This is a genomic window from Sphingobacterium sp. NPDC055346, from assembly GCF_053645235.1.
In genome coordinates, this window is sequence record NZ_JBSHMI010000003.1 from 1 (window position 1) to 57,671 (window position 57,671).

44 protein-coding genes and 2 rRNA genes (1 of these 46 running past the window's edge) are annotated in these 57,671 nt (G+C 42.1%); 30 read left to right on the forward strand and 16 right to left on the reverse strand.

Going from position 1 to position 57,671, the window contains the following annotated elements:
* From ACWICE_RS06850 to ACWICE_RS06860, 3 genes are all read left to right on the forward strand, one after another.
* Positions 1 to 662: ribosomal RNA gene (locus tag ACWICE_RS06850) — 23S ribosomal RNA — on the forward strand; the annotation flags it as partial.
* A 97-nt stretch (positions 663 to 759) separates the two neighbouring features.
* A 5S ribosomal RNA gene (gene rrf, locus ACWICE_RS06855) occupies positions 760 to 871 on the forward strand.
* Positions 872 to 1,166: 295 nt separating this feature from the next.
* Complete coding sequence (locus tag ACWICE_RS06860; protein ID WP_185213486.1) at positions 1,167 to 2,129, forward strand: TIGR01212 family radical SAM protein; 963 nt, start codon at positions 1,167 to 1,169, stop codon at positions 2,127 to 2,129.
* Positions 2,130 to 2,178: 49 nt separating this feature from the next.
* On the opposite strand, the gene ACWICE_RS06865 is transcribed toward ACWICE_RS06860, so the two are convergent.
* Positions 2,179 to 2,646 (reverse strand): pyrophosphohydrolase domain-containing protein, encoded by a 468-nt coding sequence (locus tag ACWICE_RS06865; protein ID WP_454297920.1) that lies wholly within the window; start codon positions 2,644 to 2,646, stop codon positions 2,179 to 2,181.
* Positions 2,647 to 2,720: 74 nt separating this feature from the next.
* Positions 2,721 to 4,181: a pseudouridine synthase gene (locus ACWICE_RS06870; RefSeq protein ID WP_374670719.1), complete on the reverse strand. Its 1,461-nt coding sequence runs from the start codon at positions 4,179 to 4,181 to the stop codon at positions 2,721 to 2,723.
* 506 nt (positions 4,182 to 4,687) lie between these two features.
* On the opposite strand from ACWICE_RS06870, the gene ACWICE_RS06875 reads away from it, so the two are divergent.
* From ACWICE_RS06875 to ACWICE_RS06915, 9 genes are all read left to right on the forward strand, one after another.
* Positions 4,688 to 5,365 (forward strand): lytic transglycosylase domain-containing protein, encoded by a 678-nt coding sequence (locus ACWICE_RS06875; protein WP_185213488.1) that lies wholly within the window; start codon positions 4,688 to 4,690, stop codon positions 5,363 to 5,365.
* A gap of 468 nt (positions 5,366 to 5,833) precedes the next feature.
* Positions 5,834 to 7,981 (forward strand): cytochrome-c oxidase, cbb3-type subunit I, encoded by a 2,148-nt coding sequence (ccoN, locus tag ACWICE_RS06880; RefSeq protein ID WP_185213489.1) that lies wholly within the window; start codon positions 5,834 to 5,836, stop codon positions 7,979 to 7,981.
* Positions 7,982 to 8,004: 23 nt separating this feature from the next.
* A complete protein-coding gene (locus ACWICE_RS06885; protein WP_093094859.1) occupies positions 8,005 to 8,202 on the forward strand; it encodes a hypothetical protein in 198 nt (65 codons plus the stop codon).
* Positions 8,199 to 9,110: a cbb3-type cytochrome c oxidase N-terminal domain-containing protein gene (locus ACWICE_RS06890; RefSeq protein WP_185213490.1), complete on the forward strand. Its 912-nt coding sequence runs from the start codon at positions 8,199 to 8,201 to the stop codon at positions 9,108 to 9,110. Before ACWICE_RS06885 ends, ACWICE_RS06890 begins: the two co-directional genes overlap by 4 nt.
* A gap of 16 nt (positions 9,111 to 9,126) precedes the next feature.
* Positions 9,127 to 10,527, forward strand: a complete 1,401-nt coding sequence (ccoG, locus tag ACWICE_RS06895) for a cytochrome c oxidase accessory protein CcoG (protein WP_185213491.1) — start codon at positions 9,127 to 9,129, stop codon at positions 10,525 to 10,527.
* A gap of 1 nt (position 10,528) precedes the next feature.
* Complete coding sequence (locus tag ACWICE_RS06900) at positions 10,529 to 10,954, forward strand: FixH family protein (RefSeq protein ID WP_454292147.1); 426 nt, start codon at positions 10,529 to 10,531, stop codon at positions 10,952 to 10,954.
* Between the two features lies 1 nt (position 10,955).
* On the forward strand, positions 10,956 to 11,648 hold the full coding sequence (locus ACWICE_RS06905; protein WP_185213493.1) for a sulfite exporter TauE/SafE family protein: 693 nt from the start codon (positions 10,956 to 10,958) through the stop codon (positions 11,646 to 11,648).
* A 90-nt stretch (positions 11,649 to 11,738) separates the two neighbouring features.
* Positions 11,739 to 13,208 (forward strand): cardiolipin synthase, encoded by a 1,470-nt coding sequence (gene cls, locus ACWICE_RS06910; RefSeq protein WP_185218625.1) that lies wholly within the window; start codon positions 11,739 to 11,741, stop codon positions 13,206 to 13,208.
* A gap of 78 nt (positions 13,209 to 13,286) precedes the next feature.
* Positions 13,287 to 15,989: a carboxypeptidase-like regulatory domain-containing protein gene (locus tag ACWICE_RS06915; RefSeq protein WP_454297921.1), complete on the forward strand. Its 2,703-nt coding sequence runs from the start codon at positions 13,287 to 13,289 to the stop codon at positions 15,987 to 15,989.
* A gap of 66 nt (positions 15,990 to 16,055) precedes the next feature.
* On the opposite strand, the gene ACWICE_RS06920 is transcribed toward ACWICE_RS06915, so the two are convergent.
* Genes ACWICE_RS06920 through ACWICE_RS06930 form a run of 3 tightly spaced genes read right to left on the reverse strand, consistent with a single transcriptional unit; the run spans position 16,056 to position 19,648 of the window.
* On the reverse strand, positions 16,056 to 16,895 hold the full coding sequence (locus ACWICE_RS06920; protein WP_214648523.1) for a DMT family transporter: 840 nt from the start codon (positions 16,893 to 16,895) through the stop codon (positions 16,056 to 16,058).
* Positions 16,895 to 17,878 (reverse strand): YihY/virulence factor BrkB family protein, encoded by a 984-nt coding sequence (locus ACWICE_RS06925; RefSeq protein ID WP_093094871.1) that lies wholly within the window; start codon positions 17,876 to 17,878, stop codon positions 16,895 to 16,897. Before ACWICE_RS06925 ends, ACWICE_RS06920 begins: the two co-directional genes overlap by 1 nt.
* Positions 17,879 to 17,881: 3 nt before the next feature.
* Positions 17,882 to 19,648: an AMP-dependent synthetase/ligase gene (locus tag ACWICE_RS06930; RefSeq protein ID WP_254528170.1), complete on the reverse strand. Its 1,767-nt coding sequence runs from the start codon at positions 19,646 to 19,648 to the stop codon at positions 17,882 to 17,884.
* A gap of 180 nt (positions 19,649 to 19,828) precedes the next feature.
* Between ACWICE_RS06930 and ACWICE_RS06935 the strand changes: the two genes are divergently transcribed.
* Positions 19,829 to 20,332, forward strand: a complete 504-nt coding sequence (locus tag ACWICE_RS06935) for a hypothetical protein (RefSeq protein WP_185213497.1) — start codon at positions 19,829 to 19,831, stop codon at positions 20,330 to 20,332.
* Positions 20,333 to 20,710: 378 nt separating this feature from the next.
* On the opposite strand, the gene ACWICE_RS06940 is transcribed toward ACWICE_RS06935, so the two are convergent.
* From ACWICE_RS06940 to ACWICE_RS06955, 4 genes are all read right to left on the reverse strand, one after another.
* Positions 20,711 to 21,418, reverse strand: a complete 708-nt coding sequence (locus tag ACWICE_RS06940) for a hypothetical protein (protein WP_313259070.1) — start codon at positions 21,416 to 21,418, stop codon at positions 20,711 to 20,713.
* A gap of 193 nt (positions 21,419 to 21,611) precedes the next feature.
* Positions 21,612 to 23,348, reverse strand: a complete 1,737-nt coding sequence (locus ACWICE_RS06945) for a M61 family metallopeptidase (RefSeq protein ID WP_454297922.1) — start codon at positions 23,346 to 23,348, stop codon at positions 21,612 to 21,614.
* 40 nt (positions 23,349 to 23,388) lie between these two features.
* Positions 23,389 to 23,886: a dihydrofolate reductase gene (locus tag ACWICE_RS06950; protein ID WP_454297923.1), complete on the reverse strand. Its 498-nt coding sequence runs from the start codon at positions 23,884 to 23,886 to the stop codon at positions 23,389 to 23,391.
* A 19-nt stretch (positions 23,887 to 23,905) separates the two neighbouring features.
* Entirely contained in the window at positions 23,906 to 24,727 is an 822-nt protein-coding gene (locus tag ACWICE_RS06955; protein WP_185218630.1) for a thymidylate synthase, read from the reverse strand.
* A gap of 178 nt (positions 24,728 to 24,905) precedes the next feature.
* On the opposite strand from ACWICE_RS06955, the gene mtaB reads away from it, so the two are divergent.
* Positions 24,906 to 26,225, forward strand: coding sequence for a tRNA (N(6)-L-threonylcarbamoyladenosine(37)-C(2))-methylthiotransferase MtaB (gene mtaB / locus ACWICE_RS06960; protein WP_185213502.1), 1,320 nt, complete (start codon positions 24,906 to 24,908; stop codon positions 26,223 to 26,225).
* 248 nt (positions 26,226 to 26,473) lie between these two features.
* Here mtaB and ACWICE_RS06965 read toward each other — a convergent pair whose 3' ends face one another.
* Both ACWICE_RS06965 and ACWICE_RS06970 read right to left on the reverse strand, forming a co-directional pair.
* Complete coding sequence (locus ACWICE_RS06965) at positions 26,474 to 28,741, reverse strand: inorganic phosphate transporter (RefSeq protein WP_254528179.1); 2,268 nt, start codon at positions 28,739 to 28,741, stop codon at positions 26,474 to 26,476.
* Positions 28,742 to 28,837: 96 nt separating this feature from the next.
* The gene (locus ACWICE_RS06970) at positions 28,838 to 29,728 is read right to left on the reverse strand and encodes an EamA family transporter (protein ID WP_454297924.1); all 891 of its coding nucleotides are present in this window, start codon (positions 29,726 to 29,728) and stop codon (positions 28,838 to 28,840) included.
* Between the two features lie 261 nt (positions 29,729 to 29,989).
* Between ACWICE_RS06970 and ACWICE_RS06975 the strand changes: the two genes are divergently transcribed.
* From ACWICE_RS06975 to ACWICE_RS07005, 7 genes are all read left to right on the forward strand, one after another.
* Positions 29,990 to 30,577, forward strand: coding sequence for a C40 family peptidase (locus tag ACWICE_RS06975; protein WP_454297925.1), 588 nt, complete (start codon positions 29,990 to 29,992; stop codon positions 30,575 to 30,577).
* A 108-nt stretch (positions 30,578 to 30,685) separates the two neighbouring features.
* Entirely contained in the window at positions 30,686 to 31,186 is a 501-nt protein-coding gene (locus ACWICE_RS06980) for a hypothetical protein (protein WP_237219571.1), read from the forward strand.
* A gap of 315 nt (positions 31,187 to 31,501) precedes the next feature.
* A complete protein-coding gene (gene aqpZ / locus ACWICE_RS06985; protein WP_185213506.1) occupies positions 31,502 to 32,227 on the forward strand; it encodes an aquaporin Z in 726 nt (241 codons plus the stop codon).
* 463 nt (positions 32,228 to 32,690) lie between these two features.
* On the forward strand, positions 32,691 to 34,511 hold the full coding sequence (locus tag ACWICE_RS06990) for a DNA polymerase III subunit gamma/tau (RefSeq protein ID WP_454292141.1): 1,821 nt from the start codon (positions 32,691 to 32,693) through the stop codon (positions 34,509 to 34,511).
* A gap of 70 nt (positions 34,512 to 34,581) precedes the next feature.
* The gene (gene rlmB, locus ACWICE_RS06995) at positions 34,582 to 35,358 is read left to right on the forward strand and encodes a 23S rRNA (guanosine(2251)-2'-O)-methyltransferase RlmB (protein WP_185213508.1); all 777 of its coding nucleotides are present in this window, start codon (positions 34,582 to 34,584) and stop codon (positions 35,356 to 35,358) included.
* A 5-nt stretch (positions 35,359 to 35,363) separates the two neighbouring features.
* A complete protein-coding gene (locus tag ACWICE_RS07000) occupies positions 35,364 to 35,987 on the forward strand; it encodes an HPP family protein (protein ID WP_254528183.1) in 624 nt (207 codons plus the stop codon).
* Between the two features lie 100 nt (positions 35,988 to 36,087).
* A complete protein-coding gene (locus ACWICE_RS07005; protein WP_313259051.1) occupies positions 36,088 to 37,620 on the forward strand; it encodes a glutamate racemase in 1,533 nt (510 codons plus the stop codon).
* 41 nt (positions 37,621 to 37,661) lie between these two features.
* Here the strand turns inward: ACWICE_RS07005 and ACWICE_RS07010 are convergent, their stop codons facing one another.
* Complete coding sequence (locus tag ACWICE_RS07010; RefSeq protein WP_185218637.1) at positions 37,662 to 39,488, reverse strand: DEAD/DEAH box helicase; 1,827 nt, start codon at positions 39,486 to 39,488, stop codon at positions 37,662 to 37,664.
* A gap of 464 nt (positions 39,489 to 39,952) precedes the next feature.
* Between ACWICE_RS07010 and ACWICE_RS07015 the strand changes: the two genes are divergently transcribed.
* Positions 39,953 to 41,443: an amino acid permease gene (locus ACWICE_RS07015; protein WP_454297926.1), complete on the forward strand. Its 1,491-nt coding sequence runs from the start codon at positions 39,953 to 39,955 to the stop codon at positions 41,441 to 41,443.
* Between the two features lie 73 nt (positions 41,444 to 41,516).
* Positions 41,517 to 41,699 (forward strand): RNA-binding protein, encoded by a 183-nt coding sequence (locus ACWICE_RS07020; RefSeq protein WP_454292139.1) that lies wholly within the window; start codon positions 41,517 to 41,519, stop codon positions 41,697 to 41,699.
* A 105-nt stretch (positions 41,700 to 41,804) separates the two neighbouring features.
* Here ACWICE_RS07020 and ACWICE_RS07025 read toward each other — a convergent pair whose 3' ends face one another.
* The 3 genes from ACWICE_RS07025 to ACWICE_RS07035 form a co-directional block, all read right to left on the reverse strand.
* On the reverse strand, positions 41,805 to 43,130 hold the full coding sequence (locus tag ACWICE_RS07025) for an OmpA family protein (protein ID WP_185213513.1): 1,326 nt from the start codon (positions 43,128 to 43,130) through the stop codon (positions 41,805 to 41,807).
* 106 nt (positions 43,131 to 43,236) lie between these two features.
* Positions 43,237 to 44,094 (reverse strand): universal stress protein, encoded by an 858-nt coding sequence (locus tag ACWICE_RS07030; RefSeq protein WP_185213514.1) that lies wholly within the window; start codon positions 44,092 to 44,094, stop codon positions 43,237 to 43,239.
* A 15-nt stretch (positions 44,095 to 44,109) separates the two neighbouring features.
* Positions 44,110 to 44,949 (reverse strand): universal stress protein, encoded by an 840-nt coding sequence (locus ACWICE_RS07035; protein ID WP_185218641.1) that lies wholly within the window; start codon positions 44,947 to 44,949, stop codon positions 44,110 to 44,112.
* Between the two features lie 134 nt (positions 44,950 to 45,083).
* Here ACWICE_RS07035 and alaS point away from each other — a divergent pair, with 134 nt between their 5' ends.
* From alaS to ACWICE_RS07060, 5 genes are all read left to right on the forward strand, one after another.
* On the forward strand, positions 45,084 to 47,699 hold the full coding sequence (gene alaS / locus ACWICE_RS07040) for an alanine--tRNA ligase (protein WP_454297927.1): 2,616 nt from the start codon (positions 45,084 to 45,086) through the stop codon (positions 47,697 to 47,699).
* A 5-nt stretch (positions 47,700 to 47,704) separates the two neighbouring features.
* On the forward strand, positions 47,705 to 48,811 hold the full coding sequence (locus ACWICE_RS07045) for a redoxin domain-containing protein (protein WP_454297928.1): 1,107 nt from the start codon (positions 47,705 to 47,707) through the stop codon (positions 48,809 to 48,811).
* 100 nt (positions 48,812 to 48,911) lie between these two features.
* A complete protein-coding gene (locus tag ACWICE_RS07050; RefSeq protein ID WP_185213517.1) occupies positions 48,912 to 49,604 on the forward strand; it encodes a response regulator transcription factor in 693 nt (230 codons plus the stop codon).
* 129 nt (positions 49,605 to 49,733) lie between these two features.
* Positions 49,734 to 51,575, forward strand: a complete 1,842-nt coding sequence (gene glmS, locus ACWICE_RS07055; protein WP_185218643.1) for a glutamine--fructose-6-phosphate transaminase (isomerizing) — start codon at positions 49,734 to 49,736, stop codon at positions 51,573 to 51,575.
* Positions 51,576 to 51,579: 4 nt separating this feature from the next.
* Positions 51,580 to 53,733 (forward strand): DUF4954 family protein, encoded by a 2,154-nt coding sequence (locus tag ACWICE_RS07060; protein WP_454297929.1) that lies wholly within the window; start codon positions 51,580 to 51,582, stop codon positions 53,731 to 53,733.
* A gap of 64 nt (positions 53,734 to 53,797) precedes the next feature.
* On the opposite strand, the gene ACWICE_RS07065 is transcribed toward ACWICE_RS07060, so the two are convergent.
* Complete coding sequence (locus tag ACWICE_RS07065) at positions 53,798 to 55,195, reverse strand: 3-keto-disaccharide hydrolase (RefSeq protein WP_454297930.1); 1,398 nt, start codon at positions 55,193 to 55,195, stop codon at positions 53,798 to 53,800.
* A 121-nt stretch (positions 55,196 to 55,316) separates the two neighbouring features.
* Between ACWICE_RS07065 and ACWICE_RS07070 the strand changes: the two genes are divergently transcribed.
* Together ACWICE_RS07070 and ACWICE_RS07075 are read left to right on the forward strand one after the other, a co-directional pair.
* Positions 55,317 to 56,732 (forward strand): Gfo/Idh/MocA family oxidoreductase, encoded by a 1,416-nt coding sequence (locus tag ACWICE_RS07070; protein ID WP_454297931.1) that lies wholly within the window; start codon positions 55,317 to 55,319, stop codon positions 56,730 to 56,732.
* 27 nt (positions 56,733 to 56,759) lie between these two features.
* A protein-coding gene (locus tag ACWICE_RS07075; RefSeq protein WP_454297932.1) for a 3-keto-disaccharide hydrolase crosses the window boundary here: on the forward strand, positions 56,760 to 57,671 show its 5' portion. 108 nt of this gene lie beyond the right edge of the window; the window shows 912 of its 1,020 coding nt (coding positions 1-912); it begins with the start codon at positions 56,760 to 56,762; its stop codon lies beyond the right edge, outside the window.

Below are 57,671 nucleotides of genomic sequence, written 5' to 3' on the forward strand. Positions count from 1 at the left end.
GACATTGTTTGGTGGGTAGTTTGACTGGGGTGGTCGCCTCCAAAAAGGTAACGGAGGCTTTCAAAGGTAAGCTCAGTACGCTTGGTAACCGTACGTGGAGTGCAATGGCATAAGCTTGCTTGACTGTGAGACCTACAAGTCGACCAGGGTCGAAAGACGGACATAGTGATCCGGTGGTTCTGTATGGAAGGGCCATCGCTCAAAGGATAAAAGGTACTCTGGGGATAACAGGCTGATCTCCCCCAAGAGCTCATATCGACGGGGAGGTTTGGCACCTCGATGTCGGCTCGTCACATCCTGGGGCTGGAGAAGGTCCCAAGGGTTGGGCTGTTCGCCCATTAAAGTGGCACGCGAGCTGGGTTCAGAACGTCGCGAGACAGTTCGGTCCCTATCTGTTGTGGGCGCTGGAAGTTTGAGTGGATCTGACCTTAGTACGAGAGGACCGGGTTGGACGGACCGCTGGTGAACCTGTTATGCCGCCAGGTGTACGGCAGGGTAGCTACGTCCGGGATAGATAAGCGCTGAAAGCATCTAAGTGCGAAACTAGCCACGAGATGAGACTTCCTCACAAGGGTCGTCGGAGATTACGACGTCGATAGGCCACAGGTGTAAAGGTTGAGAGACCAAAGCCGAGTGGTACTAATAGCCCGAAGCTTTCCAATGCGGATAGACCTGTTGTCCTCTCTCTTTTTCTGATCTTTTCTTCCAATAACATGTCAATGTACCGTCCCCTAGATGGGGGCATGTACAAAAAGGTATTCAGGTGCCTATATCGGCGGTGTCCACCTCTTCCCATTCCGAACAGAGAAGTTAAGCCCGCCAGAGCCGATGGTATTGCCGTAACAGGTGGGAGAGTAGGTCGGTGCCTAATTTTATACGGGAGCCCGCTGTCAACAGACAGCGGGCTTTCTGTTTTTAGGGGCAATTGGTAATAAGGTATGCCGGTAGGGAGGCGGATCCGTTCCGTCGCCATATTATCCATCCTGCTCCTGGAATATCCTCCCATCCCATTAATCCTGGTCCGTTCCCAGTTCTTGGCCCATCCTCTCATCCTTTCCATCCTGGTTCAAAACCATCCTTTCCATCCTGGTTCAAACCCTATTTCCCACAACTCGCTTAAACTCAAATCATTTATTTCTTCCAAAATTCCTTATCTTTGCATTTCAATGGGTACACAATTAGACAATGGTATTAAGCCTTATAACCACTATGGGGCTTATCTGAAAGAAAAATACGACGGACAACGGGTGTTTAAGGTTATCGTAGATGGTAATTTTACCTGTCCGAACCGTGATGGTAGCAAGGGTTATGGTGGATGTACCTACTGCAATGTAGATTCTTTTACGCCTGATACGGCCCGTAAGATCCCATCGATCAGGGAGCAGGTAGAAAATGGTATCGAACGCGCGAGAAATAGCTATGGAGCTGAGAAGTTCATTATCTATTTCCAGCCAAATACCAATACCTATGCACCGACACATCTCCTGAAGATGATGTATGATGAGGCCTTGAGTATCTGTCCGGAGCATACCTTAGGTCTTTCGGTCGGTACGCGTCCGGATTGTTTGGATTTTGAGAAGATAGCATTATTGGAAAGTTATACCGATCGGTATGATGTGGACCTGGAAATGGGCATGGAATCGATCTATAATGATACCTTGGAACGCATCAACAGGGGATGTTCGCACGATGAGTTTATTTCAACGATGAAGATGTTGGAAAATACCTCCTTGGAACTCTGTGTTCATACGATCTTTGGCTTTCCTTGGGAAACGGAGGAAATGATGCTGAAGTATGCCGATGAAATCAATAAGCATCCCAAGATCAAGTTTGTGAAATTGCACCACCTACATATCGTGGAGGGTTCTATCATGGGTGTAAAATATAAGCGTGAACCATTCCATTTGTTCAGCATAGAAGAGTATACCGATTTCTTGGCCAAGTTTATTCCATTATTGAGACCTGATATCATTATCCAACGGATATTTGGTATTGCAGATAAGGAATTGCTGATTGCACCTAATTGGGGATTTCCTAAATCGGGTATTCAGACCAAGATTGATAAGGGATTGGAAGAAAGAGGAGTGAAACAAGGTTCGGCCTATAGAGAAGCTGACCTGACGATATAAAGAAAAAGGATGCCAATTGGCATCCTTTTTCTTTTAAGCTTATGTTTTATTATTGCTCAACGATGGTCTTTAGATCAGCTGGAGAGTAATAAATTGATTTTAAGGTCTTGTCATCGCCTTTTCTGAACACCAAGTATTTGCCATCGATTTCCTTATAATAAGATTCGACGCCTTTGGCTAGGTAATGTTCTTGGGTTTCTATGGCTTCCTGTTCCGTTTTGCAGGCTTTGCTCATGTTAGAGCGCTGAACTTCATTGAACAGGTCATTGAATTTATCCTTTAATCCAAATTCCAAGATGGCTCCAGAAAGTACATATTGAATATCACAAAGGGCATCGGCGATCTCTACTAGATCTTTGTCCTGAATAGCCTCTTCAAGTTCTTTCAATTCCTCCGCGATCAAGGATACTCTCAGTTTGCAACGAGTTTCTGAAGGGATTGTAGGTTGATCTAAAATCGGGTGCTGAAATGTTTTATGGAATTCAGCCACCGACGTTAAACATTTAGGGTCTGTCATATCAAATCTAATTTTGTTAAAAATACGAAAGTGGGCTCAAATAAAAAAGGCGCAATCCAATTGCGCCTTGTATGCTATTTCATTAAATGCTTTAATTGGATGATTTCCTTCTCTTCAAGGTATCTCCAACGTCCGCGAGGAAGATCTTTTTTGGTCAGGTTTGCATAAACCACACGGTCAAGTTTTTCAACTTCGTAACCTAGGGACTCAAATATGCGTCTTACGACCCTATTTTTACCGCTGTGGATCTGAATGCCAACTTCCTTTTTTGAGCCTCCTACAACGAAGCTAAGGTCGTCTGGTTTGATAAAGCCATCCTCCAGTTCAATACCGAATTCGATCTTGTTGAAATCTCCTTGGCTAAGGCTCCTGCTCAACTCCACATTGTAGATTTTGCTGATGTTATTTCTTGGATGTGATAATTTCTCAGCTAGGTTGCCATCGTTGGTCAACAGAAGAAGACCGGTGGTGTTTCTGTCCAAACGTCCTACTGGATAGATACGCTCTTTAGTCGCTTTAGAAACCAGTTGCATAACGGTTTTGCGCTCTTGAGGATCATCAGTGGTGGTGATATAATCTTTTGGTTTGTTCAAAAGTACATATACCATTTTCTCACGTTTCAGACGTTCGTCGTTATATCTGATTTCATCTTTGGCAGGATCAACCTTGGTTCCTAATTCAGTAACCACAACACCGTTTACTGAAATAACTCCAGCTTCGATCAGCTCATCAGCCTTTCTACGTGAACAGATACCTGAGTTAGAGATATAACGGTTCAAACGGATCAAACCATCATCCTCAGCGTTGAAGTTTTTCTCTTGCTTAGGTTTTCTGAAGTTGTCTTTGCGGAAGTCGCGATCTGATCTTTCATCATTGTCACGGGAAAAACGTTTGTTTCCAAAGTCCTTTCCTTTTCCATCAAACTTTTTATATGGACGGTCTGAGTTGAAAGGTTTTTCAAACTTACCATCTCTATTGAATTTTGAGTCCTTTCCGAATTTAGAACCTCTTTTAGGTGTAGCTTCATCGCCGTACCTTGATTTTCTTTCCGGTCTTTCCTCTCTATTGAATTTTGAATCTCTATCTGGTCTAGCATCTCTGTCAGGTCTAGCATCAGCTCCGAATTTGGAGCTTCTGTCAAATTTGGCGTCTCTTCCGAATTTGGAATCTCTGTCAGGTCTAGAATCTTTGTTGAATTTATTGTCTCTTCCGAACTTGGAGTCTCTGTCAGGTCTTCCGTCTTTATTGAATTTGGAGTCTCTGGCAAATTTAGAATCCTTGTTGAATTTGGAATCTCTTCCAAACTTGGAGTCTTTGTCAAATCTGCTTTTGTCAGAATTTGAGTCACGATTAAATTTGTCGGATTTGTAACTTCTCGATGAATCGAAGGATGATTTATCGTCCTTTTTGTTGTTTCTGAAGCCGTCTGAACTGCTTCTTGATTTTCTGGAGTTGTCGTCTCGACTGTTCCTTTTGCTATTGAATGGCATAATTCGAAAAAATGAGCCACAAAGATAGGCAATTTTTTCACTCATTCAGCATTTAAACACAATACTTTGTTAAATATTAGATTCCTTATACAATAACATTGCTTAAAACTCGCTTTAAGCTTCATGGAGGCCTAATAATCTAATTTATAGCGATTTAGGGATTGTAAGGAAAAACCTAGGGAAATTGCAGTTTCTTGGTTGCTAGGATTGTTTGTTTTTTCGGTTCAAAACCTCAATTTAGGTCAATATATGTTTGCATGAGCTTTTGAAGAATAAAAAATAGCCCAAAAATGTTACAATTTGAGGTTTTCTTGAAAAAGTAGTTTAAAGTGGTTTTAACGTAGGTTTTACTTGGTTTTAACTTTAATTAACTTTCTTTATTAATACTATTGTTTGTGCGTTAAAGTAATAAGCTGTACTTTTGGAGCTTGATTTTTCACCAAGCTACTTTTTGATCGGTTTAAACAAGTTCCGTGGATAGGGTGGCAGTAAGGGAATGAATGGTTAAAAAAAGAGTATTATGTAGTAGTGCGCTTTTGATGTTAATGTTAATGTCAAACTTGTACTCCAAACCCCAACCAGAGATGGCCGATCCTTTTAGAAAGGCATTGGACCACTCGATGAAAGCCAATATTTCGGAAACATTGGCTAAAAAAGAGGCAGAAAACGACCCCTATAGTCAGCTCTCTTTTGCAGAAACTGATATTCCATTGGAAGAAGTTACTGTACAGAAAAAACTAGACAAGTACCTGAGTAGGTTTGCTTATCTAAAAAAGCCCTCACATCACATTCACAAAAAAGCGGATCAATTACTTCCCCGCATTGCAAAAATCCTGAAAAGTTATGGTGTTCCTGAAGACTTCAAGTACATTGCTGTAGTTGAAAGTAGCCTGAACCCGAAAACAACTTCTCATAAAGGAGCTGGTGGCTATTGGCAATTTATGCCGGCAACTGCCCGTTTATATGGATTGAAAGTGAATGGTAGTGTGGATGAGCGCTTAGACTTGATTAAGTCTACACATGCGGCAGCAAAATATCTGAAATCATTGCACAAAGAGTTCGGTGATTGGACATTAGCGGCAGCAGCTTATAACGTTGGTGGCGGAAGTTTGAGAGCTTCCCTAAGAAGACAAAAGAAAGACAACTATTATGACTTGAAATTGAATTCGGAAACTGCAGCCTACGTCTATAAGATCATTTCCATGAAAGCAATCTTGGAAACGACATAAAGCGCGAAAGCCTAATTTTATGAACAATACCAAATCAGGAAACCCAGAGGTTTCCTTTTTTTGTGCCTTATTTAATAGGTATATTATCACTAAACAAATACTTGAAAATTAATATGCCTAATCATCCTATGTTTAGTAGAATTTACCTAAATTTAAAATAATGAAATCCCTTTCGGGGATTTTTTGTTGACCTAATGAAAAGCGTATTGAGTGGATTGGAGGAAAACTAAAGAGAAGCTATTTGCCGTATCCCAATTTTTCGAAATGATCAGAAATTGAACCTGGTCCTCAATAAGATTATGAAGACCTAAAGTACCTATTACACCTTCTTTTTGGTTATCCGTTTTTGCGATTGCCACTTTCCCAAATAAAAAAGTGATTGAAATCACATTTTCTTGCTTCTCATTATCATTAGAATGTCATGGGCAGACTGGTAATTTTGAATCGTTAACTTAATATATAAGAATAATGCAGGTAGAGCAATTTAATTATGACAACAAGATTGTCAGAGATTTTGGAATCGCAACTGTAATCTGGGGGATCGTCGGGATGACTGTCGGGCTAATCGCAGCCTTGCAGTTGGTATGGCCAGAGGTAAACTTTGGACTTCAATATTCCACATTCGGACGTATTCGACCTTTACACACCAACGCAGTAATCTTTGCCTTTGTAGGAAACGCCATTTTTATGGGGGCTTATTATTCCATGCAGCGGGTTTTAAAGGCCAGGATGTTTAGCGATTTACTTAGTAAGATCCACTTTTGGGGTTGGCAATTGATCATTGTAGCCTCAGCAATTACCCTTCCGTTAGGCTTGACCAGTTCGCATGAATATGCAGAAATGGAATGGCCAATTGACCTTGCCATTACCATTATCTGGGTAGTGTTTGGTATCAACATGTTCGGAACGATCATCAGACGTAGAGAAAGACATATGTATGTGGCCGTTTGGTTCTACATTGCGACTTTCGTTACGGTTGCCGTTCTTCACATCGTGAACTCCATTCAGATGCCAGTGGGTATGTGGAAAAGTTATTACGTTTATTCAGGTGTTCAAGATGCATTGGTACAATGGTGGTACGGGCATAATGCGGTAGCATTCTTCCTTACGACTCCTTTCTTAGGACTGATGTACTACTTCTTGCCTAAGATGGCTAACCGCCCTGTATATTCCTATAAATTAAGTATTCTACACTTCTGGTCCTTGATCTTTATCTATATCTGGGCCGGACCGCACCACTTATTGTATACCTCTTTACCAAGCTGGGTACAGTCTTTAGGTGTTGTATTCTCCATTATGTTGATCGCTCCAAGTTGGGGTGGTATGATCAACGGTCTATTGACCTTACGTGGTGCATGGGATAAAGTTAGGACTGAGCCTATCTTGAAATTCATGGTTGTAGCACTGACCTGTTATGGTATGGCAACCTTTGAAGGACCTATGTTATCCTTGAAACAAGTTAACGCTATTGCACACTTTACGGACTGGATCGTTGCACACGTGCATATCGGTGCCCTAGGATGGAACGGTTTCATGACCTTCGCTATCCTATATTGGTTGATCCCTAGGATCTATAAAACGCAACTGTACTCTAAGAAATTGGCGAATGCCCACTTCTGGATCGGTACATTAGGTATTTTGTTCTATGCTATTCCTTTATATTGGGCAGCAGTAGTACAAGGTTTGATGTGGAAAGACTTTACGCCAGAAGGTGTATTGAAATACCCTAACTTCTTGGCTACTACCTTGGAAATCCTTCCAATGCACATGATGCGTGCTGTAGGTGGTATTCTTTACCTTACAGGGGTAATCATGATGACCTATAACTTGGTTAAGACCATCAAAACAGGTTCTTTGGTTGCCAATGAGCCAGCAGAAGCACCGGCATTGGAGCCTATACAAAAAACAGAAAAATCTGCTCACCGTCGTTTAGAGCGTAAGCCTATCCTGTTTATGGTGTTGTCATTGATCGCTATCCTTATCGGGGGTATCGTGGAGATGATCCCAACCTTTACAGTGGCCAACAACGTTCCTAAAATTGCTTCGGTGAAACCGTATACCGCTTTGGAATTGACCGGACGTGACCTCTATATCCGTGAGGGATGTGTGAACTGTCACTCGCAGACCATTCGTCCATTCCGTTCGGAAACTGCACGATATGGTGAGTACAGTAAGGCTGGAGAGTTCGTTTATGACCATCCATTCCTATGGGGTTCGAAACGTACCGGACCAGATCTTCACCGTATCGGTGGTAAATATCCGCACAAATGGCACTATGACCATATGTTGGATCCAACCATCACCTCGCCAGGAAGTATCATGCCTCCATATCCATGGTTGATCGAACAAGATATCAACTACAAATACCTAACCGGTAAGATGAAGGTGATGAAGAAACTAGGGGTGCCTTATTCGGATGATGAAATCAACAATGCTGTTGAACATGCAGAAAAGCAAGCACAAGCCATCGTGAAAGATTTAGCTGCAAACGATGTTCAGGTTGAACCAAATAAAGAGATCGTTGCGATGATCGCCTATCTACAACGCTTGGGTACAGACATCAAGGCTGAGCCTAAGAAAGCAGATGACGCGAATAAAGTAGCAGAAAACAATTAATGTAACACAAAAAAGAAAGAGCTATGTGGAGACAAATCACAAACTTACATGGAGATGAGATTTACTTGATCATCTCGCTGTTAATCTTCTTGACTTTTTTTATCCTGGTAGCCATTATGCTGTTTACCATGAAGAAAAGCTTTGTGGATTACATGAAAGGATTACCATTTGATGAATCCGATAAACAGAATGATAACTTACCTGAATCTGAACGTATATGAATCTAATATTAATACTGAGCAGTGTATCAGGAACGCTGATTGCGATTGGTACAGGCAACTTATATAACGATATTTTCTATCTAGCCGTATTCTTCGTATTGATCGCTGTATTGGCTGCTGCCATTACCATCAACAAGGCCTTGAGGTCTATGTTGAAGGTGACTATGCCAGAAGTTGTCAAAGAAGAAGAACGCCAAAAAGCGGAAAGGAAACTGTCCAGAAAGAATTACTGGAAGAGCACATGGAACTATATCATGGGCTTGAAACCTCTGGAGGAAGAAAAAGACATGGTGATCAAAAACCATGAATACGATGGAATTGAGGAATTGAACAATCCTATTCCGGTATGGTTCAACGCCTTGTTCTATTCTTCTGTAGTCTTTGCGGTGGTATACCTATTGATTTACCAGGTATTCGGTTGGGGATTGAACCAAGACCAAGAATACGAACGCGAGATGGCAAAAGCAGAGATTGAAAAACAAGAGTTCTTGGCACAGTCTGCAAATTCCTTTGATGAAAACACCATCGAGGTGGATGAAACTGGAACGCTGGCAGCAAATGGTAAGGCATTGTTCACAACGAACTGTGCTGCCTGTCACGGTGCAAATGGGGAAGGTACCATTGGTCCTAACTTGACCGATAGGTTCTGGTTGCACGGTGGCGAGATCAAGGACATCTTTAAAACCGTAAAATATGGTGTTCCGGAAAAAGGAATGGTGCCTTGGGAACAAACCTTGACACCAGCGCAAATTGCAGAGGTAAGTAACTTTATCCTCACTTTGAGAGATACCAAACCTGCAAATCCAAAAGGTGCAGAAGGCGTTGAAGTCACTGCATACGAAAGTGAAGGAGGTGCTGCTCCTGCTGCTGAAGGCGAAGCTCCAGCAGATAGTACAGCAACAAAATAATAAATATTAAAAAATCATGGGAACAGTAGTAAATGAATCCAATCAACAAAACCAAATAGATAAATCGAAAAGAAAATGGATATACGCTAAGAAACCTAGCGGGCAATTCTTTAACTATCGACAGGTTGTTGGCTACGGATTACTACTGTTCTTCTTTTTAGGTCCCATCCTAAAAATAAACGGAAACCCTTTCTTGATGTTCAACATCATTGAAAGGAAGTTCTCCATCTTTGGTAACATCTTTTACCCACAAGACTTTCATATCTTCCTGTTTGGGATGCTGATCGTATTGGTCTGTATCGTCCTGTTTACTGCTGTCTATGGCCGTGTATGGTGTGGTTGGACTTGTCCGCAGACCATATTTATGGAGCTCATATTCCGAAGGATCGAATACCTGATCGAAGGTGACTGGACCCAACAGAAAAAATTGAATGAAGGTCCTGATACCGATGTCAAGGCTTGGAAGAAGTTTCTGAAGCACACTGTTTTTCTGCTGATATCCTTTATCATTTCCAATCTGTTCCTTTCCTATATTATTGGGGTGGATGCACTTTACAAGATCGTCACAGATCCTGTTGAAAACCATATTGTAGGTTTCCTATCTATTATTGTTTTCACCTTGGTGTTCTATTTCGTGTTCGCATTTGTCAGAGAGATCGTTTGTACACGTATCTGTCCATATGGTAGATTGCAAGGGGTGCTTTTGGACGACAACTCCGTTACAGTTGCCTATAATGTGAAAAGGGGAGAGCCAAGAGGAAAAATCAGAAAAGATTCTTCTGAAGAGAAAGGCGATTGTATCGACTGTAACCTCTGTGTGAATGTATGTCCTACTGGGATTGATATCCGTAAGGGGCCTCAATTGGAATGTGTTTCCTGTACAGCCTGTATCGATGCTTGTGATGCCGTTATGGATAAGATTGACAAGCCAAGACGTCTGATCGGATTCTATACTTTGGCAGAAGCAGAAGGCACGGAAACGGAGGATGCAGGTAAGAGGAAGAATACCAGAGCGGTCATATATACCGGAATTCTGGTGGTATTGATGGGGATCTTTGGTTTTATGATCTTCAGTCGTTCTGATGTGGATGGTCGTCTATTGCGTGCAAAAGGGAGTACCTACCAAAAACGTGACGATGGAACGGTGACCAATTTGTACACCTTGGAAGTGATCAATAAGACGAGTAAGGACCTAGACTTCGACTTGGTTAGTGCCACAGAAGGGGTCAAAATTCAGGTGGTGAATCCTATTTCCCATTTGAACCGTGAAGGAAGTGCGAAATTAAGCTTATTTTTGATAGCAGACCAGCAGTCCATCAAACAATATAAAACTGACGTGAAGGTGGATATCAAGGTTGGTGATAAAGTTTTAGAAACCATGGAGACGACATTTATTGCGCCTCCAGCAAAAAAATAAAATGAACTGGGGATATAAGATAGTATTTGGTTTAGGGGCATTTATGCTATTTATTGTTGGGGCAGGGATCTATATGGTCAGTCATGATTCAGATACCTTGGTCGAGTCAGACTACTACGAAAAAGGGCTGAACTATGATGAAACTTTCCATAAGAAAGAAAACCTGCTCGCAGATCATGCTAAACCAAGACTTCAATTGCTCAAAGACAGCTTACTGATTGAGTTTTCATCTGCTGGAAATAAAGGAACCCTGAAGTTTACCCGCTTGGATGACAAAAACCTCGATCAAGTATTACCTTTCAATACAGCAAACAATCAGTTTAAACTGCCTGTAGGTAGTTTCAAGAAAGGGAATTGGAAATTAGAAATTGACTGGCTGCATTCGGATAAATCTTACATTTCCGATCACGCCGTGTTTATTCAATAAAATGACTTATCATTATCTGGCGTTTTTTATGGGCCTTTTGGGCAGTATCCACTGTGCGGTCATGTGCGGTCCGCTGCTGCTTGCCGTTCAGGCAGGGCAGAAGATCTCCTGGAAAACGACTTTTAATAAATTACTCTATCAATCTGGCCGCATCCTGACCTATGGATTATTAGGCCTGCTGTTAGGTGTACTTGGAAATGCAGCCACTATCCAAGGTTGGCAGCAGGGTTTTAGCCTGGTTACCGGTATTATCCTTTTTGCCATTGGCCTTTTCTATATGTTTGGCAAGAGTTCATCGAAACTCGCATCCATTCAGACCAAAGCCATCCAACCTTTTGCAAAGTTTATGAGCAAATGGCTATATAGGCCTGGAGGAAGTTTTATAGCCGGTATACTGAATGGTATCCTGCCTTGTGGAATGGTCTATATGGCCTTGGCATCTGCCGTAAATGCAGACTCCTTGACCAATAGCTTTCTTTTTATGTTACTGTTCGGCCTAGGTACCCTACCTTTATTGCTGGTGTTTTCTTTTGCCGGCAACTTCCCGAAACGTATCTTTAAGACCAGTTTTTCTACGGTATTGCCTATTTTGTTCCTGATTATGGGTGCTTGGTTCATCTTGAGGGGAGCTAACCTAGATATCCCATATTTGAGCCCCTTATTGCACATGGATGGTGCAATGAATTGTGCATAATTGATTTTCTTTCCTATCTTGTATGGAAGCCTAGTTTTTTGTCTCAAAACAAATACGGGCTAAGTTGGTTATTAGAGATAATTTCTATCTATGCAGGAGCACTTAAAGACCGTTTTACATTTTCTGGAAATATGGGGCTGGATCCCATTAACGATAATGTATGTTGGAGTAATCATAACCATCTTAATTGAAAACCGAAATCCTACCAAAACCATTTCTTGGGTACTAGTCATCGTTTTTATCCCTTTTGTGGGGCTAATCCTATATTATCTTTTTGGACAGAAGTTTTCAAAGGTCAAGAAAATGAAACGGATCAACCAGGAACAGACCCTGCGGTTGAAAAAGGAATTTCAGCGGTTGGAGCCATTGATGCAATGGTCCATTCGGAATATACAGAGCAAGATCGGCGATCTATCCCGAGTGTATTCTTATCTCAAGAATGAAAAACTCTCCACACCGACCTTAAATAATGAAGTAACGCTCCTGGTCAATGGTGAACAGATGTTTCCTGCACTTTTGGAATCCCTGGCAGCAGCCAAGCATTCCATCCATATGGAGTTCTATATCTTTGATTTGGACAATATTGGTACCCAAGTCCTGGACTTACTGGAAAAGAAAGCCAATGAAGGGATAATTGTCCGGCTGATCGTGGACAGCTTCGGCTCGCCAAAGGTCGTTCGGTACATGCGGAAAAAGAAAGATAGCAAAATAGAATTCCAGGCTTTCTTACCTGTGACCTTTACCTCGTTGGCAAACTCCAACTTCCGTAATCACCGGAAAATTGCGGTGATCGATGGCTTTGTATGCTATACTGGGGGTATCAATATTTCAGATCGCTATGCCAACCCGAATGAATTTGGTCTGTATTGGCGAGATACCTCGGTGAAGATCGTTGGGAATGTGGGGTCTATGTTCCAGATCAGCTTCTGGAACCAATGGAACCAGACCGACGGCAAACCCTTTAAGTTGGATGATGGATATCTTCGTGAAACTCCTGTAGTAACCGATCAGTTGAGTGCAGTGGCATTGTCTTCCAGTGACCCTGGTTCTATCGGTCCATTTAATATGGAAGCATTGCTCATCAGTATAGGAGAGGCTAGTGAAAGCATTAAATTATGTACCCCATACTTTATTCCTTCAGAAGAATTATCTACCGCACTTAAAACGGCAGCAGCAGCCGGCGTAGATGTCGAATTGATGATCCCTGCTGAAGGTGATTCCTGGTTTGTTCAACATGCAACCTTTTCCTACCTCAAACCACTTCTGGAAAGAGGAGTAAAGGTCTACCAATATGAAAAAGGTTTCTTACATGCGAAAACCTCGATTATTGATGGCAAAATTGCCTATGTAGGAACTGTCAACCTTGATTTCCGAAGTTTTTATATCAATTATGAAGTTGCTGCTGTTATCTCCAATCGAGATTTCTGTAGAGAAATGGAAAAGCAGTATGATATTGACCGTGAAAATTGTGTGCTGATTACCATTAAGGATTGGAAAAAAAGAAAAGCTTGGAAGAGAGGAGTGGATTCCCTTTGCCGATTGCTTGCGCCATTGCTGTAGGTATCTGTTAAATTTCCTTAAGGCTTCCCTCGTTCCCTAAAAATTCAATATATTTAGCTTTTTCAAAATTAAATATTGATGAAGTTAACTAATCGTTTACTTTTAGCAGTCGTAATTTTTACCTTATTATTTACCACAGCTAAGGGCCAAGAAAAACCTGCAATTCCAATCAATACTGCAGTAGAAAATGTTCAAAAATATTTCTCGGTTTACCCAGTAGAAAAAGTGCATTTACACTTTGATAAGCCATATTATGCCGTGGGAGATACATTGTGGTTCAAAACCTATCTAAATACGAATCTATTTAATTACGACCCGAGCAAGATCGTTTATGTCGATGTCATCAACAGCAGGGACTCTCTGATGCAGACCCTAAGGATCCCCATGCAGGAAGGTGCGGGAAAGGGACATTTGGTCCTTGATCCTCAGTTTTGGTCTCAGGACAACTATAGGTTCAGGGCATATAGCAAGTGGATGATGAACTTTGATATGGGCTACTTTTTCAATAAGGTAGTTCCAATTGGTGATGCAATCAATAAAAAGATGGGTGCCAATATCACCTATCAACAGGAAGGAAACCGAACCAAAGCCACCATTCAATTCAGAGGTCCAGATGGACAGGCATTAGGTCGTAAAAAATTGAATTGGGAAGCCAATGATGGTTGGGATGCCTTTGATAAAGGAAAGGCTGAAACGGATGACCTCGGTCGGATCACGATCAACCTATCCCATAAGGAAAAAGATAAATTCAAGACTGGCCGATTGGTTGTTCAATTGGATGAAGGACAGACAGGTCAATATTCTTTGGCGAATGCCTATCAAGATGTAGATATTCAGTTTTTCCCAGAAGGAGGGGACCTTATCTCTGGAGTTTCCAAAAAGGTTGCCTTTAAGGCCATGGAATCGGGTGGCTCATCCGTTCCGGTTAAAGGGAAAATCATCGATAGCAAAAAGAAAGAGATTGCCAGCTTTGAAGATCTAGGCATGGGTATGGGGTCATTTACCATGATTCCTGTTTCCGGAGAAACCTACAAAGCTGTCGTGACCTTAGGTAATGGAATCGAGAAAACTGTGGACCTTCCGGCCGTTGTAGACGATAAGATCAACGTCGTGGCTGTTTCTCAGGATAATGAATTTATCAACCTAGGACTCGTTACCAATGATCAATATTTCAGCTCCATCCAAAACAAACCTTACTATGTTTTTGGTCAACTGAATGGACATTTGATCTATGCTGCCCAAGCTTCCATTAAAAGTCCGGCAGTATCGGTTAGAATTCCTTTAAAGGAATTACCAAACGGTGTCGTACAGATTACATTGATGACCCCTGATGGACAACCTGTATCCGAGCGATTGGTGTTTATCCAACCGCAGGAACTGATCGGAATCCAAGTGTCTACTGATAAAACGGACTATGCAAGAAAGGATCTGGTGAAAATGAAACTGAACCTGGATACCAAAGTGGATAGCCTGCCTGGTAACTTCTCTGTTGCTGTCATCGATGAAAGCAAGGTACCTTACAATGATGATAATGATAAAGGTATTGTCAGCAATATGTTGGTTGCCTCGGATTTAAAGGGTTATATCGAAAAGCCAAACTATTACTTCAATCCTAAAAACGAAAACAGATTGGAAGCCTTGGATGCCTTAATGTTGACCCAAGGGTTTAGAAGGTTTGAATATAAGGATCTGGTGAGCGGAAGACTACCGCAAGTGAAGTTCATGCCTGAACAAGGAATTACGATCACTGGGGTCCTTCGCCAAAATACCGGACGTGTCCAGCCTAATGGTGGTTTATTGTTGAATATCCCAGGAGCTGCTATTAAAAAAGATGCTTATACTGATAATTCAGGTAGATATACATTCGAAAACCTAGTCTTTTCGGATTCCCTGAAAGCTACCTTGAATGCTCGAGGTAATGACAACTTCAGAAGTCTGGTAATCACCTTGGATCCAACGCTATTCCCAGAGATTGATCAAGCTAATCCTAATAAGGCCGCAAACATCCAGAATATCGATGAGAACCTAAAAGCATACCTTGACAATAGCAAAAAGGAATTCAGGACGCATAACCTGATCGAGGAAGTCGTGGTAACAGCAACCCAAGAGAAAAAGCAGACCAGTAAGGACTTCTCGGCATTGACGGGCCTATCCATGCCTGAACACCGTATAGAAGGAAGCCGTTTCAATGGCTGTAATGTCTTGAGCATGTGTTTAAATACGATGTTGACAGGGATTACCTATGATGTCAATACCCAGAAATATTATATCACCAGAAATTTCAACCAAGGCAGCCGTGTACCCGTACAGTTCTTCCTGAATGGTATGCCAATAGACGAGCCTTCCATCAACTCGATTCAGGTAGCTGATATCGAGGCTATCGAGATCTTTATGCGTGATGACCTGGGTACCGTAAGAAACCTGTACAACAATGATGGTGTAGTTTCGATCATCACCAAGAAAGAGAAAAAACAACCTCGTATGACCATGGCGCAGATTGAAGCCATGTTGCCTAAATCAAACGTAATCGACTTCTATCCGCTAGGATATGTGAAGGAACGTAAATTCTACGAGCCGAAGTATACAACAGCAGAGTCAAAAAATACCAATGACTACAGAACAACAGTTTATTGGAACCCAGATGTACGTGTAGATTCGAAAGGTGAAGTTAACCTGGAATTCTTCAATGCTGATGGAACCGGTAAATACAAGGTAGTCGTGGAAGGTAATGACCTTCAGGGAAATGTCGGTAGACAGATTTACTATTACAATGTGAAATAACGAATTTCCTTATAAACAGAAAGGGCAGCAATTAAGATTGCTGCCCTTTCTGTTGTTATACAAAAGTTATTTGCTAGTCTTTACCCGCATGTTGAACAGAATGGCCAGGATAATCAACCCAATTCCCAATAGGGAATATAAACTGTATGTTTCTTCGAAAAAGAAGAATCCAATGCCCAGTGCGTAAACCACACCTAGGTAAGTTAAACTCGATACCTTTGAAAGATTAGCGGTCTGATACGAAAGCGTCATATAATATTGGGCCAATTGGGTTAAGATACCCACCAATAACAGATAAAACCAATCAATGCCCTGTGGTGTTTTCCAATCGAAAATACTATAGATTCCGACAAATGGAATCGTGATCAATGGAAAGTAAAAAATGATAACCAAGGGATGCTCACTGGTTTTGATCTTCGCAATGATATTATAGGCAATGGCTGCAAACAATGCAGACATCAAGCCCACCGCCAAATCAAAATTGGATATCCTGGAATCAAAACCCTTCATCATCAAAACACCTGCGATCGCCATTCCAAAGAACAGAAACTGAATAGGCTTCACATACTGTTTGACCATGAAGATCCCCAGAATGGTCGTAAATAGAGGAGCTGTATAATTGATGGTCACTGCAGAGGCCAATGGGATATTCTGCAAGGTATAAAAAGAACCTACCAACCCTAAACAGCCGGCAATTCCCCTTGCAATCAGCAATTTCTTATTATTTCCAAAAACAGGAATGTTTTGTTTTCTCAGGATGGCATAGGAAGCCAGCAGACTGATGACTGAACGGAAAAGTACCACTTCCATGGTAGGAAGATGCGAAACCAACTTGACACTAATATTCATTAGGGCGAAGAAAAAGCCCGCCAATAACATGTATTGGATGCTTTTTTGATCTTCCACTACTGAACTGGGTCGCTATGTTTCTTTACTACTTCCCTAATTCCAGTTTCAGGGTCAATTTCCAATTCCGTCTGTTTTACCAACACAGCAAATGAAGCTGGTTGAATTCCTTTGCCATATTTGATGGCGTATTCTTTCGTAAACTCGGCTCCAAAGTACAGAATGGCAGCAGAGTAATAAACCCAGGCCAATAAGATAATAATGGATCCTGCGGCTCCATACGAGCTGGCAGTGATGTTCTGTGAAAGGTATAAGGAGATCAGGAACTTACCGAACATAAATAACAATGCGGTAAAAAGGGCTCCGCCCAATATATCCTTAAATCGAACCTTCGCATCTGGAAGGAAGGCGTAGATAATTCCAAATAAAGACGAGATCACCAAAAAGGTAATGGCCGTATTCACCCAATCGATCAAACTGATATCCCAATTCTCCATAAACTGATTGAAATAGCTCGTCATCACGCCAATCAAACTGGAGATAATCAACGATGCCAATAGAAGGAAAACCAGGCCTAGGATCATGGAGAATGAAATCAACCTGTTGATGATCAATTTCAACCAACCTTTCTTGGGTTTAGGCTTTACTTTCCAGATGGAATTGATTGAATTTTGGATATCCACAAAAATAGTGGTCGAAGTGAACATCAAGGTGCCTGCACCGACGATGATTCCAATATTGGAGCGGCTAGAAAGGGATAGATTATGTACGGTAGATTCCAGCAAGGTGGCTATTTCTTTTCCAAACAATTGATTCAACTCATCAATGACCTGCTCACGCGCACCTTCGCTACCATCTAGGGCACTGCCATAGAAAAATCCCAGTGTCCATGTTAAAATCAACAGAAGTGGACCAATCGAGAATACGGTGTAATAGGCAAGTGAAGCGGCTAGCTTCATGCAGTTGTCATCAGCAAATGCATTACCTGCATTCAATAGTAGTTGCCAGAATTCCTTTATCTTGGTCCAAATTGTTTTTAGCATAGATTATCCCTGTTCAGAATAGATTGATTTTATTACCTCTTCATTCTTTTGCAGGATAACTTTACGTTTAAGGCTTAACTTCGGAGTCAACTCACCAGCGTCGATGGTCCACTCTTTCGGCAACAACTTAAACTTCTTCACCTGCTCCCAATGCCCAAAGTTAGCCATTGCCTGTGATATAACCTGTTCGTATTTAGATAAAATGTCGGTATTCTTGATCAAGTCCTCTTTAGAACTGAAGCTGATACCCTTGTGATTGGCATATTTTTCAAGCTCTTCATATGCCGGAACGATCAATGCCGCAGGGAAACGTTGGTTCTCACCAATGACCATCACCTGGGCAATCAGGGTAGATTCCATCAATTTGTTTTCTAAAACTTGAGGGGCAACATATTTACCTCCCGCGGTTTTGAACATCTCTTTTTTACGATCGGTGATTCTCAAGAAACCATCTGGAGTCAGTTCACCAATATCGCCGGTATGCAAATATCCATCTTCGGTAAAGGCTTCTTTGGTCGCTTCATCGTTATGGTAGTAGCCACTGGTCACACTTGGTCCTTTTACCAGGATCTCTCCATCCTGAGCGATCTTAACATCCAGGTTGTCCAATACGCGTCCAACTGTTCCAAACTTCACATCTTCTTCCTTCCAGGAGTTCACGGCAATTACCGGGGAGGTTTCGGTCAATCCGTAACCTTCCAAAACCTTGATGCCTGCCGCCCAGAACACCCTTGCCAAACGCTCCTGCAAAGCTGCACCACCAGAAATAATCAATTTGATGTTTCCACCTAATGCGTCCTTCCATTTTGAAAAGATCAATTTCCTGGCAATGCCCAATTGGAAGTTGTAGAATCCGGAGTTCTTTTTAGGTTCTTGATAACGTAAGCCCAAGTTCAATGCCCAGAAGAACAGTGATTTCTTGATGCCTGTAAGGTTCTTGCCTTTCTCAACGACCTTGTCATATACTTTTTCCAATACACGTGGTACCGTCGTAAATAGATCTGGTTTTACATCATTGATGTCGACCACGATATTATCCAGGTTTTCCGCATAATAGATCTGTACCCCTTTGGAAAGGTACAGGTACACTACCATTCGCTCAAAGATGTGGCATAATGGCAAGAAGCTCAATGCTTTCTTGTATTCATCGGTTACCAAATGGTTACATGCCTCTACATTGGAAATGATATTGTTATGGGATAGGAAAACGCCTTTGGGTTTACCCGTTGTGCCTGAAGTATAGATCAAGGTCAATAGATCCTCAGGTTGAACTGCATCTCTATGGGCTTGCAGGTCCTGGTCGTTTTGTTTACCAAGTCCCAGAACCTCAAGATAGTTCTTGCGGTCTTGGATATCATCAAACGTAAAAACCTCTAACTCTTGGTTGTTTTCCTTTAATGCTAGGTCAGCTTTCTTCGCAAGTTCTTCATTGCTTACAAACAAAAGCTTTGCGCCAGCATCATTCAGGATATAGATCAGGTCCTGATTGGAAAGGGTAGGGTATAAGGGCACTGTCGCCACACCCAATTGGTTACAGGCAAAGTCAATGAAATTCCATTCCGGTCTATTACCGGACATCAAGGCAATACGATCGCCTTTTTGAATCCCTTTTGCCAATAATCCCTTGCTGATATTATCGATGATTTCTACAAACTCTTGGGTGGAATAGGTCTTCCAACCATTCTTTGAGCGGCCAGCAACCATGATCTCTTTGGAAAATTCCTTCTGATAGTTACTGATTAAATCAAATAATCTTTTATTATTGCTCATAATGTTTATCTCCCCTTAAAAATACAAAATTGGTTATACATATCTAGGTAATGACTAATATATAATTTTTTAAAGAAAAACTATGCTTGCAGAATAATTTTTGACTTTACTTATACCGAAAATCGGTTTTAAGCGTTTAAAAAATTAATAGTACTTTTGAGGAATAGAAATTTGTTTTCAATGAAAAAAATCTTACAACTAACACTAGTTTTTATCGCTTTTATTGCATCAACTAACCTTGCCAACGCGCAGCTGCAATCTCAACATGCCATCGGTGCCAGATTTGGTTCGGCTACTGGATTAACATATCGTTATACAATGAATCCTAACAAGGCTTTGGAAGGAATTCTGAGTATTCAGGGCAACTCGGAATACAGCAGGTTCCGCTTGGTAGGTCTCTATGAAAACCACTTGCCATTATACAATGATTTCTCCTGGTTCTGGGGATTCGGTGGTTCGGTAGGTTCATATACCAGTAAAGCATTTACCAACAAAGAAGGGCAACGTTTTGACAAACATTCCGAAATGGCCCTGAGTGTTGATGGTATCGTAGGGGTGGAATACAAAATTCCGCAAGCTCCACTAGCATTGTCACTAGATATCAAACCTTATTTCGACTTCCTTCAAGAAAGCGGATTCAGGATTTGGGATGGAGTGGGATTCTCCATAAGATACACGTTTTAACAACGAACAAGGCCTTGCTTCAAAAAGCAAGGCCTTGTTCGTTGTTACAGTATTTAGTAATAAGTATTTAGTATTTAGACCTAGGGCTCCGTCATCGTTACTTTGTACTCCATAATATCATTCAGCAATTCTGAAAATGATATTGTTTTCCATTTAGTAAGGGTAAATAGGAAGCTATACAGTCTAACTATTAACTACTAAATACTTATTACTAAAGTATTTAGTGATAAGTATTTAGTAGTTAGACCTAGGGCTCCGTCATCGTTTCTTTGTACTCCTTAATATCATTCAGCAATTCTGAAAATGATATTGTTTTCCATTTAGTAAGGGTAAATAGCAAGCTATACAGTCTAAATACTAAATACTAACTACTAAATTCTAAAGTGCCTTCTCCGTATCCACCGCATTATGCTCCCGGTACACTTTTTCGCCAATGACGCCTTCGTCCCCGAGTGCTCTGCCTTTGATCAGCCAGGATATCCCGAACATCCAAAGGGCTAAGGCTTCAAAAACGAGGGTAGAATAGGGGAACAGCTTTAGAGGGACCATAACTACGCAAAGTATTATGCCATAGCCACAGAATCTGTAGATGCGGTTTTCATTGAACATACTGACCGGAATATCGGAGTTTTTCTGTTGCCCGATGGTAAAGACATTGATGGATAATAGGGCAAATATGGAAAACAACACTGCCGCAAAGGCATAGTGTAACCAAGTTAAGCTAAAGTTGATCAAGGTACATTTCAGGCAGGAGTCCGAAATAGGATCTGTTGGGATAAAAGCAACCCCGAAAGCCATGATCCCGGCAACATTCGTAAGTAAATTGTCATTCTTGAGAATTGACCTGTTCCCATTTCCTTTATAGCAGATCAAAAACAAGCCTACAGCACATAATGTACCCGTAAAGATTTCCCGAAGGTTGGTATAGTAATAATGGCTGATGGAGGGCTGTATTTTGGTCGCAAAGAATTTGATTAAAGATAGCAGGACTAAAATGGTTGGGAGAAAAATCCCTAGATAACCAATTGCCCTTCGGAGACGCCGATAGGCATATAGGTTGTGGTTTTGAATGGGTTTTATTTGCATGGCCGTAATTGGTTAAACGGTACGGAACCTGAAATTGGTCTTAGGTTCGATTCTGTTAATTGTGTGCCATTAAAAATAAAGAAAAAATTCAAATAAATTATTGATAATGAGTGGTTAATTGCTTTGGATGAGCGAAAACAAAATACCCAGCAACGAAAGGGATTCGATTGCTGGGTATTTCTACTTTTCAAGATTATAAAGAAAGCCAGATATTACCTAACCTTCTTTGTTCTTCTGTGCTGTCTTCTTTTCTTTCAATAACGTAGGAAACTTTTTCACTAGCTTTCAACTGGATCATGATTTCACGCATCAGGCCATCTCTAGCGACTAGGATCTGCAAAGGATCACCAATCTTGCTGTTGATCACGGCCTGGTCCAGTTCTCTACCCATCGGATCCAAGCGATTTCCGTTGACTGCCACGATTTCATCATCTACATTCAATCCATCCAGCCAAGCAGCGGAATTGCGGTCAACATTCTTGATGATGGTACGTCCATCCTGATGCGAAACCTTGATCCCTATGCTAGGTGTCTGGTTTTCCTTATTGATGTCAATGAATTGATAACCTATCGCGTTGAAATAAGCATTATAGTCAATTTCTTCTGTGGTATAGACCGCGTCAAAAATCTCCTTCAGGGAGATTCCGGAAACCTCTTCTGCCAAGTCTTGGAATTCCTTTTCGCTGATTCCCCTGTTCTCAATCAGGTAATATTTTTCATAGGCCGCTTTCAGGACATTGTCCAAACGTTTGCTGCCATTGGTCTTCGCAATGATGCTGATGTCAATCATCGTGGCCAACATAGCTCCTTTGTTGTAATAGGAGATGCTGACATTGGATGAGTTTTCATCGGGGCGGTATTGTTTGATCCAGGTATCAAAACTGGAAAGACCCACCGATTGAACCTTGTGTCCAGGGCGGTTCAATACCAGATTGAATTCCGAAACCAATTCATTTAGATACTCCTGTTCATTCCTAAATCCGCATCTACGAGTAATTAGGTTGTCGTAATAGGCGGTAAAACCTTCAAAGATCCATAATAATGGGGTGTAGTTTTCCTCATCATAGTTGAATGGACCCAAGTTCGCGGGTCTCAAACGCTTGACATTCCATAAGTGGAAATACTCATGGGCTACCAAGCTCAAGAAATTATTATAGGTGATGTTATTGGAATAAGCGGACCTGGATGCTGCCAAGACCGTCGAGTTCAAGTGTTCCAAACCACCGTGTGAACTTTGATAATTATGGGTAATAAATACATATCGGTCATTCGGATTCGATCCCCAGATCGCCGTTTCAACTTCCACAATCTTTGTGATATCTTCTGACAAGCGATCTTTATCGTAATTGGCCGTTCCCACCATCGCAAATTCATGGGGAATACCCGCAGCATTGAACGTCCAGCTATCCTGATTACCGATCTCCAGCGGAGAATCAAAAAGGATATCGAAATTCTCTGCAAAGAAGAGATTGAGTTTGCCCTCTACCAATTCCAAACCTGTAGATATCTTTTTCCAGAAACTTGGCAGATCAACCTGAACCGTTGAAGCATGGTCCAAATAGCCGTCCACGAACAGGAAAGTCCCTGCTGGGCTGATAAAGGCATGTTGGTCATCCACAAAATTGGTACGCACGGAGCGTTCAAAGCTATAAACACGATAGGATACCTTTACCTGCGAACCCTTGGAATGAACTCTCCAGGTATTCTTGTTGATCTTGTCAAATTCAAGGAGGTTACCATTCGTATCTTCCATCTTCATCTGCTCCACGTTTTTTGCAAATTCACGGATGAGGTAGGAACCAGGTGTCCAGACCGGCATTTTGAGGTCAAGGTAATCTTGGTCAAATCCTTCAAGGATCATTCGGACCTCCACATAATGTGCCTGAGGCTCAATAAAAGATAATTGGAACTGTATACTGCTTTTACTCATAATTCTTTAACGTAAAAAGGGAAACCTTGTTTGGCATCCCTTATTTTCTTTTATAAACTTGAAAAGTATAGTCGAACTTATGCTTTTCATCCTTCTGATGGGCATCTTGACTGACCAACTCCCATTCATTCCCTGGCAGTTCCGGAAAATAGGCGTCCGCATCTGGAATATTGGTGTGCACCCTGGTCAATAGGACTTCATCTGCAATGGGCAAGGATTGCTTGTAGATCTCTGCTCCGCCGATGATAAATATTTCCTGTTCATCCCTGCAATAATTAATTACCGCTTGGATGCTGTTTGCGACATCAACTTCCTCTGCCCTAAATTGAGGCTGTCTGCTGATGACGATATTCCTTCTGCCTGGCAAGGCTTTACCAATGGACTCAAAGGTCTTCCGGCCCATGACAATGGAATGATCCATGGTCTTGGCCTTGAAGTATTTGAAATCATTGGGTAAATGCCAAGGCATTTGGTTACCTTTTCCAATTGCATTATTCTCGGCTGCCGCCACAATAAATGTAACTTTAGGATAACTCATTTAAATGTTTTAGTTTTTATTATACAGCTACTGGAGCTTTGATATGCGGGTGATGTTCGTAATTCACCAATTCAAAATCCTCAAACTTGAAATCAAAGATGTCTTTCACATCAGGGTTGATCTTCATTTGCGGAAGTGGTTTCGGATCGCGTGACAATTGCAGTTCGGTCTGCTCAAAATGGTTGCTGTAGATATGCGCATCACCAAGGGTATGGACAAAATCTGCCGCTTCCATATCGCATACCTGCGCCACCATCATGGTCAATAGGGCATAGGAAGCAATGTTGAACGGTACGCCCAAGAAAATATCTGCACTGCGTTGGTATAATTGGCAGGATAGCTGCGGTTTTAAGATCCCTTTCTCAGGTTGCGCCGGCGCTACATAGAACTGAAAAAAGGCATGACATGGAGGCAAAGCCATATTTTCGATTTCCGCTACGTTCCATGCCGAAACAATGATCCTACGGGAGTCCGGTGATTTTTTCAACTGATTGATCACTTGGCTAATCTGGTCGATATGACGGCCATCAGGAGTAGGCCATGAACGCCATTGTGAACCATAAACTGGACCTAAATTGCCGTTCTCATCCGCCCATTCGTCCCAAATGCTTACACCGTTTTCCTTGAGATATTGGATGTTGGTCTCACCTTTCAGGAACCAGATCAACTCATGGATAATGGAGCGTAAATGTAACTTTTTGGTCGTTACAAGGGGGAATCCTTCTTTTAGATTGAAACGCATTTGATACCCAAATACACTTTTTGTTCCTGTTCCAGTTCTGTCCGTCTTTTCAACACCAGTCGTGTATACGTGTTCAAGTAAGTCTAAATATTGTTTCATTGATTTCCCTTGATTTTTTTCTCCTACGAAGATACCCTTTTTTTTGAAATTGCATTTTGCTTTTTGGGGCCTTTGCGGAAGTTTCCCGTTTTTTTACAATCCCAGGTTAATCATTAAAATATCACAATTCATCAATACTTAACATTTTGCATCATTTTGTGTATTTTTGCAAAATATTATGGGAAAAAAAGTTGCTTTCTATACGTTGGGTTGTAAGCTGAATTTTTCAGAAACCTCCTCTATAGGTCGTATCTTTAAGGATGCGGGTTATGAAACTACGCCTTTCAACAGCGCGGCAGATGTTTATGTGATCAATACATGTTCGGTGACCGATCATGCTGACCGCAAGTGCCGAAAGGTCGTAAAGGAAGCCCTGAAGCATTCCCCAAATGCCTATATTACCATTGTTGGCTGCTACGCACAGCTCAAACCTAAGGAGATTTCTGAAATCCCGGGTGTGGACATGGTTTTAGGTGCTGCCGAAAAATTCAACATCATTGAACATATCGATGACCTGACCAAGAACGAAAAAGCAGTGGTCCATAATGCCCCTATCGACGAAACCAATCAGTTTGTTTCTGCATTCTCCATCGGCGACCGTACCAGGACCTTTTTGAAAGTTCAGGATGGTTGTGATTATTCCTGTACCTTCTGTACGATTCCTTTGGCACGTGGTGCCAGCCGTTCGGGCAAGATTGAGGACATCGTGCGTCAGGCTGAAGAGATTGCCGCTTCCGGCGTCAAAGAAATCGTGCTGACTGGCGTGAATATCGGTGACTACGGCATCCGTGACGGCAAGCGCCAAGATCGCTTCGTGGATCTGGTGAAAGCATTGGATGAGGTGGAAGGAATCGATAGGATCCGTATTTCCAGCATTGAACCGAACCTATTGACCAATGAAATCATCGAATTTGTAGCACAGTCCAAAAGATTTGTGCCACATTTCCACATGCCTCTACAGTCAGGTAACAATAAGGTCCTAGCACAAATGAGACGCCGATACAAACGTGAACTGTATAGCGAACGCGTTGCTAAGATCAAATCTCTGATGCCTAACTGCTGTATCGGGGTGGATGTTATCGTCGGTTTCCCAGGGGAGACCCGTGAGGATTTTATAGATACATACAACTTCTTGAATGAGATGGATACCTCTTACCTGCATGTATTCACCTATTCAGAACGTGAAAATACCATTGCCGCTCAAATGGAAGGTGCCGTACCGGGTGCCCAGCGAAGCGATAGAAGCAAGATGTTGCATATCCTTTCAGAAAAGAAACGTAGAGCCTTCTACGAATCACAGTTAGGCTCTATCGATGAGGTTCTGTTTGAAGGTGATATCAAAGATGGTTATATGCATGGCTTCTCCAAGAACTATGTGAAAGTGCGTACGCCTTATGATCCTTTGTTGGTAAACGAGGTTGTTCCCGTTAAGTTCATTTCCATTTCTGAAAATGGGGATGTGGATATCGAGGAATTGCCAGAGGTATTAGCGCATTAATCGGATAGTATACCCCAATTTTTTTTAGATTTTATTCTGACTTGGTTCGAGTCTCATTCGAGACATATTCGGAAACGTTCGGATTGGATAGAATTATTTCTAACCATTTCCCGAATGTGTCTCGAAGCAATCTCGAATAAGGTCAAGATTTAGACCATTCCTTTTGGTCTAAATCCTGCCTTTTCTTTAGCTGTTTTTGGGTCCTTTTTTATGGGGATTAATTTCTTGCCTGAGTTGAATTAGAGCTGCTAAGCATTTCTTCTTCTGAAGCTGTCAAACTCTTTGTGAAGTCGCATCAACTTGAAGGTTGAACTGATCAGCTCATTGGTTTCGAGAAGAATGGAGAAATACAGTCTACTGTTCTTAGGACTGTTTTCAGAAGTCCTGATACGGTCTATCTGTTTGTCCAATAGATTGTTGATGTATTCTTGGATATCTTCTCTTTCTTTAATGATCTCATCAATCTTACTGAAATCCAGTCGTTTATAGGTCATGTTGATTTTTGAGAACCATTCAGCGATTCTTTCCACCACATATTTTAAGTCTTTTGCCTGGCTGATCTTCAGCGGTTTGTGGTTATTGTCCACATGCGACATGGCATTGGAGTTGATGACCGCTACGTTTTCTACCATATCCTGTTGATAACCTAAGGATATGATATAATAACGGCTTCCCTTCACGGAATTATCATCCAAACTACGGATATAATCATACATCGCGTTGTTGGTTGAATTCAGGTCGTTCTGCAGTTTCTTGATCAACTTTTTATTGCTTGTCAGGGCATCCAGGTCTTCCTTGATCAGGGAGTCTATGGCTTCCTTGAAGAATAGGTTGGTCTTGGAGAACGTTTCACTGATCTGTTGGGCAGAGGTTTCAATTACCTGCTGTAGACCGATGATATCGCCTTTTTCCAGGTTCAGTTCCTGTAATGCCTTTGCCTTGATCTTGCGGTCATGGCTCTTTGCATTTCTATAAAGCAATAGGGCAAGTACGATCAGGGAGATCACAAAAGTGACGATTCCGCCAATCTTTAGGAAGAACGCGAAGATTACCGCTCCCGCGAATGCACAACCCGCAGTCACAAACCAGCCGCCGATAACGTGGAATACTCCCGAAACCCTATAAACTGCACTCTCACGGCCCCATGCACGGTCTGCAAAGGCAGTACCCATGGCCACCATAAAGGTTACATAGGTGGTCGAAAGGGGAAGTTTCATGGATGTACCTAGGGCGATCAGGCTGGAAGCAACCATCAGGTTGACCGAAGCGCGGATCATATCAAACATTGGTTCATCTTTTGACTTCTTTTTCTTTCTATGGGCAGTTAACAGTGGGTTTTCAAATTTTTTGTCCAAGCTTGCCTGCAAGGTCCTCGGCATCAGGTAAGTCAAACCTGAACCAAGTTTGATAAATCCTCTTACAATGCTACGGGATAGCATATTGGATTTAAATTTCTCGTTACCATCACCTTGATTGGAAAGGCTCATTTCCGTCTCAATAACGGTTTTGGCCTTTTTGGAGGTCCATAAGGTAATGACCATTACGATACCTGCAGTTAATAAGATCCAGGTAGGGGCAACTATATCACTGGATGCCAGTGCATCCATCATATAGTTGTCCGGGTCGGCTCCAGGGATCGATTGGAAGAACTCTACCGATTGAGCTGCGGCTACTGGTACACCGATAAAGTTTACCAAGTCGTTCCCCGCGAATGAAAGCGCTAACGCAAAGGTTCCAATTCCAATGATCACCTTCAGGATATTATATCCCAACAGGTTAATGATATAGCTTAGGATGGTGAAGACTACAAATGATCCACCCAATAGGAGCAATTCATGCGTCTGAACCCAGTCTTTGACATCTGAACCAATGAACGATACACCTTTCATCCCTTTGATCAGGATAAAATAAGAGATAGAAGCCATGGCGATTCCCCCAAAGAAAACCCCAATGGTCTTTAGTTTCTTTTCAAACTGGAAAGTGAACAGGACCCTGGAAATATACTGTACAGCCATACCGACCGTAAAGGAAATGACGACGGAGAGTAAGATACTGTAGACAATCTCAGAGGCTTTTTCTGTATTGATATAGGTAGAAAGGGTAGACCAATCTCCGTTCTTAATAGCGATATTATAGATAGCCAAACAGATCGCAGCACCTAAGAGTTCAAACACGATGGATACCGTGGTTGAAGTTGGCAGGCCGAAATAGTTAAAGACATCCAATAGAATGATATCCGTAATCATGACGGCGAGGAATATGGTTATTACATCATCAAAAGAGAATTTACTGGGGACATAGATCCCGCTCCTGGCGATTTCCATCATACCGCTCGAAAAGACCGATCCAAAAAGGATCCCCAAACTGGCAATGATCATGATGCTTTTGAAAGGGATGGCTTTTGATCCAATGGCTGAATTCAGGAAGTTTACAGCATCGTTACTAACACCGACCATCAGGTCTATGATTGCCAGGACAGCAAGCGTGATGAGTACGAGATAAAGGTAGTTCTCCATAATGTATATGTTTTCAATCTAGATTGTTATGGGTGATCAGACTAAAACTGAAATATAATTTCTAAAACTGCAAGTATAGGGTAAAAACCTTAAAATTTAGCTATTTGTTTTCAAATTATTCTTCCAGAATATCGTTAAAAGAATAAAAATAACGCCTATCCATTTGACCCAGCTGACCGACTCTTGCAGGACCAGGTAAGACATACAGACGGCTACCGGGAGCTCTACGGCACTTAGTACGGCGCCAAGGGAATACCCCACTTTAGGCATGCCGTAAGCAAAGAGCAACGGTGGAATGACCGTTCCGAAGATGGACAGCAACATGCCATAAGGTAAAATTCCCATGAACGTTTCGCTGCCGAACAAACTGAAGGGTTGTAAGGTGACCAAAATCAAGAATAAGGCACCACTGATCATCATGGCGCTTTTATGGATCGGATGGTAATCATTGCCCACACGGCCGTTGACAATCATAAAGACAGAGTAGGCGGTTGCAGCAAGCATGCCATACCCAATCCCCAGTAAAGAAAAGGATTCCAAAGGTTCCTCGATCATTCCTGTAGCGAAGACCGTACCGGCAAGGATGGCTATGATAACGATGATTTGGCTAAGCTGAGGTTTTACCTTGAAGAAAACCAGTTCGATAATCTGTCCGATCCAGATGTATTGCATCAGGAGGACGATGGCCAAGGAAGCTGGGACCAGTTCTACACATTTATAGTACAATATGCTGACCATGCCCGTACTTACCCCACTCAGGTAGATTTTCCATTTAGGGCTTAATGGGGTCTGGGATTTCTTTTGTTGTTGGGAGTTTTTTATGAGGAGCCAAGCTAGCCAAAGAAAGACAACCCCTAATAGTGCTTGAATCCCTGTGACTTCGCCAAGGTTATAACCTTGTGCATAGGCTTTTTTAACAAAGGTGGATAGAATTCCGAAGCTCGCGGCTCCAAGGAATACGGCTATTGCGCCTTTTGTTTTATTCATGGCGCAAAAGTAAATTAAATAAGTACTATGCGCTAAGGATAAAAACAGTTGATGACACAGAAAAGACAAATCCATTCGTACAGGTAAAAATTAGCGCGCATAAAATTTGGTTGTCGTGACAAATAATTTCCGTTCAAATCCTGTTTTTAAGGATTAATAACCTATATTGTATGGCTTTGGCAATAAAGTAAGTCACATTTGTGGAAAAAAACAGGTGGGCTTTGATGGAATAGCTTGATATTTTTGGTTTGGAGGTTTTGGATGAAGATTAATTACAGCTTATTACTTTTTCTTTTGGCGGCGGTCTTGTTGAGTTCCTGTGGGGCGAAGCGAAAAACTGCCGGAGGAGGTTCTTATGGAAATGTAAAGCCCAAGAAGGGAGCTCCGATTTCGGATGCCAGTGATGCCCGAGGGGTGGAGTATTCTGGGAACAAGCTGGAAAACTATGCCGAGTTGTTGGGCGTGAAGACCAAGGATCTCGATAACAAGATCCTATACCTAATGATCGATGAATGGATGGGCACGCCGCATCGAATGGGGGGTATGGATAAACGCGGGGTGGACTGTTCGGGTTTTGTGACCCTGATGTACGATAGGATCTATGGCAAGGAGCTGCCAAGAACTTCAAGGGACATGGCTGACAATGTGAAGCGGAAGTATGAGAAGCAATTGAAGGAGGGGGATCTGGTGTTCTTTTCCTTTGGCGGTCGGAATATCGACCATGTGGGTATTTACCTGCACAATGGCAAGTTTGTGCATGTATCCACGCGCAAAGGTGTTATCATCTCCAACCTGAACGATAGTTGGTATTATAAATATTTCAAGCGCAGCGGAACGCCAAAGAGTTAGTGGCTGCTGTTTTATGACAGTATTATGTCCGATATTCGGCTTTATTCTCAAATTAGCCTGTTAAAATCTGTACAAATCCCTATTTTTGTGCACATTTTATAGCATATCATGTCAGAAAAAACTAAAAAGATTTTCTTAGGGCTATGTGTAGTAGTTCCATTCTTAATTTACTGTGTTTATTACTATTCGGCGATGGTGAAAAACGCACCATACCGTTATTCTGATTTCGATCATATCGAAATTACCTATGGATTTCCAGATTCCATGCTGAACCATTTCAATTCCAAGACACAGGAATATGATTACCTTACAAAAGACAACAAGTTGGTAAAGGATAGCTTGAAACTTCGTGACAATGACCTGTTGTATCTGCACAGGAAAGCACAGGAGTTGGGCTTCTGGAATTTACCGGACGATATGACGGTGGACCTCAGCAAGAGACCGGCTGGCGAGCGCAAGCCAAGGTACAAGCTGACCTTCGCCTATAAAGAAAAAACGAAGACTGTAACCTTTGATCCGGATTATCCGGGGCCAGACAAAATGGTTGAAGCGGGCCGTACCACGATCGATGAGGTGGTAAGGATGTTGGCGACGGCAAAGGCGAGATAAAAGGAAATTTATTATTTAATTTTCTCTTAACAGTAACTTTAACCAATAGCCCTACTTTTGAGTCAAGTAATTTGTTTCAATAAATTGTTTGGTGATTTAAAGGTTATTAGGTAAAACAATTAAGAAAAAGGGTCGATGTGATATCGGTCCTTTTTTTTATTTATTGAATCTCGATTAATCCCCTGTAAACTAAAAAGATGCTCTGTTCCCTTTTGGAAAAAAAGGATGACTTCCATTTTTGTGGCGATAATTCTACCATTATTTTATGAGGTAATTATTGATATTAATTGTTAATTTGTGTCCAAATAATAAATTATGGAAACAAAAACATTATCTAAATTCATTGCTGAACTGATTGGAACATTCGGTTTGGTATTGTTTGGCTGTGGTGCTGCAGCTGTTGCCGGAGGTGATACGCTAGCGCATACATCTGGCCTAGGGTTATTGGGGATTTCCTTGGCTTTCGGTTTATCCGTGGTAGTTTTCGCCTATGCAATTGGCGGCGTATCGGGTTGTCATATCAATCCGGCGGTTACCTTGGGTGTCCTGGTCTCGGGAAGGATGTCTGGAAAGGATGCTATAGTTTATATTGCTGCCCAGGTATTGGGTGGTATCTTAGGAGCCTTTGTGTTGAAGACCATTTTGTCGGGTCAGATTGCTGGTTTCAGCGCTGGCGAATGGGCGTATGGGTCGAATGGCTGGGGCGCAGGTTATCAGAATGAGTATGGAATGATGGCAGCATTTATTACCGAAACGGTATTGACAGCCCTGTTCCTGTTCGTTATTCTGGGAACCACATCAAAACTTGGAAATGGAACGATGGCTGGTTTGGCTATCGGTTTTTCCTTGGTTTTGATCCACATGGTTGCTATTCCTATCACAGGGACTTCAGTGAATCCTGCTAGAAGCCTTGGCCCTGCGATCTTTGCAGGTGGAAATGCAATTTCTCAAGTTTGGTTGTTCTTGGTCGCTCCGTTTGTTGGTGCCGTAATCGGTGCCGTACTGTGGAGATTGGTGCAGAACGAACCGAAAAGTGCGTAATTGAAAATATTATTTTGATTAATTTAAATGAAAGAGTTGCTCCATTGGGCAACTCTTTTTTGTGGGTAGGGGAATGGGTAGGGGATTTGAACCAGGATGAAAGGGATTCGAGGATGGGCCATGATCGTAACTCAAGGCTCCTTGGAGGTTAAGGGAAATGTTTTTTTTGTTTTTGATTCTGAACGATCAGTGAGGAATCTGTGCGGTTTTCCTTCAACATGTCCTGTCATCCTGGAACGAAGGTGCAGGAACTATTCGGCAATACAAGCTTTTTTGGATTTGATCACCTTCATTGTAAAATCCTCCACCTATGTTGTACAGCAATACAAGCTTTTATGGGTTTACTCTCCTTTCGTTGTACAATCCCCCTTTATCGCTGTTCGCTCTTCATTCGCTCATCAAGAGAAATGTTTCCAAAACGGTTTTTGCTTGTGCCAAACTTTGAAAATGATTATCTTCGTGCATGGATAATTTCATTGTCTCTGCGCGGAAATATAGGCCGGTCACATTTGACTCGGTGGTAGGGCAGCAACACATTACCGGAACACTTAAGAATGCAATACATAACAACCAGTTAGCTCAGGCATTTCTGTTCTGTGGACCTCGTGGTGTTGGTAAAACTACCTGTGCCCGTATTTTGGCAAAGACAATTAACTGTGAGCATATCACGGAATCGAATGAAGCCTGTGGGCAATGTGATAGCTGTAAGTCTTTCCAGAATGGGAATTCCTTCAGTATCCATGAGCTGGATGCGGCATCCAACAACTCGGTTGACGATATCCGTTCCTTGATCGATCAGGTGAGGATCCCACCTCAAACAGGTAAATACAAGATCTATATCATTGATGAGGTTCACATGCTTTCGCAACAGGCTTTCAATGCTTTTTTGAAAACCTTGGAAGAGCCACCTTCCTATGCGATCTTTATCTTAGCTACCACGGAAAAACATAAAATCCTTCCTACCATTCTTTCCCGTTGTCAAATCTTTGATTTCAACAGGATCAAAGTGGAGGATATGGCGAACCATCTTGCTGGCATTGCGGAAAAAGAAGCGGTGACCTATGAGATGGATGGCTTGCATGTCATTGCGCAGAAAGCTGATGGCGGTCTACGTGATGCACTTTCGATGTTTGACCAGATCGTTAGTTTTTCCAATAAGAACCTGACCTACCAAGCGGTAATCAACAACCTAAATATCTTGGATTATGATTACTACTTCCAATTGATGGATGCCATCGCCAGACAGGATGCTGCCAATACTTTGTTGATTTTTGATAAGGTGTTGAACAACGGTTTTGATGGTGGTCATTTTATCGCAGGTTTATCTTCGCACATCCGTAATCTATTGGTGAGCAAGGAGCCAAGTACCTTGAAGTTATTGGAAGTCAGTGAAAACGTGAAGAAAAGATATCTGGAACAATCACAATCCCTTTCCAGCGGTCTGTTGTTATCTGCCTTGAACATCGCAAACCAATGTGAGGTCAATTATCGCAGCAGTAAGAACCAAAGATTGCAGGTGGAGCTGTCCTTGCTGAAAATGTGCCATATTGCGAGTGCAATTCAACTAGGAGCAGAAGGTCTACCAGCATTAGCTGAATTAAAAAAAAAACTCCCTAACCCAGGTTTAAGCCCTGCTGTTGCAAATGGCTCTGGGCCAGCTGCAACGGAGAAAACTGCTTCTCAGGCTGCTCAAACCGCCGCTCAACCTGCGGCAATGCCAAAGCCTGCGCCAAGTACTCCGGTATCCAAGCCGGCAGCTGCAAGTTCAAATCCTGTTCCGGTAACTGATACTCCTAAACCTGCCGCTAAAGGCTGGGGCAATATCAAGACTTCTATTTCCGTACCTAACCTGAATACGATCTTTGACGATAAAAAGGCAGAAGGTGACGATGAAAATGAATTGGTAGAAGGTAATGAATTCTATGAAGTTACCCAGAACGGATTTTTGAGCAAGTGGAATGAGTTTGCTGAAATCCTTCGTAACGAGAGCAAGATTACCCTGTACACCATTATGACTTCGAATGCGCCAGTCCTGGAAGGGACGACCATCAAGGTGGAAGTTGAGAACATGGTGCAGATGGAAGAGCTTAAGTTAGGAAAGATCGACATGCTGAATTACCTAAGGGTGCAATTGCGAAACTTCTCCCTGGATATTGACGGGGTGATGGTAGAGAAGTCCAAAGAGCGCAAACCTTATACTTCACAGGAAAAATATCAGGCCATGGTTGCCAAAAACCCGATGCTTGATGAGTTGAGAAAAACATTTGATTTGGGTTTAAGCTAATCATTTTCTTTTCTACCTTTGTACGAATTATTTTTCAGGCTGTTAAGGCCTTTATCCATAATAAAAACACATGCAAAATTTTCAACGTAGGGACAGGTCCGAAAAGCGTGAGACAAATCAGATGGTATTTGGGATCCGTGCTGTCATGGAAGCCATTGATAGTGGAAAAGAAATAGAATCCTTATTTGTTCAACGTGGTCTGTCGGGACCTTTGTTTGCTGAATTCAAAGCTTTAGTAAAAGAGCAGAATGTTGCATTCCAACAGGTACCTATTGAAAAATTAAATAGAATTACGCGCAAGAACCATCAAGGTGTCATCGCCGTGATCTCTCCGATTACGTATCAGGACATTGAAGACCTATTGCCAACGATCTATGAAAAAGGGGAGACTCCTCTGTTGTTGATGTTGGATGGGGTTACCGATGTCAGGAATATGGGAGCGATAGCACGTACAGCGGAATGTGCTGGTGTGCATGCGATCATTGTTCCTAAAAAGGGTTCTGCGGAAATCAACCCTGATGCGATCAAAACTTCAGCCGGTGCTCTTTATAAGATTCCGGTGTGTAGACAGGATTCGCTAGGCCGTGTTGCAAAATTCTTGATTGATTCAGGAGTTCAATTGGTCGTGAGTACAGAAAAAACCAAGGAATCGATCTACGATGTGGATTATACTACGCCAAGCTGTATCATCATGGGTGCAGAGGATGTTGGTGTATCGGATGATTTGATCCGTATATCGGATAAATTAGCTAAGATCCCAATGTTCGGCGAGATTGAATCCCTGAATGTTTCGGTTTCAGCTGCCGTTGTAATTTATGAAGCGGTTAGACAGCGCAATATCTCCTAACCTTGGTGGATAGACTTAAAAAATCTGTAGCTAGGCATTTTAGGGTATATCGGTATGTGATGTACCGTGAGACCTTGGTGGATTTCAGGGAACATTTCTGGTCCTTTCTGGGTGCCTTTATTGGCATCGGGCTGATTGCTTTTATACAGTCGCTTCACTTTCCTCCTTTAGAAAATGTATTCTTAATAGGCTCCTTTGGAGCCTCTGCTGTTTTAGTTTATGGCGCTATCCAGAGTCCCTTGGCGCAGCCTAGGAACTTGGTTGGTGGACATGTGGTTTCGGCCATCGTTGGGGTGACCATAGCAAAGGTACTGCCGGATGTGATCTGGTTGACAGCTCCTTTAGCTGTAGCTAGCTCTATTGTTGCGATGCAGTTCAGCAGGACCTTGCACCCGCCCGGTGGAGCAACGGCATTGATTGCAGTTAGTGGGGGAGCCAAAATCACGGAATTAGGCTATCTCTATGTCTTAGCGCCAGTCCTGTTGGGGACATTGATCTTGCTGTTGGTGGCATTGATATTTAACAATATCACCAAGAAAAGACATTATCCAGTCCGATATTCCCGATTGAGGAGATCAAGACGAAAGCAATTGAAGCAACGATTTGAAAGATTTAAGGCCAATATTTGAATATTGGTCTTTTTTATTTGCGATAATTGCATGTTTATGCGTTTTTTATTTTGAATATCAGAATAAACGAATAACTTTACGGCAATCTACCGAATGTCCAATGAAACACCTAACTATCCTAAATGGCCTGGCCATTTTTGCGCTTTCGCTTGGCAGTACATGTTATGTGCAGGCACAAAGCCCTTTAAAGATCGAGGAAGCCATCTTAAAGGATCAGAAAAACTTTTACTATGTTGATTTCAAGAAATATCCTAAGTCGTTGAACAATCTTCCGATCGGTGTTTTTGATTCCGGTACGGGTGGTTTGACCGTGTTGGATGCACTCGTAAATTTCGATGAACACAACAATCGCTCGAGATCGAAGGAAAAGGATGGCGTGCTTGATTTCAAGCAGGAGAATTTTATCTATTTGGCGGACCAGGCGAATATGCCTTATGGAAATTACCATTCCGCTGAAAAGGATGATCTTCTGGTTGAACATATCATCAAGGATTTTCAGTTCTTGCTTTCGAACAAATATTATCCTAACTATCAGGCTTCAAAATTCAACAGTGATAAGGAAAAGGTGAAGGCAATAGTGATTGCCTGCAATACAGCAACAGCATATGGGTATAAGGATGCTGAAGCCTTTATGAAAAAGACCAATCTTGATATTCCTGTGATCGGTGTCATCAATGCAGCTGCACGAGGAACGTTGGCACTGTTTGATAAAGATGAGTCGGGCTCTATAGCGGTATTTGCTACCGTGGGGACCATTGCATCTGGCGGATATGAACGAACGCTAAAAGAGCAGATCGCTCTTGCTGGCCATACTGGGGACTTGCAGATCTTTAATCAAGGTGGGCATGGCGTAGCTGAGGCCGTGGATGAAGAACCGGATTTCATAAAGACCAGTGCCAATGCACCGCGGGCCGATTATAGAGGACCTTCCTTAGATAACAAGGACTATAAGATCGACCGTACGCTCATGGATATCTATAATTTTAATTTTGATAAAAACCAGATGCTCTGTGATAGCAAGGATACAGAAGATTGCACGATGATGCAGATCAATTCTTCGGAAAACTATATCCGTTATCATTTGGTGAGTTTGCTGGAACAGATGCGTAAGACGGAAGGTGCTAAGCCATTGAAAGCGATGGTTTTAGGTTGTACGCATTATCCTTATCTGGTCAAGGAAATTAATCAGGTGTTAGGCGAGTTGAAGGAATATAAAGGGAATGATGGAGCGTATAAATACAAGGCTTTGATCGATAATGAAGTCCATATCATTGACCCATCTGTTTTTGTTGCCCGTGAATTATATGATGCCTTGGAAGAGCAGGAGCTGTTTAATTCCAAGGGGGATATGTTGAATAATTCGGAGTTTTATATCTCCGTTCCAAACCAAGATAATAAATCGGTTCAATTGGAGGGGGGAGAAGCTAGGTTTACCTACGACTATAAATATGGGAGGAAGGAAAATGAGATTCAGGAGTATGTGAAGGTTGTGCCTTTTGATCGAGGAAATATATCGGACATGACCTTGGAGAGGTTTAGGAACGTTATACCAAATACCTATGAGTTGATGCGTAACTTTTCAGAGGGCAATAGCAAGATGAAAGGACATGCTCAAGAGATCAGGATCAAGTAATAAAAAAATAAGCTCCAAATTTGGAGCTTATTTTTTATTTTCTAATATCTGTTTCTAGACTCTCTGTCTTTTCGTTTTCCGGAGAAATCACGGAAACCACCACCAGATCCGCCTCTATCGCCTCTGTCTCTTCGACCAGAACCACCTCCGCGATATCCGCCTCTGTCTCCACCTCTATCACCTCTGTCTCTACGGTCACCACCGCCGAAACCACCAGAACGACGTCTTCCGCCTCTGTCTGATGAAGGTCTGTCGCCAGAAACTTCGATTCTAACGTCTCTACCGTTAAAGTCTACACCCTTGAATCCTTGGAATACACTGTCTACGTCAGCATCAAGTACTTCAAAGAAAGTGAATACACCTTTAAGGTCTATTTTACCAACTGATTTACCTGAGATCTTACCTTTGTTACAGATGTAAGAAAGCATGTCTCCACGGCTGAACTCATCCACCGATCCCAAGTTGATAAACAAACGGGTATAACCTTTGGATCCAGTACGACGCTCACCTCTTTCACCACGTTCGCCTCTTGCTTCGCGGGCTTCCATGTTCAAGTCAGGAGCATCTTGGTAGTAGTTCAAGAATCTGTTGAATTCCAAAGAAGCGAATTTTTTGATTACTTCTTCTTTAGAAAGATCTTGCAAACTTTCCATGATCTGAGGTAAGAAAGCAGTGATCTGATCTTCATGTACTTCTACGTTGTGTACTTTGTCAACTAGAGAGAGCAATTGTTTTTCACATACTTCAGTACCCTGAGGAACTTGTTTGCGGATAAATTCTTTTCCGATAATCTTTTCGATATGACGGATTTTGCTCATTTCTTTCACATTGATCAATGAGATCGAAATACCAGTTTTACCGGCACGAGCGGTACGACCAGAACGGTGCGTATAGTTTTCAGTTTCGTCTGGTAATGAATAGTTGATTACGTGTGTTACGTCGTTCACGTCGATACCACGAGCTGCAACGTCAGTAGCAATCAATAATTGCAAGTTGCGTTCGCGATAGCGTTTCATTACTTTATCACGTTGCTGTTGCGAAAGATCACCGTGCAGGGAGTCGGCGTTGTAGCCGTCTTTGATCAATGCTTCAGCGATTTCTTGCGTTTCAATTTTAGTACGGCAGAATACGATACCAAAGATTTCAGGGTAATAGTCGACGATACGTTTAAAAGCAGCGTATTTGTCTTTCGCCTTGATCATGAAGTATTGGTGCTCGATATTCTCGTTACCCGTATTCTTGGTTCCTACAGTCAACTCTTTCGGGTCGTTCATGTAGTTTTGGGCGATACGGCGCACTTCTTTAGGCATGGTTGCTGAGAACAACCAAGTTTTTTTGTCGTCAGGAGTTTCAGAAAGGATATTGTTAATGTCCTCTTGGAATCCCATGTTCAACATTTCGTCAGCTTCGTCGAGAACTACATAGCGAACATTGGAGAAGTCAATGGCATTACGGCCAATGATATCCAACATCCTACCTGGAGTGGCAACAACGATTTGAACACCACGACGAATCTGGCGTAATTGATCACCGATATTGGCACCGCCATAAACGGCAACCACATGTACGTTATCGATGTACTTGGCAAATTTTTCTAGGTCTCTTGCGATTTGCAAACATAGCTCACGCGTTGGACATAGAACCAATGCTTGAGGTTGTTTTGATGAAAAGTCTAGTTGTTCTAAAAGTGGAAGACCAAATGCCGCTGTCTTCCCTGTACCTGTTTGGGCTAATCCGACAAAATCGTCGTTACCAGTCAGTAATACAGGAATGGCTTTTTCCTGGATGGGAGAAGGTTTCTCGAAACCTAACTCAGTGATGGCATTAACAATCTCTTCACGGATTCCCAGTTCTAAAAATGGGTTCATGAAATAAAATATACAATAGGCACTATTGCCTAAGGCGGTGCAAAGGTAATTACAATAATTGATAAATCCTAATTTTCAATACTTTGTGGATTAAAAAATGTTTTATTTCCGATTTTCGGAATAGGTCCACAAATAGAATTGCTGTAATTTCTTTATCTACCTATTAAACAATGGTTTTTTATTAAGGTTTTGGTTTAATTATCGATACTTATAAAAGAAATTTGAGGATTTTGCTGGATGTAGCAAAAAAGTGATAAATGTATTGGGTTTAATTATTCTGTATTGATTGAATCCTGCCAATAATTATTCTGACAATTCTTGTCTGGAACGAATGATTGCAAAGAAATAAGGTTAAATCATTGTAGTTTTTAATTTATTAGCGTCCTTGCTAATGAATTGTTAATGAATTGTAATCTATTTTAATTTTTTTGTAGGTTTGATTCTTTAATTATTCATCTAAATTTATGTGGTATAAAAAATCTATTACAAAATTAATTTCTGAAGCTGAACAGAGCGGCGAAGGTACCCTGAAACGGACCTTGTCCAGTTCTGGCCTGATTGCTTTGGGGATTGGAGCCATTATCGGTGCGGGACTATTCTCATTGACAGGGATTGCTGCTGCTGACCATGCTGGTCCGGCAGTAATGATATCTTTTATTATTGCTGCGGTAGGTTGTGCATTTGCTGGGCTATGTTATGCGGAGTTTGCTTCCATGATTCCTGTTGCAGGAAGTGCCTACACCTATTCCTATGCAACCATGGGCGAGTTTATGGCATGGATCATCGGTTGGGACCTTGTGCTTGAATATGCTTTGGCTGCTGCTACCGTAGCGGTGAGCTGGTCGCAATATGTCAATGAGCTGTTCTTATTGGTAGGCGTCCATCTCCCCCAGGAAGTGCTAGCAGGACCATTTGAAGGCGGGGTAATCAACTTGCCTGCCATTATCATCGTTTGTCTCTTGTCGCTGCTGCTGATGCGCGGAACGCAGGAGTCTTCCTTTGTCAATAACATCTTGGTTGTTTTGAAGGTGGCTGTTGTGATCTTGTTTATCGTATTGGGCTGGCAATTTATCGATCCTGCAAACCATACGCCATTGATCCCTACAAACGAAGGTGAGGAAATGGTGAAGACTGGGCAAATGGGATTCTGGGAGTTCTGGAATAGTGATTATCGGGGACACTATGGCTGGACAGGGATTCTTCAGGCTGCAGGGGTTGTGTTCTTTGCATTTATTGGTTTTGATGCGGTAAGTACTGCTGCGCAGGAAGCGAAAGATCCTAAGAAAGGCATGCCTATCGGGATTATCGGTTCATTGATCGTTTGTACTATATTATATGTGCTGTTTGCTTATGTTATGACAGGTTTGGCACCTTACACTGTGTTCAGTGGTGATGCAAAACCCGTAGCGACGGCATTTGAAAAAACTGGCTATCATTTCTTGAATACGGCGATGATCGTGACGATCATTGCTGGATATACATCGGTGATCCTGGTGATGTTGTTGGGTCAGAGCCGCGTATTCTATTCGATGAGTAAGGATGGTCTGTTGCCTAAATTGTTCTCGGACCTTTCTAAACGTCAGACGCCTTGGAAAACAAACTTGATCTTTATGATCTTCGTAAGTTTGTTTGCTGGATTTGTGCCGGTTTCAGATCTAGGGCACATGGTAAGTATCGGAACATTATTTGCCTTTACATTAGTGTGTATCGGAGTGTTGGTGTTGCGTAAAACCAATCCGAAGCTTGAGCGTCCATTTAGGACACCTTTGGTGCCTTTGGTGCCAATATTAGGTATCTTGGTGTGTGTGCTGATGATGGCGGGTCTTCCGATCGAGAGCTGGGAGCGTTTAGGAATCTGGATGGCAATCGGTGTTGCATTCTATTTCTTGTACGGACATAAACATTCCAAGATCAGGAAAGAGAAAGAAGCAGAAGCTTCTGGAACTTCTGAATAAGGATAATCATATTTAATCATTGGGGTAGGGCACAGGCTTTCTACCCCTTTTTATTTTAACCATACATTAACTTATGGACACGATAAATAATGGGGATTTTTGCCAAATAATTGCTGGGACCCATAAAGGGAAATCGGGTAGGGTGAATGATCTGCATGTAAGCAAGACCGGACATCAAACCCTTACGGTGGAACAGGATTCGGGAGTACGCTTTAAGACACTTTTGAAAAATGTAGTCAAAGTGTTGGAAGGCTAATTCTCCTGTAGGAAAGAAAAGGCCTAGATAGGGCTAAAAATAAGAAGGACCTGCATCTGCAGGTCCTTCTTGGTTGTATGTTGTTTAGCTTAATGCAAGTTGTTCCTAGAATAAGGTAAATTCAACACGTCTGTTCAACTGACGTCCTTCTGGCGTACTGTTGGTAGCGATAGGTTGGTTAGGACCATAACCTGTAGCTTCGATACGTGATGCATTGGCACCTTTAGATACTAAGTAAGCTTTAACTGATTCTGCACGTTCTTTTGACAAACGTAAGTTCAATTGAAGTGAACCTGTGTTATCGGTGTGACCGGCAAGTTTTAAGCTGAAGTTTTTCTCGATCAATAAAGCTGCAACTCTATTCAATGATTCGTAAGATGAAGGGCGGATAGTAGCTTTGCTCAAGTCAAATTCCAAGTTTTTGATAGCTTCATCAACAACTTTTCTATCTTCTTCAGTCACTACGATTTTCTCAACCACTTTGGTCTCGTGTTTAGCTTCTGGAAGTGGACATCCTGAACCGTCAACTTTAGTTCCTGCAGGAGTATCTGGACATTTGTCAAATTTGTTAGCAACACCGTCGCCATCACTATCTTCTAAGCCAGCATTGATTTCATCCATGTTGGACTGTAATTTTTCATTTGCAGCAACCAAAGCATCACGCTCTGCTTTTAACTCATCATATCTTGCAGCCATTGTTGCCACAGGGTTTGAGTTTCCAAGGTAAGGTTTGCTTCCGTCACCCAATGCAACCTCTAGACCAGCATGTGCATAGGAGAACAGGTCGTTTTTGTATTGATCACCACGAACTCCATCAAAGTTTTGGTTTGCCCAGTTCAACTGGTAACCCAAGTCGATGTTGATTCCTTTCGCCACTGCGAATTTGAAACCAGCGTCAACTGGAACGAAAAGTTTTGTTTGAGATTCTGCAGTAGTTGAAGTTTCACCGATTTTCGTAGTGGTTTCGAAACTCATTGCACCTACACCGACAGCGAAGTAAGGTTTGATGATACTGTTGAAGAACCTCCAGTTTGTATTTGCCATAGTGAATTCACCAGATAGGGCTGCTGACCAAGGCATTTTAGTTTCAAACTCGGAAATTGCTGCGCCAGCAGTTTCATTGACACCGCCAACTTTACCGCCCATGTATTGAGCTTTAATTCCGAAAGATGGGGAGATTTGGTTCTTAACATACGCAGAGTAACCTACGTTGTGGTTTAATTTATCGAATCCAGCTCTGTTGAAGCCGAAAATGTTTGATTGATTAAGGACCCCTGCATTTACTCCGATGGACCAAGTTCTGTACTGGGTAGTTGGACCTAAAGTAGTCGTGCCTTCAACGGTAGCTGTGTTGGTTTGAGCGAAAGTAGCAGAAGAGATTAAAACAGCAGCAGCTAATGCGCTAACTTTTTTAAAGTAAAGTGTTTTCATAATATTATATGCTTTTATGCCAAAGGCATGGCAAATTTGTTGCCAAAACAACTTGTTTTGGCAACTCAGCCTAAAATATCATGATTTTGTAGTGAAAAACCTATAATTATGCCTTCAAAACCCTTGCAAAGAACGTTGGGATCTGGATGTTAAAAGCCATTTTCTTGATGACATTGGACTCCGTCAATTGCCTGAACACACTTTTCTTGCTTTTTGTCAAGATCAGGATGTCTGCCTGTTCATCCAATAGGACGGAAGTGATTGCCTGTGCAACAGTTTCCTTCTGGCGCATGAACAAGGTCTGCGGTTTGATGATATAGGAGATGTCAGAAATGCCTAGTTCGGTTTCGATTCTGTCGATCCAAACCTTAAAATCTGCATCGATATCTTTAATAGGCCTGTCGTTGGTGTTCACGTGGATCAATATCAGTCTGTAATCAGCTTTGAACAAAGGAGCTGCCTGTTGTAAAGCAGTAAGTTCAGCTTCCTTGAAATTACAAAGCAAGGCAATACTGTCCTTTTTAAAGACGGTAGAGGTTTCTGGAACCGCCAATACCGGTGTAGTGGTGTTTAATATGGTATCATAGGTGTTGCTGCCGATAAATACCGCATCTAACCCAGAAGCACCTTGAGTTCCCATGACAACGGCATCATAGGCAGTAGCGTTAGTTACGGCTTTGATTTCATCGTAAAGATTTCCATCCTTAAATATGCTATTCAGCTTCACATTAGGGAATTCTTGCTGATACTTGGCAAGGGTATCTACCATGTTTTGTTCAGCCTCAGGAACCCTAGGGTCGTTCAATGGAGTTTCTCCTTTCACATTGGCATAGGTGTTAGAATGTGAAGAGAACACGTGGATCAGATCAATTTCTTGTCCACCTTGTTGAGCGACTTGACAAGCGTAATGGATGGCATTGTCAGAATTCTCTGAGAAGTCAATAGGTATAAGTAGTTTGCTCATGCTGTATAGTTTTATTTATATTTTGTCGAAAAAAGCTGGTTTATCAAGTTCCAAAGCTAAGGCTTTAGAAACAGAACTTTTAAATAACCTTTCAAAGAATGTTTTTCTACTAGGTGTGATCAATATTATCTGTGGATTTACCTCGGCAATCACTTTGCTGACTACCTCAGGTACTGAATCCAATTCAATATCATCTTTATTGATAGGTTCAGCAATGGTATTTACTTGTTGAATGGAACCCATCTCGCGGATATTGAAGGCCCAGGAGTCTAGGTCGTCCTTGATGTTTTCGGGTTTTTGGCTTTCCTTGAACACATGGATCAAGGTCAAGTCTTGAGGTACCCCGATAATATCCTGGAATTCCTTTAGAGTATCCAATTCAGCAGCTTTAAAGTTAGTCAATAAGGAAACATGATTTATTCCGAATTGGAATGCTTGGTTCGGGATAACAACCACAGGGACCTCTGATTTTGAAGCCACAGCCACAGTTGTACTTCCGTAGTAAATGGATTTCAACTGGCTTTCGCCTGATGCACCCATCACGATCATGGCATATTTTCCAGATTGAGATAGCTCAGTCAGTTTGTCTATGATCAAACCTCTGGAGCATTCAATGCTAATATGCAATGAAGGATATTTCCTGAGCAGCTTTGTCTGCAATTCTTGTATCTTCTCATCCGCCAAAAGACCTGTGCCATTGGTTTCTTCAGAAGCATTTTCTCCTACTGAGCTAGACGTGTAGCAATGTAATAGGTGGATGTTGTGTTCTTTTTCCTGTGCAAGTTGGCAGGCATAATCTGCCGCAAAGCCAGCATTTTCAGAAAAATCAGTAGGGACAATAATTGTCATCTTCATGAATTATTTTGTTGTGTGTTTTTACAGAGATAAATTTAGGAAAAATATGCGTCATATTAATAAAAATTGGCTTGAATGGCGAGTTTACTCGTCAAATTTGAGTAAGTTTGCAGCTAAAATTAGACACGAATTAAATGACTAGTAGAGATATACGTCAAGCCTTTTTAGATTTTTTCAAGAGTAAAGGACATCAAATTGTTCCTTCGGCACCAGTTGTAGTGAAGAACGACCCTACATTGATGTTTACCAATGCGGGGATGAACCAATTCAAAGAATTGTTTTTAGGAGAAGCTGTCGCCAAATTCCCAAGAGTGGCCGATACCCAGCGTTGTCTACGTGTTTCCGGAAAACATAATGACCTTGAAGAGGTAGGGATTGATACCTATCACCATACCCTTTTTGAGATGCTTGGTAACTGGTCTTTTGGTGATTACTTTAAAAAAGAAGCAATCGAATGGGCTTGGGAGCTATTGACTGAGGTGTTGAAATTAGACAAGGATCGTCTTTACGTGACGATTTTTGAGGGTGATGTTACTGAAGGCTTGCAACAGGATGAAGAAGCCTTTAACCTATGGAAGGCATTGATTCCGGAAGATCGTATCCTATTGGGTAACAAGAAGGATAATTTCTGGGAAATGGGTGATACAGGTCCTTGTGGTCCTTGTTCTGAAATCCATTACGATATGCGTTCGGATGAAGAGCGTGCTCAGGTGAAGGGTCAGGACTTGGTCAACATGGATGATCCACAGGTTATCGAGATCTGGAACCTGGTATTTATGCAGTTCAACAGGTTAAAAGATGGAAGCTTGGTTTCCCTGCCGGCAAAACATGTCGATACAGGGATGGGCTTTGAACGTTTGGTGCGTGCCATTCAAGGTAAATCATCCAACTATGATACGGATGTATTCCAGCCATTGATTCAATTTATCGCAAATAAATCGGGTATTGCCTACGGAGCCGATGAGAAGACGGATATCGCCATGCGCGTGCTGTCTGATCATATCAGGGCTGTAAGTTTTGCCATCGCTGATGGGCAGTTGCCGTCAAATAATAAAGCGGGTTATGTGATCCGCAGGATTTTGAGACGTGCTGTCCGTTATGCCTATACTTTCTTGCATTTCAAGACTCCTTTTATCCATGAGCTTGTTCCTGTATTGGCTGAGCAGTTCAAAGGAGTGTTCGATGAACTGTACCAACAGCAGGATTTTGTAGAAAAGGTGATCTTGGAGGAAGAAGTTTCCTTCTTGAGGACCCTGACCCAAGGGATCCAACGCTTTGAAACCTATTCAGCAGACCATGAGGCCATAGACGGAGAATTCGCATTCGAACTGTTCGATACCTTCGGCTTCCCAATTGACCTGACCGAACTATTGGCTAGGGAAAAGGGCATGACCGTGGATATGCACGGGTTTCAACAGGCATTATTGGCCCAAAAGGAAAGATCTAGAGCTGCAACGGCTGTGGATACTGGAGATTGGGTCCTTGTAAATGATGAAGCGGAGAGTGAATTTGTGGGTTATGATAACTTAACGGCAACCACAGAGATCCTGAAATATAGAAAGGTTTCTAGCAAGGGTAAAGATCGATTTCAATTGGTGCTTGCTGAAACGCCATTCTATGCAGAAGGTGGTGGTCAGGTCGGTGATAAAGGCTATTTACGTTCTTTGGATAACAATGAAAAGGTTAGCATCCTAGATACGAAGAAAGAGAATGGACTTTTCATACACTTCGTCAACCAACTTCCAGCTGTCCTGAGCGGAGAGTTTGAAGCGGTTGTGGATGTGAAGAAAAGAAAGGATACCGAAGCTAATCACTCTGCTACGCACTTGTTGCATGCTGCTTTGAAGCAGGTATTGGGTGAGCATGTGAACCAAAAAGGTTCGTTGGTATCTCCAGATGTGCTACGTTTTGACTTCTCGCACTTCGCGAAGTTGACTTACGAGGAGATCAAACAGATTGAGGACATCGTGAATGCGAAGATCCGCCAAGATGTACCTTTGAAGGAAGAGCGTAATGTTCCTTTCCAAAAAGCTATCGATTCGGGTGTTACAGCCCTATTCGGAGAGAAGTATGGAGACCATGTACGTGTGATCACCTTTGATGATTCCTATTCTAAGGAGCTGTGTGGTGGTACGCACGTTGCGGCAACTGGACAGATCGGTTTCTTCAAGATCCTTTCGGAATCTGCGGTTGCGGCAGGAGTGAGAAGGATTGAAGCCATTACCGGTACCCGTTCGGAGCAAGTGATCCGTGAGCACTTTGAATTGCTTGATAACCTTAAGGAGCTATTGAACAACCCTAAGGACTTTGTTTCTGCTCTTTCAAAAACATTGGATGAGAACAATGCCTTGAAAAAGGAGATTGAGAACTACGTGAAAGAGAAGTCCCAAGGACTGAAAAATGATATCGAGAAGAAATTGGAAAAAGTTGGCGATATCAACTATGTCGCAACCATCGTAGACCTTCCAAGTGTGGATGCGGTGAAGACTTTGGCTTATACCCTGAAGGGAGCAATCAATAACCTTTATGCCGTATTGGGTGCCGTGATTGATGGAAAACCAAGCATCACGGTGATGATCTCTGATGACTTGGCAAAAGAAAAGGGATTGCATGCAGGTAACATCGTTCGCGATTTAGCTAAGGAAATCCAAGGTGGTGGCGGTGGCCAGCCTTTCTTTGCGACAGCAGGGGGTAAGGATGCTTCTGGATTGGAGAGAGCGATTTCAAAATCAAGAGAGTTTATTAAATAAGAAAAATGAAAAAGTTTGCAGTTTATATTGGATTGGTGGGGATGTTATCCGCTGGTTTGTCTTCATGTTCAAATTCTGATACCATTCAGGTTGGCGGTGTGATCGAGAATCCAGGGAATGTGAAAGTGGTCAGCTTCTATGAAGGTGAACAGAAATTAGATTCAACATTTATTGCGGATGGCAACCGTTTCAAGTTTGAAAGACCGGCTACTCAAGAGAGGTTATTGACCATGGCCGTGGGCAATAATAGGTATCCAATTATCCTGGAACCTGGTAAGGCAGTGGAATTCAATGTCAATTTGCAGAATCCTGACCAGTACGAAGTGAAGGGTTCGGAGCTTTCTCAGAAGTTGAAAGACTTTGCCGTGCAGAAGTCTAGGATTGATTTCGTTCGGGACTCCTTGCAACAGGCCTTTTCAAGTGCTACCAATGATTTAGATGCCAATGGTATCCAAAATCTACGTTCGGAGATGTTGATGAAGTTCGAACCTTTCTTTAAGAACTACATCGCTGAGGCGGTTTCATTTGCCCAAAAGAACAATGACTTGGCAGGTTTTTATGTGATGAGCACATTGGATCCCGAGATGGCCGAACCAGAATTGATTGCCTATGCTGATCAAATCAAAGCAGAGTTCCCAAACAATCGTTATGTGAATGAGTTCAAGACTGAGGTTGATAAACTTAGGAAGCTGGCTGTAGGTCAAGCCGCTCCCGAAATCTTGGCTTATACACCGGATAATAAAACCGTAAAGCTTTCAGACTATAAAGGCAAATATGTTTTGGTAGACTTCTGGGCGTCATGGTGCATGCCTTGCCGTGAGGAGAACCCTAACATCGTCAAACAATACAATAACTTCAAAGACCATAATTTTACTGTTTTAGGCGTGTCCTTGGATAACAATCCAGGCTCTTGGATGCGTGCTATACAGGACGATAAGTTAGAATGGACGAATATCTCAGACCTTCAGGCATGGAGCTCTCCATTGATTATTGATTATTCCATCAAAGGTATCCCAGCATCTTATCTCTTAGATGAACAGGGCGTTATCATTGCTAAGAATTTGAGGGGAAAGCAATTAGAAGATTTTTTAACGAAAACCTTAAAAAAATAAGAATCAATTGTTAAGTCTATTTTAAGGCTTAACAATTTCATAACTTTTGGGTAACTTTATTTTATAATTAAGTATATACCTTAGCAAAAAAACAGCTTATATGGCCAATAATCAAAAGATTCTTGTGGTTGATGATGAGTCCGACATTGTTGAACTCATTTCATACAATTTAACTAAGGAAGGTTACCAAGTATATACCGCTTCTAATGGGAAAGAAGCTATTAAAGTTGCCAAAGAGGTTTTTCCAGACCTTATTATCCTTGATGTCATGATGCCGGAGATGGATGGTATTGAAGCCTGTCGTTTGATGCGTTCGATGCCTGAGTTCAAACAGATCTTCATGGTATTCTTGACAGCTAGGAGTGAGGAGTATTCCGAAATCGCAGGTTTCCATGTAGGAGCTGACGATTATATTGCCAAGCCAATTAAGCCAAGGGCTTTAATGAGCCGTATCAATGCAATCTTAAGAAGAAATACTACAGAGGTTATTGATGATCAGGTAACTGATAAACTTGAGATCTCTGACCTCGTAATTGATAGGGATTCTTTCTTGGTATTCCGTGGGGATGAGAAATTTGTACTGGCGAAAAAAGAATTTGAACTGTTATACCTGTTAGCTTCAAAACCCAACAAAGTATTCACAAGGGAGCAGATCCTGAAAGCGATCTGGGAGGATTCCGTAGTCGTGACCAATAGGACGATCGACGTGCATATCCGAAAACTCCGAGAAAAGATTGGAGACAGCTATGTCACTACAGTCAAGGGGGTTGGCTACAAGTTTGAACTAGAATAAAGAAATTTTAATTACAAACCGGACCAGATTGGTTCGGTTTTTGTTTTTAAGAGCACGCAATCGTTTGCACTAATAAATTTTATATATTTACTCAATATTTTAAAACTTAAATTAAAACGAGAAAAACATATGTGTGGAATTGTCGGTTATACCGGAACGCGCCAAGCTTATCCCATTGTGATAGACGGCTTAAAGAAATTAGAATACAGAGGATACGATAGTGCTGGTATAGCACTTCAACAAGGAGATTCCTTAAAGGTTTACAAGAAAGCAGGTAAAGTTGCAGCGTTAGAAGAATTTGTTGGAGACCAATCCACAGCTGGCACTACAGGAATTGGTCATACCCGTTGGGCTACCCACGGGGAACCCTCAGACCGAAATGCTCACCCCCATGTTTCCAAATCTGGAAAACTTGCCATGATCCATAACGGAATCATCGAGAACTATGCCCAACTAAAAAACGAACTTACTAAAGAAGGATACGAATTTAAATCCGATACGGATTCCGAGGTCCTACTAAACTTCATTGAAGACATACAAGAAAAGAATGAATGTGGTCTTGAGGAGGCAATCCGCATTGCCCTAAAAAGGGTGACCGGTGCATATGTGATCTTGTTGATCGCTGCTGACCAACCTGATACCATCATTGCTGCCCGTAAGGGAAGCCCATTGGTAATCGGTATAGGGAAGAATGAACATTTCTTGGGTTCTGATGCATCACCTATGTTGGCTTATACCAAAGAGGTGGTCTATATCAATGATTATGAGTTGGCCATCGTAAAGCCTGATGAACTGATCTTGAAAAACCTTGGTAATGAAATCATCACTCCATTTGTTCAGAAGCTGGATCTTGAATTGGCGGCTATTGAAAAAGGTGGTTATGATCACTTCATGTTAAAAGAGATTTTTGAACAACCTACTACCATTGCTGATTCATTAAGAGGTCGATTGATCTTGAACGAACATAGGATTATCCTGAGTGGGGTAGATGCCATCCAAGATAAGTTGGCGAATGCCCGCAGGATCATTATTGTGGCCTGTGGTACCAGCTGGCATGCCGGTCTGGTTGCAGAGTATGTAATCGAGGAATTATGCCGTGTGAACGTGGAGGTGGAATACGCTTCGGAATTTAGATACCGTAACCCGGTGATCAATTCAGATGATGTGATCATCGCAATCTCGCAAAGTGGTGAAACGGCTGATACCTTGGTAGCCCTAGAACGTGCTAAAGAACAAGGAGCAACCATCTTCGGTATTGTTAACGTTGTTGGTTCTTCCATTGCTCGAATTTCCCATGCAGGTTGTTATACCCATGCAGGGCCAGAGATCGGTGTAGCCAGTACAAAGGCCTATACAGCACAGCTTGCCGTGTTGATGTTGTTTGCATTGAAATTGGCAAAAGCTAGGGGAACTATCTCAGACGAGCGTTTTGATGAGCTTTGTCAAGAATTGCACGATGTTCCAGAGAAAGTTCAATGGGTATTGGAAAATGAGGTTGACAATATCAAAGCTATCGCTTACAAATACAAAGATGCTCGCGATGTACTTTATTTAGGACGTGGATATAATTTCCCAACGGCTCTAGAAGGTGCATTAAAGTTGAAGGAGATTTCCTATATCCACGCAGAAGGTTATCCAGCTGCGGAGATGAAACATGGTCCAATTGCCTTGGTTGATGAGGAATTACCAGTAGTTTTCATTGCAAGTAAGGATGCTTACCATGAGAAGATCGTAAGTAATATACAAGAAATTAAAGCTAGAAAAGGGATGGTGATCTCCGTAATGACGGAAGGAGATGAAGTTACTCCGACCATTTCAAATGATGTCATGGTTGTTCCAGAGGCTGATGAAGTTATTGCTCCTTTATTGACGGTGGTTCCATTGCAACTATTGTCGTACTATATCGGAGTGTACCGTGGTTTAGATGTTGATAAACCAAGGAACTTAGCTAAATCAGTAACTGTGGAATAATATCATGGGATACATAATAAAGATACCATTAAATCGGATTGGGTATGATTTCATACCCGCCGATTATCTACCAAAGGGAAAAGACGAGTACTACCTTCGTTTTGAACAAAACAAATCCAACAAGCAATATAGAAATCTGACCGAGGAAGAGATCCACATCCTCGAGCTCAATCATAATGAATCAACTGATTGGAATGATGTGCTCGTTACGGATAAATTTCTTCCGAAACAGATCAAAAGATCCAAGTTCTTTGGTTTGGTCAGGATCGGCGATATGGAAGAGGTCTACCTTGAATATCGCGATATACGCTTGCCGGTCGGGATCTATAATTCCCAGATCATTTCATGTGATCTAGGGGACTGTGTGGCCCTGCATCAGGTCCGTTATATTGCCCATTTCATCGTTGGGAACGAGGTCATCTTGCTCAATGTAAATGAAATGGAGACCAGCTCGAATGCAAAATTCGGGAATGGAATCTTAAAGGTCGGTGATCCGGACAAAAGCAGGATCTTTTTGGAGCTTTGCAATGAGAATGGTGGCCGTTCAGTTCTTCCATTTGATGGCATGCAAGCAGCCGATGTCTATCTATGGACACGCAACAGACAAGATAAAGAGTTACAGCAACGCTTCTTTGATATCACCAATGAAAAATTCAATGATATCAGAGGTTATTACAGTGAGATCGGTGATCGTACCGTAATCAAGAATTCCCATACCTTCAAAAACGTTAAGATCGGTTCAGATGCCTATATCAAGGGTATCTCTAAACTGAAAAACGTAACGATCAATTCCACCGCTGAGGCCTATACCCAGATTGGTGAGGGTTGTGAGCTGGTCAACGGGATCATTGGCTATGGCTGTAGGGTATTCTATGGGGTGAAGGCAGTTCGTTTTATCCTATCATCCTATTCGCAGCTGAAATATGGCGCCAGATTGATCAACTCTTTCTTGGGCGATAATTCTACCATTTCCTGCTGTGAGGTCCTAAATTCGCTTATTTTCCCTGCGCATGAGCAGCACCATAACAATTCGTTCTTGTGTGCAGCCTTGATCAAAGGACAGAGTAACATGGCGGCGGGTGCTACGGTTGGTTCCAACCATAACTCAAGAGGTGCGGATGGTGAGATTATCGCAGGTCGGGGCTTTTGGCCTGGGCTGTGTGTGAGCTTAAAGCACAATTCCAGGTTTGCATCCTATACCCTGATCGTAAAAGGCGATTTCTTGCATGAACTGGATATCAAATTCCCGTTTTCTTTAGTGAGCAATGATGTTACCCATGACCGCTTGATCATCGTTCCGGGCTATTGGTTTATGTACAATATGTATGCATTGATGCGTAACACCAATAAATTCATCAGTCGGGATAAACGTTCCTTCAAGAACCAATATTTCGAATATGATATCTTGGCGCCAGATACGGTGAATGAGATATTTACAGGAATCAAGGAAATTGAACAAGCTGTCAGTAAATCCTTGAATACCGATAATCCTGCAGCATGGTTGAACAATAATGAAAAGGCTGTCGATGAAATCTTCTTAGGCAATGCGGAATTCTCTAAGCGCAAGGTTGTGTTGCTGAAACCAAAGGAAGCCTATCAATTATTCAAGAAATTAGCTCGTTATTATGCGGTCTGCCAGGTTTTGGAGCATGTTGACCCGATGGATTTCAACAAAACTATCCAGGCCTTGGTCAATACAGGGTTGAAAAGAGAGGAATTTGAGAACGTCGGTAGCCAATTGGTTCCAGTAAGTAAATTGGACCAGCTGCTACAGGACTTAAAAGACAAGAAAATCAACTCTTGGGATGAAATGCATAAAAACTACCATCACTTGAGTGATGCTTATATCCAAGATAAATTAAAGCATAGTTTAGCTTCCTTACAGGAGGTTACCGAAACAGATACTGCTGAATGGAACGCTGATTTCTGGAACAAACTTTTTGATGAGGCATTGGAAACCAAGAAATGGATCTGTGATGAAATCTATAATTCCAGAAGCAAGGATTACCACAATCCTTTCCGTTTAATGGTTTATGAGAACGAGGAAGAGATGAATGAGGTGGTCGGTCGATTGGAAGACAATAGTTTTATCAATCAGCAAAGTGCCGAATTCGAGGGTTTCCAAAACAAAGTCCAAGAATTTAAAGCGCAATTCTAGCGTAAAGCATAAAAAGGGAAAGGACCGAATGCATTTCGGTCCTTTCCCTTTTCTATATTATTTTCTATAATTCTTTAATCTTGATGCTCCTGAATGCTACGGCGTCCCCATGGTCTTGCAAAAGGATATGGCCTTGTTCCGCCTCGCCAAATTTTTCCCAGTCCTTGTACTTACTTCCAGCCACCAGTTTCCTGAAATCTTCTGAGCCTCTCACAAAATCCAACATCTTGAAGCCATTTAGGTAATAGGTGACATGATTATCCGGCGTAACCACGATTCTGCCGCGGTTCCATTCCCCAATTGGTTTTCTAGGCCTTGGATTGCGATCTGAAGTGATAAGGTCATATAAGGAAGCCAAGGTACGATTGCCATCTTTTCCCAATTTTGCATCGGGATGCAATTCATCATCCAAGATCTGATATTCCGGACCGATAGCAGATCCAGCTGTCTTTTCATCTAGGGTCACAAAGTATTTCACACCCGAGTTGGCTCCAGGACTCAGTTTAAAATCAAAGGAAAGGTCAAAAGCCTTGTACTGTTTGTCCGTTACGATATCGCCGCCATTGGTCGATTCCGCGCCATCCGATTTCTGTACTTCAATCAAGCCATTTTCGATCTTCCAACCTTTTTCTGGAAAATGATCGCCACGAGCACTATGCCAGCCTTGGCTGTCCTTGCCATTAAAGAGCAAGCTATATCCGGCTGCCTTTTCGGCTTCCGAAAGATCATTGGCACGGGTGTTAACCACATAAACATCCTTAGGGAATTCTTGGGGCTTCAGGTCTTTGGTCTGAATACGGATATTCTTAAAATAAACCTTCTTACCATCCAATGAATCTGGGATCGCATGGACCTGCAGTGCTATAAATCCAGCATCATCCAAGCTATCTACCACAAAAGCTGCTGGCAAACCGTTCACCCATGTCCTGGTCTCATTGCCGATGGCCTCGATCCTGTAATGGTTGAATTCATTAGGTTTATATGCCGTTTTCGCATTCGGGTTTAGGTCCAATGGGTAAAGCCATTCCCTCCGGCCTTCATCATAGATTCCTCCGGTCCAAGCTCTGTCGGTAGGGTCGATGTCCATCTGGCGGCCATAGACTTTCCCAGTACCATTATTGGCTGTTGAATCAAAATGACTCCGGGTCTGCACACCCGAGTTGGTTGTGCTGCCTTCCAGTTTAACCTCCAACTCCAATATAAAATCGCCATATTCCTTATCCGTTACCAAAAAGGAATTTGGCAAACCCTTCGTCATTACTCCAACGATCGCATCATCTTCAACATGATAATCTGCCTTTCCAGCCAAAGGTTTCCAGCCAGTCAGGTCCTTACCATTGAACAGATTTTCCCAGCCATCCGCATTTTTGCTCGCTTGTTGGCAGGAAATAGTCAATGAACCCAATAGAAGAAGTCCGAATGTGCCTTTAAAAACAGATTTCAAATAGGTATTTCTCATCATAATATGTCTTTATTGTAACAGGTTTATGGATTAATGTCCAATAAGGTGACTGAAATTAGGAATTTTTTTTAATTTTAAGCTAATCATACATGTAACATTCGTAAACCTAAACATATTACAGATGAATCATTATTTTTCGAGAAGAAGTTTTTTAAAGAAATCCATTATAGCAGGGGGAGCCTTGACGATGGCTAGCAGTCCATTGGGAAATATCTTGATGGCCAAGCCAAATGAAAGGGTCAACCTAGCGGCGATTGGGATTGGGAATAGAGGTGGAGAAATCCTGATGGATCTTTATAAAACGGGTTTATGTAATATTGTTGCGCTTTGTGATGTGGATATGGGGGCAAAGCATACGGAAGCTGCCATCAAGCAATTTCCAGATGTTCCACGTTTTCAGGACTTCCGCCAGATGTTCGATAAGATGGGTAACCAGATCGATGCGGTGACGGTAGGAGTGCCAGATTTTTCCCATTTCCCGATCACTATGATGGCGCTGGACCTTGGAAAACATGTGTACGTGGAAAAACCGATGGCCCGTACCTTTTTGGAGGTAGAGCTGATGATGGAAAAAGCTAAGAAGAACCCAAAAGTGGCGACCCAGATGGGTAATCAAGGCCATTCCGATGCCAATTACTTCCAATACAAAGCATGGACCGAGGCGGGGATCATCAAAGATGTCACCCAGATCGTCGGTCACATGAATATGCCGCGCAGATGGCATGGATGGGATGTCAATATCAAGAATTTCCCACCTGCAGAACCCATTCCTAGCACGATTGATTGGGATCTTTGGCAAATGCAGACCATGGGGCATAATTACAACAAAGATTTTGTGAATGGGCAATGGCGCTGCTGGTTCGATTTCGGAATGGGAGCTTTAGGCGATTGGGGCGCACATATCCTCGATACCTCCCATGAATTCCTGAAATTGGGCTTACCGACCGAGGTAGGGGCAGAGATGCTGGAAGGACATAATTCCTTCTTCTTCCCGATGTCTTCCACCTTGAAATTCAGCTTCCCTAAACGCAAGGGTATGCCAGCCTTGGATATTATGTGGTATGATGGTATCAATAACCTGCCTCCAATTCCGGAAGGCTATGGTGTATCCGGTCTAGACCCGAATATTCCGCCACCAAGCACCGGTAACCTAGAGCCAGCCAAATTAAACCCGGGTAAGATCATTTATGGAAAAGACCTGACCTTTAAGGGCGGTTCACATGGCAGTACTTTATCTATCATTCCAGAACAGAAGGCAAAAGATATCGCGAATAAACTTCCAGAAGTTCCGGCATCACCTTCCAATCACTTTGCAAACTTCCTGAAGGCCTGTAAAGGTGAGGAGAAGACGCGTTCACCGTTTGAAATCGCAGGGCCGTTGAGCCAAGTTTTCTGCCTTGGCGTGATCGCACAGCGCTTGAACGGAAAATTTAAGTTCGATCCTGTCAAAAAAGAGATTACAAATGATAAATTTGCAAATGCACTCTTGATCGGACCTCCGCCTAGAACCGGGTTCGAACAATACTATAAAGTTTAAAATAATAATCAATCAAATACATTAAAGATGATCAAACAATTTGCTTACGGTTTAGCTTTCACCAGTATGCTTGGATTAGGCTTGACTTCGTGCCAAAACGGTACCCAAGATAAAGCAGACAATCAAGACAAAAAAGAAGAAGTGGAACACAACCCTGCATCTCAAACTATCCCAGAAGAATCAAAGGACCTATTAGGTCGTTGGGATTTGAATGTTGACAAGAATGGTACACAGGTGCCTTCCTGGATTGAAATCAAATTATCAGGATTCACTACTTTGGTAGGGTACTGGGTAGGAGATAGCGGCAGTAGCAGACCCATCTCCCATATCAAGCTTCAAGATGGAAAGTTCTCTTTCGCTATCCCACCACAATGGGAAGGTGGTCATGGGGATATCACGATTGAAGGTGAATTGGCAGGTGCTGAAATCAAAGGTACCATAACCAACAATAATGGTGAGAAATATACTTTCACTGGTACAAAAGCGCCTTACCTAAACCGTACTGCTGAACCAACTTGGGGCAAGCCGATAGAATTGTTCAATGGAAAGGACCTGACTGGTTGGAAACCATCAAACGACAAGAACAAATGGGTCGTTAAAGATGGTATCTTGACCAATGAAGATGCCGGTGCTAACCTGATCACTGAAAAATCTTTCGAGGACTTTAAATTGAACCTAGAATTCAAGTATCCTGAAGGCAGTAACTCTGGTGTTTACCTTAGAGGTCGTTACGAAGTTCAGATCGAAGACTCACCAAAAGATAGACATCCCGGCAACCTTTATTTCGGTGCTATCTACGGATTCTTGACGCCGAATGCAATGGTTACCAATGGTCCTAATGAATGGAACAATATGGAGATCACGCTAGTTGGTCGTTTGGTATCAGTGGCTATCAACGGTAAAACGGTGATCGACAAACAGGAAATCCCTGGAATTACC

What these genes read in the sequence shown, in the direction of transcription:
- ACWICE_RS06860 (WP_185213486.1), top strand. Translation starts at nt 1,167, where the DNA reads ATGGGTACACAATTAGACAATGGTATTAAGCCTTATAACCACTATGGG.
- ACWICE_RS06865 (WP_454297920.1), bottom strand. Translation starts at nt 2,646, where the DNA reads ATGACAGACCCTAAATGTTTAACGTCGGTGGCTGAATTCCATAAAACA.
- ACWICE_RS06870 (WP_374670719.1), bottom strand. Translation starts at nt 4,181, where the DNA reads ATGAGTGAAAAAATTGCCTATCTTTGTGGCTCATTTTTTCGAATTATG.
- ACWICE_RS06875 (WP_185213488.1), top strand. Translation starts at nt 4,688, where the DNA reads ATGTCAAACTTGTACTCCAAACCCCAACCAGAGATGGCCGATCCTTTT.
- ccoN (WP_185213489.1), top strand. Translation starts at nt 5,834, where the DNA reads ATGCAGGTAGAGCAATTTAATTATGACAACAAGATTGTCAGAGATTTT.
- ACWICE_RS06885 (WP_093094859.1), top strand. Translation starts at nt 8,005, where the DNA reads ATGTGGAGACAAATCACAAACTTACATGGAGATGAGATTTACTTGATC.
- ACWICE_RS06890 (WP_185213490.1), top strand. Translation starts at nt 8,199, where the DNA reads ATGAATCTAATATTAATACTGAGCAGTGTATCAGGAACGCTGATTGCG.
- ccoG (WP_185213491.1), top strand. Translation starts at nt 9,127, where the DNA reads ATGGGAACAGTAGTAAATGAATCCAATCAACAAAACCAAATAGATAAA.
- ACWICE_RS06900 (WP_454292147.1), top strand. Translation starts at nt 10,529, where the DNA reads ATGAACTGGGGATATAAGATAGTATTTGGTTTAGGGGCATTTATGCTA.
- ACWICE_RS06905 (WP_185213493.1), top strand. Translation starts at nt 10,956, where the DNA reads ATGACTTATCATTATCTGGCGTTTTTTATGGGCCTTTTGGGCAGTATC.
- cls (WP_185218625.1), top strand. Translation starts at nt 11,739, where the DNA reads ATGCAGGAGCACTTAAAGACCGTTTTACATTTTCTGGAAATATGGGGC.
- ACWICE_RS06915 (WP_454297921.1), top strand. Translation starts at nt 13,287, where the DNA reads ATGAAGTTAACTAATCGTTTACTTTTAGCAGTCGTAATTTTTACCTTA.
- ACWICE_RS06925 (WP_093094871.1), bottom strand. Translation starts at nt 17,878, where the DNA reads ATGCTAAAAACAATTTGGACCAAGATAAAGGAATTCTGGCAACTACTA.
- ACWICE_RS06930 (WP_254528170.1), bottom strand. Translation starts at nt 19,648, where the DNA reads ATGAGCAATAATAAAAGATTATTTGATTTAATCAGTAACTATCAGAAG.
- ACWICE_RS06935 (WP_185213497.1), top strand. Translation starts at nt 19,829, where the DNA reads ATGAAAAAAATCTTACAACTAACACTAGTTTTTATCGCTTTTATTGCA.
- ACWICE_RS06940 (WP_313259070.1), bottom strand. Translation starts at nt 21,418, where the DNA reads ATGCAAATAAAACCCATTCAAAACCACAACCTATATGCCTATCGGCGT.
- ACWICE_RS06945 (WP_454297922.1), bottom strand. Translation starts at nt 23,348, where the DNA reads ATGAGTAAAAGCAGTATACAGTTCCAATTATCTTTTATTGAGCCTCAG.
- ACWICE_RS06950 (WP_454297923.1), bottom strand. Translation starts at nt 23,886, where the DNA reads ATGAGTTATCCTAAAGTTACATTTATTGTGGCGGCAGCCGAGAATAAT.
- ACWICE_RS06955 (WP_185218630.1), bottom strand. Translation starts at nt 24,727, where the DNA reads ATGAAACAATATTTAGACTTACTTGAACACGTATACACGACTGGTGTT.
- mtaB (WP_185213502.1), top strand. Translation starts at nt 24,906, where the DNA reads ATGGGAAAAAAAGTTGCTTTCTATACGTTGGGTTGTAAGCTGAATTTT.
- ACWICE_RS06965 (WP_254528179.1), bottom strand. Translation starts at nt 28,741, where the DNA reads ATGGAGAACTACCTTTATCTCGTACTCATCACGCTTGCTGTCCTGGCA.
- ACWICE_RS06970 (WP_454297924.1), bottom strand. Translation starts at nt 29,728, where the DNA reads ATGAATAAAACAAAAGGCGCAATAGCCGTATTCCTTGGAGCCGCGAGC.
- ACWICE_RS06975 (WP_454297925.1), top strand. Translation starts at nt 29,990, where the DNA reads ATGAAGATTAATTACAGCTTATTACTTTTTCTTTTGGCGGCGGTCTTG.
- ACWICE_RS06980 (WP_237219571.1), top strand. Translation starts at nt 30,686, where the DNA reads ATGTCAGAAAAAACTAAAAAGATTTTCTTAGGGCTATGTGTAGTAGTT.
- aqpZ (WP_185213506.1), top strand. Translation starts at nt 31,502, where the DNA reads ATGGAAACAAAAACATTATCTAAATTCATTGCTGAACTGATTGGAACA.
- ACWICE_RS06990 (WP_454292141.1), top strand. Translation starts at nt 32,691, where the DNA reads ATGGATAATTTCATTGTCTCTGCGCGGAAATATAGGCCGGTCACATTT.
- rlmB (WP_185213508.1), top strand. Translation starts at nt 34,582, where the DNA reads ATGCAAAATTTTCAACGTAGGGACAGGTCCGAAAAGCGTGAGACAAAT.
- ACWICE_RS07005 (WP_313259051.1), top strand. Translation starts at nt 36,088, where the DNA reads ATGAAACACCTAACTATCCTAAATGGCCTGGCCATTTTTGCGCTTTCG.
- ACWICE_RS07010 (WP_185218637.1), bottom strand. Translation starts at nt 39,488, where the DNA reads ATGAACCCATTTTTAGAACTGGGAATCCGTGAAGAGATTGTTAATGCC.
- ACWICE_RS07015 (WP_454297926.1), top strand. Translation starts at nt 39,953, where the DNA reads ATGTGGTATAAAAAATCTATTACAAAATTAATTTCTGAAGCTGAACAG.
- ACWICE_RS07020 (WP_454292139.1), top strand. Translation starts at nt 41,517, where the DNA reads ATGGACACGATAAATAATGGGGATTTTTGCCAAATAATTGCTGGGACC.
- ACWICE_RS07025 (WP_185213513.1), bottom strand. Translation starts at nt 43,130, where the DNA reads ATGAAAACACTTTACTTTAAAAAAGTTAGCGCATTAGCTGCTGCTGTT.
- ACWICE_RS07030 (WP_185213514.1), bottom strand. Translation starts at nt 44,094, where the DNA reads ATGAGCAAACTACTTATACCTATTGACTTCTCAGAGAATTCTGACAAT.
- ACWICE_RS07035 (WP_185218641.1), bottom strand. Translation starts at nt 44,949, where the DNA reads ATGAAGATGACAATTATTGTCCCTACTGATTTTTCTGAAAATGCTGGC.
- alaS (WP_454297927.1), top strand. Translation starts at nt 45,084, where the DNA reads ATGACTAGTAGAGATATACGTCAAGCCTTTTTAGATTTTTTCAAGAGT.
- ACWICE_RS07045 (WP_454297928.1), top strand. Translation starts at nt 47,705, where the DNA reads ATGAAAAAGTTTGCAGTTTATATTGGATTGGTGGGGATGTTATCCGCT.
- ACWICE_RS07050 (WP_185213517.1), top strand. Translation starts at nt 48,912, where the DNA reads ATGGCCAATAATCAAAAGATTCTTGTGGTTGATGATGAGTCCGACATT.
- glmS (WP_185218643.1), top strand. Translation starts at nt 49,734, where the DNA reads ATGTGTGGAATTGTCGGTTATACCGGAACGCGCCAAGCTTATCCCATT.
- ACWICE_RS07060 (WP_454297929.1), top strand. Translation starts at nt 51,580, where the DNA reads ATGGGATACATAATAAAGATACCATTAAATCGGATTGGGTATGATTTC.
- ACWICE_RS07065 (WP_454297930.1), bottom strand. Translation starts at nt 55,195, where the DNA reads ATGATGAGAAATACCTATTTGAAATCTGTTTTTAAAGGCACATTCGGA.
- ACWICE_RS07070 (WP_454297931.1), top strand. Translation starts at nt 55,317, where the DNA reads ATGAATCATTATTTTTCGAGAAGAAGTTTTTTAAAGAAATCCATTATA.